Raw genomic sequence first — 57671 nt, forward strand, 5'->3', positions numbered from 1 at the left:
TCTTTGTATATGTACCTACATAACCGATAAACGTTTTTTCACTCATAAAAGACAATCCCTCCCAAAAAAATGAATATTTTTATTGTATCATAGATTCTTTCTATTTCTTTACTCGTCTATACGAAAACCAAGAAGCATTTTTTTATAAAAAAGAGAGTGAGACGAGGCCACTGAATAACTACTTCTTGTAACTCGAAGAAGAAGTATTGGTCCCCTCTAAACAAAAGATGACAAAGTTTAAACTTTGTCACCTTGTCTGATCTAATAAGATAATAGTTTCGTATGAATGTGTGTAATCACGTCCTGCATGCTTGAAGAACCACCAAGATCTCTCGTTTTAACACCCTCAGCAATAGTCTCAGTAGCGGCTCTAAACAATAAGGTACCTAGTTCATGTAGCTGAAGATGATCCAACATCATTTTTGCCGTCCATAGCTGTCCAATTGGGTTCGCTATGCCTTGTCCGATAATGTCAGGAGCAGATCCGTGTACTGGTTCAAACATCGATGGATATTTTCCATTTAAATTAATATTCGCTGCTGGTGCAATCCCGATACTTCCCATAACAGCTGCACCTAAATCTGTTAGGATATCACCAAATAAATTACTAGCGACAATGACATCAAAATGTTGTGGCTTTGACACAAGGAAAGCACATAAAGCATCGATATGATTGCTTTCTGTTTGAATGCTCGGAAAGTCATTACTGACTTCTTGGAATACTTCATCCCAAAACGGCATGCTATGTACAATCCCGTTTGATTTTGTCGCACTCGTTACTTGGCCTCTTCGTTGTTCTGCTAAATCAAACGCATAACGAATCGTTCTTTCAGTTGCCTTCTTTGTAAAGACAGCATTTTGAATCGCTAACTCATCTTCGCCACTATGAATTCTTCCACCAACTTCACTATACTCTCCCTCACTATTTTCACGAACAACAATAAAATTAAAGTCATTTGGCTTCGCTAGTGGTGACTTAACACCTTGGATATATTGTGCTGGTCGAACGTTAATAACCTGTTCACACTCACGACGAATCTTAATAAGCAATCCCCATAACGAAACATGGTCAGCGACAAGTTTAGGATTGCCGACAGCTCCTAGGTAAATGGCGTCGGTTTGATGTAATTGCTTCATTCCATCCTTTGGCATCATTTCACCGTGCTCTAAGTAATATTCGCAGCTCCAAGAATGGCTTTCATACTCAAAACGAACTCCTCCATGAATATCCGCTAATGTATCTAAAATTTCTAAAGTAGCTGGAACAACTTCTTTACCAATTCCATCGCCCGGAATCACTGATAACCGAATTTTACTCATAATGATTCTCTCCTTTTACAATACAATAGGACCTAGTCTACAATGCTACTAGGCCCTATCGTTGTCAGTGATTTTACGCTTTTATAGATGTACCACCTGTAGGAATACCATCGTCTTTTTTCACTAGCATTAATTGAACAACAACAGCTACTCCGATAATTGCTAATGCAATTAAATCAGATACATAACCTGAGTAAATAGAGCATAAAGCAGCAGCTACTAACAGGATTCTAGTAATAAGCGTTGCCTTGCGTCCTACAAACCATGCTTGAACACTCGCAGCTAAAAGATAGATACCAATCGATGCTGTAATAACTGCAATCGTAATATCTAATCCGCTACCAACCATCAATATTTCTGGACTGTAGATGAACATAAATGGAACGATAAACGCCGCAATCCCAAGCCTAAATGCTTGGACCCCTGTTTTCATCGGATCCGTACCGGCGACACCAGCCGCCGCATACGCAGCTAATGCAACTGGAGGCGTAATTGCTGACATAACAGCATAATAGAAAACAAACATATGAGCATATAGTGGCTCAATCCCTAAATTAATTAAACCTGGTGCTACAACTGAGGCTGCTACAGCGTAAGCAGCAGTTGTTGGCATCCCCATTCCTAGTAAAATCGCAATAAACATCGCAAACAATAGCGCTAAAAACTGACTGCTTCCTGCAACAGAGAATAGCATGGAGCTAAAACGTAAGCCAACACCAGTTAATGAGATAACACCAACGATTATACCTGCACACGCGCAAACAGCAAGAAGCTGGATTGTATTTTTCATCCCTAGCTCAAGTGCGCCAATAATTTTCTTAATACCCATTCTTGTTTCTTTTCTAAATAAACTTACAATTAAACAAGCGATAATACTATATGTCCCAGACATAATGACTGAATATCCATTAAGAAGCATTCCTATTAGAAGGATAATCGGTAAGAATAAATACGACTTCTTTAAAATCATCTTCAAGCTTGGTAAATCTTTTCTTGCGATTCCCTTCATCCCTTTTTTAATAGCTTCAAAGTCTACCATTAAATAAACAGATAAGAAATACAATAACGCTGGAATCGTTGCTGCGATAACAATTTCACTGTAGCGAATACCAGTGATTTCAGCCATTAAGAAAGCACCAGCACCCATAATCGGGATCATAATTTGACCACCAGCGGACGCTGTAGCTTCGGTAGCAGCTGCAAAACGGCCATTATAACCAACGCGCTTCATTAACGGAATTGTTAATGAACCGGTTGCAACCGCATTACCAGCAGACGTTCCATTCATCATTCCCATTAAACCACTAGAAATAACCGAAACTTTCGCAGGACCCCCACGCATACCACCTGCGAGCGAGAATGAAAAGTCAATAAAGTATCGACCTACACCTGACATTTGTAAAAAGGAACCGAAAATAATAAATAGTAGAATGTACTTCGAGGAGACATCAAGTGTAACCCCAAAAATACCATCTAACCCGTAAATATATGTCGTAAAACGCTCAATACTATATCCACTATGATTTAAAATACTCGGTAAATAAGGTCCTAAAAATGCATACAAAATAAAAATTCCCGCTAATATCGGTAATGTCCATCCACTTGTACGACGCGTAAGCTCAAGAACGAGAAGCACTCCAACTAAAGCAACTACAAAATCCATTGTCGTCGGCATAACACCGAAACGGAATAGAAGCTGTTTTAAGTTCATGGCAATATAAATAAACGTTCCAATACTCGCTAAAATTAAAAGCCAATCAACGATATGAATTCGATTTGATGCTTTTTTCCAACCTGGAAACAGTATAAACCCGAGAACAGCACCAAAAAGTAAATGTGTACTTCTAAATAACCACGGGTCAATCGGTTTGAAATTTAAAATATATAAATGGAATAAAGCACCCGCTACGGCGATAATTGTAAAAATCCACCTAATCCCACCTGAGAGATTTCTAGCTTCTGATGAGCTTTCGACTTGTTCCTCATTATTGTCGTTTTCATCTAGCATACTACCTAATGATTTTGTTTCAACTTCCTTAGCGCTGTTTACATCTTTGCTCATAATTACCCCTCCTTGCTAGAATCCCTATCCTCAATATCGAGGATAGGGTCCCGGGTTTGATTATTTCTATTATTCCCACTCAGCCGGGTAAACCGACTCTGGTAATTCAATTCCAATTTCTTCATAGTACTTAATTGCACCAGGGTGTAATGGTACGCTGTCGTTAATTGTGATTGCTTCAGCAACCGCTTCCTCCATTGAAGCATGTGTTCCAATTAACTCATCCTGGTTCTCATGATACGCCTTTACTAAGTCATAAACGAAGTCAGGGTTTGCATCTTTATGAACGATACCAAAGTTAAACATTGCAATTGTTTCAATATCATGGTCTAGCGTTGTATACGTATCCGCCGGAATCGTGAATGGGAAGAAGTATGGGAACTCCTCGATGACTTTATCTCTCATTTCCCCATCGATACCGAAGAAATTAATTTTACGTTGAACTTCGATTTCTGATACAGCTGAAATTGGAATACCAGCAGCATAACCGATGATATCTAATTGTCCATCCATTTGCTGAGAAGCCATGTCACTTGCCCCAGCTTGAACGTTTTCCGTATCAAGACCTAACACATCATGGATTAAAGGTACGTACGTACCAGAAGTTCCACCAGCTGGCCCTACACCAACACGTTGTCCAGCAATCTCTTCAATTGAATCTACTCCCGAATCCTCTAATGCCCACCAGTGAATTGGTGTTGTATACATTGGGAACGCAATACGTACATCTTCCATTTTGTTACCCGCTGTCCATTCACCAGTTCCTGTATACCCTTCATAAGCAGGTCCTAACGTTACGAAACCAACATCTTGGTCACCAGCTTGTGTTAATTGCATGTTATGAACTGGTCCACCCGTTACCTCAACGTTTGCTGTTACATCTAGCTCATTCTCAAGTAAAGAAGCTAAACCTCCACCGACGATAAAATACGTTCCACCTTGAGACGCTGTTCCAACTTTAACTGTTTTCGGATAGTCCTGATAGCTCACTTCCTGTGATGCTGCTTCTCCACCTTCATTAGCGTCTTTCTCTTCACTTGTTGATGTATCACTACCTCCACAGGCTGCTGTAAATACTAGTGATAAACCAGCAACTAAACCTAATGTTTTCTTCTTCCAGTTCCAACTCATTCTATATTCCCCCTTAAAGTTATCTATCTTTTATTTTTTGGAAGCTGACGAATATATTCAGTTCCAAACTTGTACTCAACCTGTTGATATACTGGCTCAAAAGCCTCTTCCCATAGACGTTTTTCATCAGCTGTTAAGTGATGAATATCGATACAGTTGCATTTCTCTAACTCTCTAAAATTCAAACTGTTTAATTCCTGGGCAATCATTCGTTCCCATACAGCTACTTCGTCCATTGTTTCCTGAAGTAAGCTTTGAACATCCTCCGGAAGGCCATCCCAAAACGTTTTGTTCATTAAGACAACATATCCTAGGTAGCCATGATTACTAACTGTTAAGTAATTCTGAAGTAGTTGAAGATTTTTACTGTAAATGTTTGAGAAGGTGTTTTCCTGACCAACAATCTCCTTGTTCTCAAGTAAATGAAAGACTTCATTAAATGAATTTGATTGAGTCCTAGTATTCAATTCGGAAAACTGAGCTTTTAACACTGGGCTTGGCATTACTCTAAGCTGCAACCCCGAAAAATCCTCTATCTCTCTAAGGGGATGACTTGAATTCGTCATTTGCTTAAACCCATTATCCCACGTACTAACCGGATAAAAGCCTTTGGCTTCAAGCTTTGTCATCAGCCTGTTTCCAATTTTCCCTTCTAGGTAATCATGAACCTCTTCTACATTGTGAAAGGCAAACGGTAAATCAAGGATTTGCCACTCTGGGACGATATTCGTAATCTTGGAGGTAGCAGGAGCAATCATTTGGATATCGCCTTTTTTTAGGGCCTCTAGTTCCTCTCCATCCTTATAAAGATATCCATTTGGAAACACCTGTACTTCGATATAACCATTCGAGCGTTCCTTGATTAGCTTCGCAAATCGCCTTGCAGCAAGCCCTTTTGGTGTTTGTTCACCGACAATATGCGAAAATCGAATAATGATTCGCTCATCTTCACTAAGCTGTTCATGATCCTCAGGATAACTCTTAGCTCCACACCCAGTAAGTAATATGAAAACAGTTAGCACAAGAATTATTGTCATGCGAAGGTATCTCCGGCTAGTTTGACCGTTCACTGGAATCCTCCTGTCTATCATTTGATTTATAGCATTATTCTGCTCTCTCTAAGCTTAAACCAAACAATGTATGAACATTTCTTGTCTAAATGTTTACAAGTTTGATTATAAAGCGCTTTCAAACAGACAACAATTTAAGTACTTACTGCTCTTTTTGGTCTTTTAGGTCTCGGATATATCCATATCGTTTTAACCTATATTTTCGCCCGATGACAAGGGAATGTAAGTTATCCCTTTGCTGTATCAGTCTAGTAAAGCATAAGTAAACAAATGCAAAGAGTTTAAGAAAAGGGGAGATTTCAAAGAAAGGGGAGTAAATAAAAAAGCGCAGTTATGAACTAAACCCCAACTGTTAAATTCAGTTGGGGTGTGTTTTTCAAAGAAATTACCATCAAACATGCTTGGAATAACGATTAATAATTAGAATAGGATTTTAATTTTATAGCAGTCTTGAGGAAGTATCATCTTGGCTCTAGTCCATGTCTAGCTACTTAGTCTAGTTTGTTTATCCGCTTCAATATCAGTAGAAGGTTCTTTTGAAATGAAGAAAATTCCTGCCAAGACAAAACTTATACCTACAAGGTGATACCAATATAACGATTCATTTAAAAAATAATAAGAGAAAATAACAGCACTAATTGGCATAACTGCTGTAAGAACCGCAGCAGAATTTCCAGAGATTCGCTTCATACCTTGATTCATTAATAATACCGCAATCACTGTAACTACAACACCAGAGTATGCGATAAGTAACCAGTCAATTGTAGTAACAAAACGAAAGGAAAACGAGCTTGCTTGATAAATAGAGAATGGCAAAAATAGTATTGCTCCAATTATTGCTGTCATTGTAGTAATAAAGAGAGGGCTTATTTTTGATGAAACAAGTTTTCCGAAAGTAAAAAAGATTCCTTCACCAATAACTGCACCAAGTATTAATAAATTTCCTATCAACGAATTGATTGTCCAATTTGTATTAGATATGACACCAAAAACATTAATAACAATAGCACCAATCATTGCAAGAAGAATTCCTGCCCCCTGGTTTAAAGACAGTTTTTCTTTAAACAGTATATAAGAAATAATAGCGACTATGGCAGGTGTAGTACTAGTAATGATTCCACTTTCTAAAGCAGTGGTTAGTTTTAATCCGTATAGCATTAGTACACTAAACATAAATACCCCAAGTAAGCTTTGCAGGAATAATATAAAAAAGTCTCTTTTTGATAATTTAGGAAAACGTTTTTCTCTCATCAAAAGTAGACCTGTTAAAATGGCAGCTCCAATTACCATACGCAACTCTGATGCTATAAAAACAGGAAAACGCTCGATAATTAACTTACTCACAACAACAAAACTTCCAATAATAATCATTGCTAGCGTTACCTGAATATGGGCTTTTAAATAATCTGACATTGTCTTCCTCCTCTTAGATAAGTCCCATACATAATTTAAAACGAAATAAAAAATTTAAATAACCTTAATGAAGGTTATTTAAATTTTTTAAACATGACTACTAAAAGTAGTACTAGTATACGATATTTCTTTTCAAGTATTGTATATCTAATACTTTTTCTGACAAATAACTTACAGCCGAATCTATTTCCTCTGGAAGTAAGCTTGGATTAATACAGATTCGAATTGAACTATTACTATCGTTTTCGTTTAAGCCAATTGCGGTTAATACATAAGAAGGTTCAAGGCTATCTGAATTACATGCAGAACCTGATGAAATAGCAATATTACGCAAACCATTGATTAATTCCTCTGCCCTTACATCCTCAAAGCGAAGATTAACAATATGAGGAACACTTACTTCAAGATCTGTATTCAAATTAAATTTTATTCCGCTATCCTTTAACTTTTCTAACAATCTATCACGTAATAAAGAAGCATTTTGATAGTTTGACTTTATAGCTTTGAACGAAAAGTCACAAGCCAAACCAAGCCCTACTATTAATGGAGTTGGAAGTGTTCCACTACGTAAGCTATTTTGCCCACCACCAAATAAAATCGGGCGAATTTGTTTACGTATCTTAGAATCAACATATAAGGCACCAATACCTTTTGGACCATATATTTTATGACCCGAAAGTGAAAGTAAATCGATCCCAAGACTTTTAACATCTATTGTTAGTTTACCAATAGCTTGAACGGCATCAACATGGAATAGAATATTATGTTCCTTACACAAGCTAGCAACTTCCTCGATAGGTTGAATAGTACCTAACTCTGAATTAACGTAGTTTATACTAACAATCCTAGTATGTTCGTTCATTTGTTCTTTTAAAGATTGGATAGAAATACGACCATTATATTCAACATCAACTTTGTTAACAATAATCCCACGTCGAGTCAATTCTTTCCCGATATCAACTGTAGATTTATGGTCAACTGGAGAAATAATAACATTAACTGGCGCCTGTTCATAATAATCCAAACTTCCAAAAATAGCTAAGTTATTACTTTCTGTCGCTCCCGATGTAAAAATAATCTCCTCTTTTTCAGCACCTATATGATTTGCCACAGCTTGAGTCGCTTGTTCAATAGACTTCTTTGCTCTTTTCCCCATAATATGTGGAGAGGAGGGATTGCCAAATTCATGATTCATGAATTTGGTCATTTCAGAGACGATTTCTTCTCTACAAGGCGTAGTTGAACAGGTATCTAAATATATTAAATCCATCATTATCATTACCTTATCTTTATTTTTTTACGAATTGAAAACTGAGAAGTTAATAATTTTTTCATAAATTTCTTGAGTAGAATTTTCACCACTACCGCCTGGATCAGCAATTATTATCTTCATTCCGTCTAATGCATATAGGTTCAAAGCAATTTCTATACCAGTACGTACAGGAGAATAACATTCCCCCGGAGCAAAAATTAACATAAGTCTATGCCCCAATTTATGAACTTCAGATATCATTTCAGTTACTTCACCAGCACAACCAGTTATTCCACAACTAATCAACGTTTTATAATTTCCATCTGAATCTACGAATGTGACTTCAGACTGATTGGGTCTATCTTCAATCATCTTCTTTTCCAACTTACCTTCTTTGACCAATTTTTTTGCACTTTTTTGAAAGCGATATTTTAACCAAGTTTCTGGAAAAGCCACTGGATGTTTCCGACTCGCTAAGATATTTTTCTCGTCAAACACATTACTTTCATCAAGTAATTGCTTATAAATCTGAGGAATTTCAGTGAATTTTTCATAGAACGCTTGTCTAAGTTCGGTCGCTGTTGAACCTCCATCAGGAACGTATTGCCAATCATTTATTAATAGCAAAAATTTTGTTTCATCGAATTTATCCTTAAATTCTTTTCCTATCTCAATACCAAGTTTCCACGTATATGTTGGGAAAATCCCAACCCTCCGAGATATACGATTTGTCATTAATTCTGAAGACTGTTCCTCAATAATTCCAGGTTTCAGGCAATTACTTTCTTCATCATTAAATAACATAAAATGTCCAGCCATCACCACGAGTTCTGCTTGTTCAGCAGATTCTAATTCATCTCGAATTAAATTTAATAACTCTTCTTCTGAGGAAACCATGTGATGATAATTTCTTTTTTCCGTATTTACCTTCATTCATCTACACCCTTTCTTTTTTTAACATAAAACCCTACCTATACTTCCTAATATTGCAAAAAATTTAATTGGGTAGGACGTTATGATTATTCATTGACCCTTGAAGTACAACTAAGAAGCGATAATTGAATTAAGTAATAAAAATTGCAGTCTTTTGACTTACTACTTAGCCATACTGCCGTGTTTTAATAAATACAAGGATAGAATCATGAAGTTATCAGGGTGAAATTATAATTCTGAAATTCTGGGTTGTTAAGAGGCGGTACCTGGAATCGAACCGAGGGATAAAAGATTTGCAGTCTTTTGCCTTACCACTTGGCCATACCGCCATGTTACTCCAATTAAACTATAAAGGTTTCAAAATTCCGTTTTTTTCCACCTAACCAACGAAATTAATCATATTTCTTTAAGAAGATTTAATCAATAGGACAATTTAACTATATATGTAAATAAATGGTTCGTACTTGGCATTCGGCTACCGGCGTACGTTGGCCGCCTATCAAAAAAGTCATTATTATACGTAATAATAATGACTTGGACGACCTACATTTCCATATTGAATTTGTACTCGAATTTGGCCAGATTGTTCAAGATAATCCAAATATCTACGAACGGTAACTCTTGCCATTCCTAAATATGAGGCTAGTTGTTCTGCTGTAACCGGCTCTGATTGCTCCATAAGATTCATTAAGATTTGCCGTAATGTTGTTTCACTTAATCCTTTCGGCAGGCCAACTTTCTGTAGACTCACCTGTTTTAACTCATCGATATCCTCTTGGTTAAGGATTGATACGTCACTCAGCTTTTTCCACATCTTTTGATACGTTTCTAAAGCCGTTTTAAAGCGATTAAATCGAAACGGCTTTACTAAGTAGTCGACTGCCCCTAATCGAAATACCTCATGAATCGTAGTCGCATCTCGTGCTGCTGTTATCATAATCACATCACAATGAACTTGATTCATACGTATCCATGATAATACTTCTAATCCAGACCCATCAGGTAAGAACATATCTAACAAAACTAAATCAGGCTTCTTTTCTTCAATACTCTCTATTGCCTGACTGCTATTCAACGCGGTTCCACATAGCTGAAAAAGTGGGATCTTCTCTAAAAAACCTATATTTACATCTAACACCATCGGATCATCTTCAACGATAAATACCTTAATCATCTTCTATACCTCGATTTATTTCAATTGATATTTCAGTCCCTTGTCCAACTTCCGAGTCAACCTCAATAGTGCCTTTTTGCGCCATCACAATCTGATTGACTAATGCAAGGCCAATTCCACGCCCCTCTTTTTGCTTTGTACTATACCCGTACGTAAAGATTTTACTTTTCTCTTCCTCAAGCATACCTTTCCCTTCATCACTAACACTAATAAATAGATAGCGATTATCTCCTTGAATAAAACATTCAACGTTTTTATTCTCTTTCTCTTTCGGAAAGGACTCAAATGCATTTTCTATTAAATTTCCTAAGATAGTGACAACATCTCCTGCACTAAGCTCATCAATGATTTGCTTCAAATAACTATCCGTATTAATCGATAATTTTATTCCTAACTCACGTGCTCTTGAACGTTTCCCAAGCAATAATCCAGAAACAGAGTAGTCATTGATTCGGTCTTTTAAAAATTGAATCGTCCGCTCCTCGTCCGTCGTCTCATCAATGATGATATCAAGTGCTTCCTCTGTTCGCTCAAGTTGAATCAATCCAGCGATACTATGAAGCTTATTCATATACTCGTGATTTTGGGCTCTTAGCGCGTCGACGAGTGCTTTCACTCCCGTAATTTCCTCCGCTAGTCGATTTGCTTCTGTTCGATCAACCATCGTCATAAACGATCCAACTAGTTTTCCTTTTACATGAATATGATGTAAGGACAAAAGATATGTTTTATCAAATAGAACGATATGACGATTAATTAAGTCTGTTTTTTGACTTAATAAACTCTCCCATGAATTTGGAAAAATATCTTTTAAATGTTCTTTCCTTTGTATCGTTTCATTACACGTATAATGCTCTGCCAGTCGGTTCATAAAGGTGATGTTCCCTTGCTCATCTAATGCAATAATCCCCATCTCCATTGCCTGCATAACAGCTGAACGTTCTTCTGCCATTTTAGCAATTTCATAAGGCTCTAACCCAAAGGTTTGCTTCTTAATGTTATGAGCTAAGAGTAACGAACCTAGTAACCCGATGAGTAACCCCCAAATTAAAGACAAAAGAATATCTTTACTATATTCGGCGATTAATGATTGGAAGGAAGGTGTTAGAATTCCAACTACAGCTACCCCTACCTGTTGGACCCCTTCTTCATTCATAATCGGCACAAACGCTCGAACAGAATTCCCTAACGTCCCTTGAGCTTTCGAAACATATTCATGCTCAGCTAAAGCTGCTGCTTCATCTCCGCCAACGAATGTTTTCCCAATCATACTTTCAGAAGGATGCGAGTAACGGATTCGATCCATATCAATAATAACAATATAATCTACATTTGTTGCGAGCCTCGTCCGTTCGGCGATCGGTTGGATTTCTGCTTCCCCTCCAGGCATCCCTACCATGTTACGAATATTAGGCATTTGCGCAACCGTTCTGGCAATGGCAATCGCTCTTTCTCCTAATTCTCTTTCAAAGGCATCCGTAATGCTATATACCATGATCCAACCACTTGTCACAATTGATATTGAGACAACAACAAAGGACATTAATAACATTTTCATACGTAAGCTTATTCTCATTGATTGTCATCCTTACCCTAATCTATGCCGAAACTAAGAAATCCCTAGCATCATACCATACTACCTTCCTCGAAAAAAAGTCAATAGCAACTAGCTGATGTTTAGCTTTATCTTTGTTTCATTACAGATTGTTTCGATTAATTCGTGAACGGTTTGCATTTTAGCCAGCATTGGACTTTGACCAGACCATAATGACATAAAGTCAGGTATCCCTTGAGAAGAAGCCGCCCCTCTTAGTGCCTTCGTTAACGTATTTTGAATCGGAAAGCCAGGTAACTGCTCCTCGTTTCCCTTCATTTCTGCAATGAAACGATTATCAATGCCTCGTGCCCATTTTCCTGAGAATGCACGTGTTAATACAACGTCATCTGCACTGGCCTGAAGAATCGCTTCCTTGTGTACCTGATTTGCCCCACTTTCAACACATGTTAAAAAAGCTGTACCCATTTGAACGGCATATGCTCCCAAACATAACGCTGCACTTACTCCCCTCCCATCCATGATTCCACCTGCTGCAATAACAGGGATGTTAACGCTATCAACTGCTTGTGGGATTAAAGACATTAGTCCGATGTAGCCGTCTTTTGCTTCGTGTGAAAACGTACCGCGATGTCCACCAGCTTCCGTACCTTGCATTACGACCATATCCATTCCAGCAGCTTCATTTCGTTCTGCTTCTTCTATTGTTGTTGCTGTACCAATTAACGTAATTTTATTTTTCTTTAGCTCCTTAATTTGCTCGACAGTTGGGAGTCCAAACGTAAAAGAACAGATGGGAACCTGTTCCTCAATTATAAGTTGAAGCTGTTCCTTAAAAGTTGCGACTGTCTTTTCCTTTGTTGGAAGCGAAAACACCTTCTCCTCTAATCCTAGTTCTTTATAAAAAGGCTTTAACAATGCTTGTGCGGTTTTAACCTCTTTTTCACAATGATGAAAATCATTTGGGACAAACAGGTTAATACCAAAGCTTTTTACTGTTAATTGCTTAAGCTCTCTTATTTGTTCACGGGTTTGCTGTGGGGTCATATAGCCTGCACCAATCATCCCTAAACCACCCGCATTTGACACAGCTGCAACTAATTCAGACGTAGTTACCCCGCCGGCCATCGGCGCTTGAATAATCGGATACCTAATACCTAATTGTTCCGTTAATGAATTTCTCAATACTATCCCCTCCCATTTTTGATCAACCCTTTACCTTTTACTTTCTTCGATATTTTTGAAATGTGCAAGGACAAACTCTCTAAACTGCTCCACTACCTTAGGAACAAAAGCGCGTTCCTTCCATGCGAGACCGATTGTTCGACTACATTCCACATCTACGACCGATAATTTTTGAATAGCGTAATGCTCTATTCCAATTCGCTCAGGCACTAATGCGACTCCAAGTCCGGCAGAAACGAGGCCTGTTATTGTTCCAACCTCTTGTCCTTCAAATGTTAGCCTTGGGGTAAAGCCGACTTCCTGACAAAGATGGTCCGTAATTGTCCTAAGTCCAACCCCTTTCTTAAAACCGATAAACGACTCCTCTGCAAGTTCACTTAACTTCACCTCCGTTTGGTTAGCAAGGTAATGTGAGTCGGGCACAATTACATACAAACGTTCCGAAAACAGTTCAATCCAACAAATCTCAGGGGTTAGTTCTGATACAGTCGTTAAGCATAAGTCAATATCGCCAGCTTGAAGTTGATCCATTAAACGATTTGCTGTGTTTTGAAACAATTGAAACGTAACTCCTGGATGCGTTTCTCGATATTTCCCAATCAACTCTGGTACAAGCTCTGAGCCAAGTGTATGCATAAAGGACAGAGCGATATTACCCGACTCTGGACTTACACGTTCCTTTATTTCCTGCTGACCATCTTCAATTATCTGTAAAGCGACATTTACCTTTTCTAAAAAAAGCTGTCCATATCGATTGAGTTGGACTGAGCGTCCTTGACGTTCAAATAAAGGAACGCCTAACTCCTTTTCTAACCTAGAAATTGACCGACTCAATGCAGGCTGAGAAATAAAGAGTGATTCAGCTGCCTTTGTAAAATGTTGAAGTGTTGCGACTCTTTGAAAATAAGCAAGTTGTTGCCACTCCATTGCATCTCCCACCAATCTATTACATTTATGCATTAAAATTATAAAAATTATAAATTGGAAGTTATCACTTGTCAAAAGTATGATAAGGATATCTACTTAACTTGTAAGGGTGGTTTAAAAATGGAGTATTTCAAAACGGGGCAGAAAAGCTATCGGAAGGCGTTGGTCGCTTTGTTTGTTGGAAGCTTTGTAAGCTTTATGATTTTGTACTCAGTTCAAACACTTTTTCCACTCTTTGCTGAAGAATTTCATGTAACGCCTGCAGTCGCTAGTTTATCGTTATCCGTATCAACTGGATGTCTAGCTGTTACTATGCTTGTAGCCGCTACATTATCGAATACGATAGGACGAAAACAGATCATGACCTTCTCCTTAGTGCTGTCATCATTTTTGTGCATTCTTGCTTCCTTTAGTCCTAATTTCGCCATACTAATTACAACACGTGCTTTACAGGGGATTGCTTTAGCCGGATTCCCAAGTATTGCGATGACCTACATAAACGAGGAATTCCATCCAAATCACTTAGGATTGATTATGGGTATCTATGTAAGCGGAAATACAGTTGGAGGGTTAGCTGGCAGGTTTATTTCAGGTTTAATGACGGATTTATTTTCCTGGAGAAGTGCATTACTTATTATCGGGGGCACGTGCTTGGCATTAAGTATTTGGTTTATCAAGACCCTTCCTGAACCTAGGCACTTTAAGCGTACGACTCTTTCTCCGAAAACATTTTTCCCATCTTTATTGTACCAATTAAAGGATGTACGGCTTCTTTGCCTGTTCGGGCTATCATTCGTGTTAATGGGAAGCTTTGTTACCGTTTATAATTACTTAGGCTTCAGACTCACCTCATCACCCTTCTATTTATCTCAAACGCTTATTGGATTTATTTTTTTTCTATACCTTGTTGGTACCTTTAGTTCAACATTTATGGGTAAAGTGAGTGATGCAATCGGTAAGCCGAAAGCAATCCTTACTAGCATTCTGATTATGCTAATTGGCGGATTGCTCACACTTAGTCTGCAGCTACTTATCATGATCGTAGCATTAGCTATTTTTACATTTGGGTTCTTCGGCAGTCATGCGATTGCAAGTAGTTGGGTCGGGCAGTTAGCCGAAAAGCATAAATCACAAGCAGCTTCCCTTTACCTATTTTGCTATTACCTAGGATCGAGTGTTATCGGCACAAGTAGTGGGTGGGTCTTTGGTGGATTTGGATGGAATGGGATTGTTCTCTTAATTTCCACTCTTATTGGTTTCGCTTTTCTCTTTGTTTCGTTAATTTTAATCTGTTATCGTAGTCATCAAAAGGTCATATATAATAACATTGAAAGCTAAATCATTACACTGTCACACATTAGAGACTTGAAAGGGGTTCGAAATGAGCACATCAATAAAAGCCTATGTATTTGACGTATATGGAACACTTTTTGACGTTTATTCAGTTAAAAAAGTATGTGAGGATCTTTATCCAGGAAAGGGCGAAGAAATTAGTGTTTTATGGAGACAAAAGCAGCTTGAGTATTCCTTTTTGCGTCAGTTAATGGGCCATTACACAACATTCTATCAAGTTACAAAGGACTCACTGCGATTCAGCTTAGAAAAACTCCATCTACCATTTTCCCCCAAACAGGAACAACAATTAATCGAAGAGTACAGACGACTGTCTCTTCATCCCGAAGTTAAGAATGTAGTAGAACAGCTTTCTGACAAACAACGTGCCGTCTTTTCAAATGGCTCTCGTGATATGCTTGAACCACTTATCCACCAATCCGCCATTTCAGGTACTTTTGATGCGATCATTAGTGTCGATGATATTAAACAATATAAGCCTACCCCTGCCTCTTATTTTCATGCAATGAAAGCATTAAAGCTTGAACGAGATGAAGTTTTATTTATATCGTCAAATGGGTGGGACATTTCCGGAGCAAGAGCATTTGGATTTAAAACCGCCTGGATTAACAGAAGCAGCCAACCGAATGAACATCTAGATTTACAGCCGCATGCAACGTATAACGATTTGACTGGAATTCTAGAGTGGCTCTGAAACGAATGAAAACCCTTTCAAAAAATACTAGATGAATGGTGTGATTTAATATATGATAGTCACATGTTCAATTTAGGAGGGAGCTAAACCAATGGATATCCGCCAATTAGAGTACTTTTCAGAAGTAGCCAAAAATTTAAGCTTTACAAAAGCGGCTACCACCTTGCACGTGTCACAGCCTTCTATTAGTAAAGCGATTCAAAATCTCGAAGGTGAGCTCGGCGTTCCATTGTTTTACCGTTCCCCAAAGCAGCTTGAACTAACTGATGCGGGAAAAGCAGTATTGATTAACGCAAAGCACGTATTAGAAGCCTTTCATAATCTCTCTTCTGAATTAACAGACATGATGGATTTAAAAAAAGGTGAGATTCGCATTGGTATTCCTCCTATTATCGGAGCGGCTTTTTTTTCAACCTTGATTAGTCACTTTAAAGAGAGTTATCCTCTTGTGGACTTAATCTTAACCGAAGTTGGCACGAAAAAAATCCGTGAAGGAGTTGATGACGGATCACTAGATATCGGCCTCGTCTGTAGCATTCCAGTTCAAAGTGAAAACTTTCATGTGATCACCCTATTAGACGATCCATTAATGCTCGTTGCCCATTCTGAAAATCCGTTATCATCCAAACCTTTTGTCCATTACAAGGATTTAGAAGAGGAATCATTTATTTTATATCGCAAGGATTTTTCATTACACGATAAAATTATTGAAACGTGTACAAAGCACGGATATTATCCGTCTGTCGTTTGCGAGACATCACAAAAGGATTTTATTATTGAAATGGTATCAGCCAAATTAGGCATCGCTCTTCTTCCTAGCAAAATCGCCATGAATATAACCGAACAACATCTTGTTTCCATCCCTTTTAAACAACCTGAGATCAATCTCGAGCTAGGGATGATTTGGAAGAAAAATAAATATCTTTCCTTTGCGGTTCGAGAGTTTATTGAATTAAGTAGGAATAAACTGGCGTTATAAACAACAACCAAAAAAGGGCTGTGCCAAAAGGTTAAAAAACAACCTTTTGGCACAGCCCACTGAAAAACCCATTGAAAGTCACGCTAGGAAGCAGCAATGGCTCCACACGTTGCTTAGAGGGCACAGCCTCTTTTTCACCTGTTTTATTAAATCATGCGGGTCGTAACCATACCCTCGATTTGACTGATTTTCTCCTCTAAACTAGGTATAATTTCACCATTTACGTCATTCTCAATATCAATCATCGTATATGCGTACTCGCCGCGGCTTCTGTTCACCATATCAGCAATGTTTAAATTAAAGTTTGAAATAGCAGATGTAATCTGCCCTACCATATTCGGGACATTTTTATGGAATGCTGCCACACGGCGCTTTCCTGTATAAGGAAGAGACGCATTCGGGAAGTTTACTGAGTTCTTAATGTTTCCTGTCTCTAAAAACTCCTTCACTTGGCGAGCCGCCATAATCGCGCAATTCTCCTCTGATTCTTGTGTAGAAGCACCAAGATGCGGAATCGGGATGACATTATCCATTTTCAACACATTCTCATTCGGGAAGTCTGTAATATACTTACCAACTTTTCCGCTTTCAAGTGCTGCTTGCATATCCTTTTCGTTTACAAGCTCACCACGTGAGAAATTCAAAATATGAACACCTGGCTTCATAAGGCTAAATGTTTCAGCGTTAAACATTCCACCTGTATCACCAGTGAACGGAACGTGTACCGTAATAAAATCAGCGTTCGCATACAACTCTTCAATCGACATCGCACGTTGTACAGTTCGAGACAAGTTCCACGCTGTATCTACAGAAATGAACGGGTCAAATCCGATAACATCCATTCCTAAATCAAGAGCATCATTCGCAACAAGCGCACCAATTGCACCTAATCCGATAACACCTAGCGTTTTCCCCTTAATTTCTTTTCCAACAAATTGCTTCTTCCCTGCTTCTACAAGTTTTGAAATTTTTTCTCCTTCATCTTGTAACGTCTTTGTCCATGCCACACCAGCAAACAGGTTACGAGAAGAAGCCATTAATGTCGTTAGTACAAGTTCCTTTACTGCATTTGCATTGGCACCAGGTGTATTAAAAACGACAATACCTTGCTCAGTACATTTTTCGACCGGAATATTGTTGACTCCTGCTCCAGCACGTGCGATCGCTTTTAAATTATCACCAAACTCTAGTGAGTGCATGTTAAAACTACGAACAACAATAGCATCAGGATTTTCACTATCATTATCAATCGTATAGTTGTCCTTAAATACTTTTAACCCACTTTCTGCTATATTATTTAACGTTTTAATCGTTTTCGCTTTTTCAAAAGTAATTGTGCTCATTTTATTCTCTCCTTTTTCAACCTTTGTTTTTTTTAATTCTTCTTCATATTATAGTCTAAATCGTTTCGTCTACCTTATCAGTAAACAGAAAGAGGTAAGAGATTAAAGAATCCCTTACCTCTGCCCAGGCGAACGGCTAAGACGAACTATATGCTCCCTCACGGTTATCCGCGTTCGCCAGTCACACATAGTCTTTGAATTTGTTTCAATTTTACCAAATTTCTAACCAACCTTCAACCTTGAATATTATTTATTTAATAGATATTATGCCCAATCTACTTCGGATGAATGACATTGTCACATATCTTTCAAAATAAATGACTGAAAACTCCCATAATTTCAATTCAAAAACTACTGCGAGATTTATTGCTGTGATATGCTCGTTTAAAGAGTAGTTAATAATATGTGCTTGAAACGAATCAAAAAAGGAGCCATTGATATGAACTTTAACATGAAAGAAGCAATTGAGATTCTAGAACGTACACCACAAACACTAGAATCTTTCTTGATAGGATTATCTGTTGGATGGTTGCAAACAAATGAAGGCGAAGGAACCTGGAATGTCTCTGAAGTGATTGATCACCTTATCGAGGGCGAGATACATAATTGGATACCCCGGTTAGAGCTCATCCTCCAGGAAGGAGAACGGAAATCATTTCCCCCATTTGATCGTCATTCACACTTAAATAAAATATCGGAAAGCTCGATTGAACAAACGTTACTCGAGTTTAAAGCGATTAGAACAAAGAATCTTACCAAACTAAAGCTTCTTTTTAAAGATGAATCAAACCTTGAATTAACAGGTTCACACCCTGCATTTGGTATAGTGAAAGCAAGAGAATTACTATCTACGTGGGCTGTTCATGATTTAACACATATTGCTCAAATTGTAAGAGTAATGGCCGAAAGATACCGAAAAGATGTTGGGCCCTGGAAAGAATATTTAGGGATATTGAATTCATAACATTTTATAGTAAAACAAAAAGAGCGATGCCCTTGGCTAAGTATCGCTCTCTCTAGTTGAACTTTATTCTAAATAATTCGCTATTATTTCGGTAATACTTTTTTTCTAGATATTAACTCAAAGCTTCGCATAAAAAACCAAATGAAACCAGCATAGAAGCCAAGCAATGGATTCTTTAGCGCTCCTGGCTTATTCTTTTCAAAGTAAAAGTGGCCTATCCATGAAAATACGTAATGTAACAGCGCAAAGTAAAGGGTTACAAACCAATTAATAAACAAAAATACCCAAGCAATACAAGCAAACAAAAAAGCAAAATAATGTAGGAATTGGTTCCACTTATTTTGATGTGCTTGTTGATACTGTATTAAATCATTCTTTAACCTCTCATTCATTGTTACACCCTTTTTCACTCGATTTTATATTTATTTAAAAAATGTTATTTCACTGTTGATCCTGCTTTCGCCTTCGCCTCTAACCGGCGACGATGTAAAATTGGCTCGGTGTATCCACTAGGCTGTTGTCGTCCTTCAAAAATTAATTCACAAGCCGCTTGGAAGGCAATTGAATTGTTAAAGTCGTTTGCCATTGGTTGATAGTTAGGATCTGCTGCATTTTGTTTGTCTACAATTTTTGCCATCCGTTTTAATGTCTCTAGTACTTGTTCACCGCTACAAATGCCGTGATAGAGCCAATTGGCTACATGTTGGCTAGAAATCCGAAGCGTTGCACGGTCTTCCATGAGTCCTACGTTATTAATGTCTGGTACTTTCGAGCAGCCAATTCCTTGCTCGACCCAGCGAACGACATAACCAAGAATTCCTTGCGCATTATTATTTAGTTCTCGTTGAATGTCATCCGACTCCCAATTAGGCTCATTTGCCACTGGATAGTCTAGAATATCATCTTGATACTTCTTTGTTATTTTTACAAGCTCATTTTGAATACTTGTTACATTTACTTCATGATAATGCAACGCATGTAACACGGCTGCTGTTGGTGAAGGCACCCACGCTGTATTTGCTCCAGCATGTAGCTGACCAATTTTTTGCTTCATCATTTCTGCCATTAAGTCTGGCATCGCCCACATGCCCTTACCGATTTGCGCACGACCTTGTAAGCCTGATGATAGACCATTGGCTACATTTGATTTTTCATAAGCTTGTAACCATGTTGAGCTTTTCATCTCATGTTTACGGATCATTGGACCTGCCTCCATCGACGTATGCATTTCATCCCCGGTTCGATCTAGGAAGCCTGTATTAATAAAGACGATCCGTTCCTTTACCGCATGTATGCAATTTTTTAAGTTTAATGAAGTCCGTCTTTCCTCATCCATCACACCAATTTTCAAGGTATAGCGGTTTAGTTCTAGTATATCTTCTATTCTGTTAAATAGTTTATTCGCAAACGCTACTTCTTCTGAACCGTGCATTTTTGGCTTGACGATATAAACTGAGTCCTCAGTGGAGTTTTTATAAAGACCGTTGCCTTTTAGGTTATGGATGGCAATAAGACTAGTAATCACACCATCAAGAATCCCTTCAGGAACCTCTTGCCCATTCTCGTCAAGGACGGCGTTGATTGTCATTAAGTGACCTACATTACGCACAAACATGAGAGAACGTCCCCTTAATGTAAAAGGTGTTCCAGCAACTGCTGTGTATTCGCGATCTGGCGCTAACGTACGCGTGATCGTTTTCTCTCCTTTGTTAAAGGAAGCGGTTAGGTCGCACTTCATTAAACCGAGCCAGTTTCGATAGACTTCCACTTTGTCCTCTGCATCAACAGCAGCAACGGAATCCTCACAGTCCATAATTGTCGTTAACGCTGCTTCGATTAAAATATCCTTCACACCGGCCTCATCGGTCTTACCGATAGGATGTTCGCGATCAATTTGTATTTCTACGTGTAATCCATGATTTTGAAGTAGGATGGCCTCTGGATCTACTTCGTCCCCTCGATAGCCTACAAGCTTTGAAGTTTCCATCAAGTCTACTTCTTGGTCATTTCGCAGAGTAGCCATTAGGTGACCGTTTACTAGTCGATACTTCCTAACCTCACCGTGAGAAGCTTCTGCGTTTAATGGAGCAATGCTATCGAGAAACTTTTTCCCAAACTCAATGACCTTTTGACCACGTAACGGATTAAAAGAAGAACCTCTTTCACATCCTTCCTCCTCGGAAATAGCATCGGTTCCATAAAGAGCATCATATAAACTCCCCCATCTTGCATTTGCTGCATTTAGAGCGTAGCGCGCATTATTAACGGGAACCACGAGCTGTGGACCTGCTTGCTTCGCAATTTCTGCATCAACACCTGTTGTCGTTACTTCAAACTCTTCTACTTCCTCTTCTATATAACCGATTTCCTCTAAAAAAGCTTTATATTTCTCGAAATCTCCGTCTCTATGTTGTTGATGCCATTGATTGATTTGTTTCTGAAGTTCCTCTCTTTTCTCTACTAAACGCTTATTTTCAGGGGCTAGTTCAGTGACTAAATCTTGAAAACGCAACCAAAACTCTCCAGCTGAAATACCCGTCCCAGGAATAGCCTCTGCATTAATAAATTCATAAAGATTCGCTGCAACCTGTAATTTCCCTACCTTTACATAACTAGTCATTGGTTCATCCCCCTTTACCTTCTTGCTACTTATTATAAGTTCAGTATCTAGTATAAATGAAATACATTTTTCGAATGTCGGATATTCCTTTTAGTTATAAACTAGGCAAATGCCCTTTTCTGTTTAGACATAGTTCCAATCCCACTTCTCTGAATAGCTTAAAAAGGAATAATTATTAGGAGGCAATGAAATGGATCATCAACAACCAAATCACTTAGCTTGGCACGAAACGTTAGAAATTCATGAATTAGTCGCTTTTCAAGCAATTGGCCTTATGAAATGTAAAAAAACATATTCTGATATTACTGACCCCGCACTAAAAGACTTATATAAAGAAGCAATCGAAGGATTAAGTGCAAATATTCGCGAATTAATTATGTTTTATCCAGTTACCGCCAGAAGCGAGGACGAGGACGACTCTCGCAATGACGAAACTCCTTTTTATGCCGGGGACCTACTTGTGTTCATGAAAACCTCAGTTCGAAATTATGCTATTGCCATTACCGAAACTGCAACCCCTGCTCTACGTGACGTTTTAAAGCTACAATTAATGGCAGTAATCAATCTCCATGCCAAGGTCTTTTACTACATGTATGGAAAAAGCTATTATCCATCCTACGATTTAGATAAGCTCTTACAAAATGATATCAATTTAGCAAGCAAAGCATTAAATCAGTCATTATAGCCCCAAAGTAAACGTAAAAAGGGTGTCCCAAAGTCGCTTATGACTTGGACACCCAAAAACAGATTACTCCACATTACGTCGATTATGTTTCCCTTTAATAAAACGGTACGTCACATAAGCAATATAGAGTGGTGTAGCGATATAAATGAGATATGGAAATTGTCCATACGTTCCACGATAGATCAAAAATAACAAACAACCTAAAAACACAGTTACAATCGTACCATACTTCGGAAGAGGCACTTCCTTTAAACTTGGAATTCTAATTTTACTAACCATTAAAAAACACATTGCAGTAAAAATAACCGTTGTCACAATATCAGGTAGGTTATGTCGAAATAATGTCAGGAGCGCTAAAATACCACCTGCAGCCGTAATCGGAACACCTGTGAAATAATTCATCGACGACTTTGTCGCATTGATATTAAATCGAGCTAAACGATAAGCACCAAATAACGGAAATAACCCTGCGATCGCAAGCCCTAATAAACCGAATTGAAAAAAGTATGTATAATAAACGAGAAAAGAAGGAGCTACCCCGAACGTAACGATATCTGCCAAGGAATCTAATTCCTTTCCTAAATCACTATCTGCTTTTAACATACGAGCTAAACGGCCATCCATACTGTCTAACATCATCCCAATTAATATTAAAATCGCAGCATTGCTAAACTGCCCGTTTGCCGCAAAGCCAATCGATAAAAACCCGCAATACAAATTTCCGAGCGTGACCATGTTGGGAATACTTTTAATAAGCCTCATTTTATCACTCTTTCATCTTTCCATTCTTCCCCTATTATACACAATCACACTTCATTTCAGAAATTCTTGTAGAAAGTAGCATTGAACAATAAATAATCGAAACAGTTTTTAGATTCATTCACGCCTAATCCATTTTGATTAAGCCAAACGCAAAAATCGTTTTACGACTTCTAGCTACTATTTCTTCCCGATTACGAAAGCTACTTCTAATTATGATCAATACGTCGATCATCATACGTAAAATTTAGTCATAAAGTTATAACCCTAAAAGTTTATAACTTTATGACAGATTATTTGTAGCCATCTAATCGTTCATTATCTTAAGCCTTCTTGTACTTTAATGTACGTTCATCCAAAATAACGCCATCCCAATTCAATCCAAAAAAAATCCAATTTTCTCCATTTATACATATGCATTCAACTCACTCTTATATTAATAGCCCTAATTATATAGGTATAGGTGAACAACTTACAACGTCATTTCACTTCCAAATTCGTTCATTTAAAACTTAACGATTGCACATCATCATAGCCCCATCTACACATTTGAGAACCTCCGACTAAATTGGCCGTAATTTTTACATAAAAAAGAACCTGCCTTCATCACAGCAGATTCCCAAAACAGTTACATATTCAACTATATAAATTGACACAGACAACTTCGTTCCTCCGACAGTATCAGCCCCGCCTTCGCTTGATACCATGGCAGCCACAGTTGCTACCCGACCTACCTTCAGTATAACTGAAAACGCTTACAAATTCAAGTTTTTTCTAGGTTTATTATTATGTGACCATATTAAAAACAGCTAACCGGACCGGTTAGCTGTTTTTCTTTTTATTATTGATTACCCTTTTTAATCCATCCTGCAACCTGAACGGTACGCTTCGCTTGATATTTCGCTGCTTCCTCCACATTTTCCTGCATCTTGCCATCTTGACCAACAGTTACACTGACACCGTATGGATTTCCACCTGAAGAGAATTGGATCGGATCCGTATAACCTGGGGAAGCAATAATTGCTCCCCAATGGTGCATGGTAGTGTAAAGCGATAAAATCGTCGCTTCTTGACCACCATGTGCATTACTTGCTGATGACATCGCACTTACCGCCTTATTCGCAAGCTTACCATTAAACCAAAGCCCGCCAGTCGTATCAATAAACTGCTTCACTTGTCCTGGCAGATTTCCAAAGCGTGTTGGCACACTGAAAATAATTGCATCTGCCCATTCAAGATCGTCTAATGTAACTTCTTGGACATCTCTAGTTTCCTCTACATGCGCTTTCCATGCTGGGTTTGAATCAATAGCAGCTTGTGGCGCAAGCTCAGGAACTTTTAATACTTTTACTTCAGCACCAGCTGCTTTTCCACCTTCCTCTGCCCATTTAGCTAATTGATAGTTCGTACCTGTAGAGCTGTAATAAATTACCGCTAATTTAATCGTTGACATATTTGTTTCCTCCTTTGACTTTCCAAATAATTTAGTTAAAAAACTCATGTTAACACCTACCTTTTTAACATTATTTAAGAACTTACTGTTTAGAACTTCTCTATATCGAGATAATTAAGCTGATTTTGTAAACGAACTTGATTTCTCTTGCCCTTTAAAAAACAGCTGTCCTAGTGCATAGAACTTACTTTCGTTTAGTAAAAGATGTAAGGAGATTGCTAATAATACTAGGTCATACGCATACCCATCTAAGAAGCCAGTTGCTAATTTCACCTTAAAAATGGCTCCAATTAAGATTAATCCTAATAGTGCTGATATAACTCTTGTTCCAATTCCTAAAATTAGCGCAATCCCACCAACTAATTCAAGTGTCGCGACAACATAAGCAAACACACCTGGCAACCCGATACTATCGAACCAGCCTACAATATTTTCAATTCCTCCTTGAAATTTTGCAGCTCCGTGTGCTAAAAACACAATACCTAAGATGACACGTAATATAAAGTTACCTACTTCTTGTTTATTCAACATCTTTTTAATACCTCCACTTTTTTATCATTTCTATCTGTATAACATACTATCATACAGTATGTTACTTATCAATTATTATTTACTCTACTTTAGTAAGTATTATAAAGAGCCGCCAATTCACCTCTATAATACTTAATTAATATATTATGGATTCGAGATATATACTTAAAAAAATTATTGTTCCTGTGCGTAATAGCCTAGTTTTTTAAGCTGATGAATCATAAATTCTTTTTCTCCTGAATCCAGCCCACCACATATTTTTAAAATAGCTTCTTTATGTTTCGGAAAAACTTCCATCATTAACTCATCACCAGCTGTCGTCATTCTAGCATACGTAATCCGACGGTCTTTTGGACAAGGCTTTCTCTCTATTAACTTTTTCTTTTCTAGCTTGTCAACCACATACGTTATACTGCTACTTGCAATCAAAACCTTTTCGCCAATTTTTTGAATCGGTTGGTCCCCTTTGCTATGAATTAACTCTAGAACCGCAAACTCAGTCGGATTAAGCCCGTAGCTCTTAATATCTTCTTCAACACGTTTTTTAATTGACTGTAATGCCCGGGATAACACAACAAATAATTTTAATGATAAATCCTCTTCAACTTGAATTTCATCTCGATTATCCATCTAATCATTCCTTTTTATAATTACCTCGAATTCGAGATAATTATATCGAGTTTATTTTATCCTGTCAACAAAGAATACACTTAAAATTACATGGAAAACATGGCATAATATTAACAAAAATGAGATAATTTCAAATAAACAGGTTTTTACATAATAGGAGCGACTTATATGAGCACTGTACTTATTCATGAGATTAAAACATCACAAAAGGCAGTTGCATTTACATTTGATGATGGTCCTAACCCTCTATATACACTACAAGTATTAACGATTTTTCAGGAGGTTTCTGGTAAAGCGACGTTTTACATGATTGGTGAACAAATGATTAAGCATCCTGAAATCGTAAAAAAAGTAATAGACCAAAACCATGAAATTGGTAATCACACCTTTACGCATCCAATGTTAACGCAAATGCGCTTAGATGATTGCCTTCATGAGATTACAAAAACAGACAAGCTTATTAAGGACATGACTGGTGAAGCGCCCACAACCTTTCGCCCTCCTTATTTTGATTTCAATGAATTCATTTCGTCTGAGATAAAAGAGTTGGGTTATAAGGTAATAGGTGCTTTAAATATCGATGCTCTAGACTGGGAACAGCCAGGTGTTAATCATATTGTGACAAAAACGCGTAACCATATTAAAAATGGTAGTATCCTTTTATTTCATGATGGGTTTGGAGATCGCTCACAAACGATAGAGGCTGTCCGAACGTTAGTTTATGAACTAAAGGAACAAGGCTACCAATTCGTTACCGTAAGTGAACTGTTACAGCTCGCAAACCGCGAAAACTAAAATAAGAAAGAAGGTTTTGTATGCTACTTGAACAAGGACAAACATTTTTATTTATTGGTGATTCTATTACAGACTGTGAACGAACTAGACCTGAAGGCGAAGGACTGTTTGGGGCGCTCGGTAAAGGATATGTCTCTTATGTTGATGCAATGCTCCAAGCCGTCTACCCAGAGCTTGGCATTCGGGTAATCAACAAAGGTATAGGTGGCAATACTGTGCGTGACTTAAAGGGAAGATGGCAAGAAGACGTCATGAATATGAAGCCTGATTGGTTATCGATTATGATTGGCATTAACGATGTTTGGCGGCAATATGATACTCCATTTATTAAAGATTATCATGTTTACATTGATGAATACGAGGAAACACTTGAGAAACTTATTATCGAAACAAAGCCACTTATGAAAGGGCTCATTCTCATGACTCCCTTTTACATAGAAAGCAACGAACAAGACGCGATGCGTCGCACGATGGACCAATATGGTTTAGTTGTTAAAAAGCTTGCAAGAAAGCATGACTGTCTTTTCGTTGATACACAAGCAGCCTTTAATCGTGTACTAAAGGAGTTATATTCGGCTACACTTGCTTGGGACCGGGTTCATCCAACAGCTACTGGTCATATGATTTTAGCGAGGGTTCTCTTGAAGGAGCTTGAATTTGACTGGAATCGGTCTTAATTTTCGATAGTCAATTAATAAGGGGATGTCCCAATAGGTCGTACTTAACTTTTTGGACATCCCCTTTAGTTAAAGTAATTGAGCTTTCTCGAGTATAACTTTTAGTTCCACTACCTTATCTTCAGTTAATGTTTGTGCTGGTGGGAGTACATACGTCGATTCAATAAGTCCACGTAGCTTCATTGCTTCTTTAATAACATTAACAAAAGGCGAGTCTAGCTTATACATTAGCGGTAAATACGCAAGGCGTCGATGCAATTCTATCGCTCTCGTATAGTCCTCATTAACAAAAGCTTGATAAATACCAACTGTCAATTCTGGAGCAAAGTTTCCGCTAGCTGAAATGACGCCATCTCCACCTAGGGATATCGTATTCCAAAGATGATCATCAAACCCAGCCAAAACAGAAAAATGAGGATGCTTTGTTTTCACTTTTAAAATGATTTCACGAATATGACCTGCTGTATCGACCGTATCCTTTATCCCGACAATGTTTTCGTGATGATCCACTAATTTCAAAATCAAGGCTGGCGTTAATTCCTGTCCTGTTAGGTTAGGAAAATTATATAGCAAAATAGGGATGTCAACCGCTTTAGCAACACTGCTGTAATGCTCATATAAATTGGAGTCGGACAAAGTCCAATAATACGGATTCACAATGACAACGCCATCCGCGCCAATGCTTTTACTATGTTCAGTTAATTCGATGACTTCCCGCGTATGAACTGCACCTGTTCCAATTAATACAGGGACTCTCTTATTTACATATTGCGTGGCAAACGTTGCCAATTGCTCTCTCTCCGCTAAAGTCATTTGACTAAATTCCCCCCCACTTCCTAGGAAGAATAGTCCGTCCACTCCTGATTCAATTAAATAGTCAATCAGCTTCCTCATACCAGCTTCATCTAATTTTCCTTCAGATGTAAAGAGAGTAGAAACAGGTGGAATCACCCCTTTAAACATCGGTTCCTTCACCGTCACGACTTCACCACCTACTCCTTCGTCTTTAAGGTTACCTTCTCCTTAACTTTTACGTTAAATAAGTACGTCGGGTAATATCCTAATAAAACATCAGCTACATTTTGAGCGGTTTTTCTTTTAAGCTCTAGCTGCGCTTCCTCGGAGTACCAAGCAACATGTGGGTTTAAAATAACATTGTCCATCTTCAACAACGGGTTATTCTCATTGATTGGCTCTTCTTCCACAACATCAAGACCAGCCCCAGCAATTTCTCCTTGTTCAAGTGCCGAAATTAATGCTTTTTCGTCAATAACCGGTCCTCTTGCTGTGTTAACGATGAAGGCCTCTTTTTTCATTGCTTTAAATTGCTCCTTACTTATCATTCCTCTTGTGCTCTCAATTAAAGGAGCATGGACTGAGATAAAGTCTGCCTGCGCACATACTTCGTTTAACTCTAATAGCTCAACATTAAGGTCCTTTGCCACTTCCGGTGCGACATATGGATCAAATGCCACGACGTTGATTCCAAATGCTTGAGCTTTACTGGCCAATGTTTGCGGGATTTTCCCTAGTCCAATTAAACCGAGTACTCTATCACGTAAACGATAGATCGGAACACTCACTTTATAATCCCAGTTATTCTCTTTAACCGCTTGATTTAAAAGAACAACTTTTCTTGCACATGCCATGATAAGTGCAAAGGCATGGTCTGATACTTCATCCATACAATAATCAGTAACGTTTCCTACGATAACTCCATGCTCTGTCGCTGCATCAGTATCAATCGTATTGACACCTACTCCATAGCGGGACACAACCTTTAATTTAGGCAGACTCTCAATAACCTTCCGCGTAATTGGAGCATATTGGTTGATTAACGCATCTGCGTCCTTAGCTGCTTCAATCACATCCTCTTCCGTTTTACATTGAACTGCTACAAATTCAACACCATCGACTTTGTTTAGTACCTCTTGTTCTGGTGCTAATGAAGCAAATTCATAATCTGTTACAACGACTTTAAATGTACTCACTGTTTTTTCTCTCCTTTATCATTACCCTAAAATAGCTAATAACACCGTAATTGTAAAAATACTAATTAACGTTGTGATTAATGTAATACTGGAGACAAGCTTCGGTTCGGTATTAAATTGAACGGCATACATGACAATCGTTGCTGCTGAAGGCATTGCAGCAGATACAATTAATACCTTAGCAAGAAGCGGATCTAGCGGAAACATCATCACAATCCCTACAGCAATAAGCGGCGAAATGAACAACCTTAAAATGACACCATAGGTAATATGCCCCCAATTAAAATTGTCCCACTTAATTTGCGCTAATTGCATCCCTAAAATAACCATCACGGTCGGAACAGTTGCTTCTGCAATAATATCAATGGTTAAAAAGAGATTATCGGGAATCTCCCAGTTGACACTTTTCAATATCAACGCGAGTATAACAGCATAAGTTGCTGGCATTTCAAACACTGATTTTACAGCAACTCCTATTCCAGCCTCTCCTCTTGCCGCATAGTACACACCAAAAAAATTCATTATGATCGCTTGAAGAACAAGAAAGGAGACTGAATAAGCAAAGCCCATGTCTCCATATGCAAATAAAATAATTGGGGCTCCGTAATTCCCTGAATTCATAAAAGCCGTTGATAAAATCATCCCGCTCTCTACCGATTGAGAATAGCCTTTTAGTTTCGCATACCATTTATTTATAACAATTAAAGCGAATAATAGAATAGCGGAGAAAATAACCATATAAAAATATTGCATATCTAGCTCCGCTGTATAAAACGTTCTAAAAACAAGACATGGAGTCATAATATAAATGGCTACCGTTGAGATTGCCTTTATATCAATCTTCTTCCACTTTTGAACCCCAAACCCGATTAAAAAAACGAGTAATACGGGTAAAACTACATCAAAAAAAATTGTCATCTTTATGTTCCACTTTTCTATTATCTAATTACCATTCGGCTACCGTACCATCCTTATGACGCCAAACTGGGTTTTTCCAGTTGTGGCCTTTTCCTGCCATTTCCTTTACAACCTCTTCATTCACTGAAATCCCTAAGCCGGGGCCTTGAGGAATTTTCACATGCCCATCTTCATAGTTAAAAACAGAAGGATCGCTTAAATAATCTAATAAATCGCTACCTTGGTTATAGTGAATTCCTAGACTTTGTTCTTGGATAAATGCATTATGTGCTGTAGCATCCACTTGGAGACACGAAGCAAGTGCAATTGGCCCTAGTGGACAGTGAGGTGCAACGGCCACATCATATGCTTCTGCCATAGAGAAAATCTTTTTACACTCTGTAATTCCCCCAGCATGAGATAAATCTGGTTGAATGATATCTACGTATCCATCCGCTAATAACTGTTTAAAATCCCATCTTGAGTACATTCTTTCTCCTGTTGCAATCGGGATATGAGTATGCTGTGCTATTTCCCGTAGTGCCTCATTATTTTCAGGAAGGACAGGCTCTTCAATAAACATCGGGCGGAATGGTTCAAGTTCTTTTGCTAAAATCTTTGCCATCGGCTTGTGAACACGGCCATGAAAGTCGATTCCGATACCAATATAATCGCCTACCGCTTCTCTTACCGCAGCAATTCGTTCGACTACGGCATCAATTTTTTGATAGGAATCAACATATTGAAGCTCCTCTGTCCCATTCATTTTTACAGCTGTAAATCCTGCATTTACAACTTCCTTAGCCGCTTTCCCAACGTCACTAGGACGATCGCCTCCAATCCAGGAATACACTCGAATTGAATCACGACATGCTCCACCTAGTAATTGATAAACGGGTGCATTAAAAAATTTCCCTTTAATATCCCATAATGCTTGGTCAATCCCAGCTATCGCACTCATTAAAATCGGGCCGCCTCGATAAAATCCCGAGCGATATAGAACATTCCAATGGTCCTCAATGCGAAGAGGGTCCTTACCAATTAAGTAGTCACTTAACTCTGCTACTGCCGCCTTTACTGTACTCGCTCTTCCTTCGACTATTGGTTCCCCCCAGCCTGTAATTCCCTCATCAGTATCAACTTTTAGAAAACACCATCTTGGTGGAACAATAAAGCATTCTAGTTTTGTAATTTTCATTGTTAATCCCCCTCTTATTTAGAACGTGCAGCTCGGATCGCCTCTACATATTGTTTTGATTTCGCTGTTAACTCTTCAAAATAAGCTTCATCCATTTCGTGTTTCGTATCAACAAGGGCACTTCCTAAACCAGCAGCAACCCCGCCTGCTTTTATGTAATCTTGAATATTTGATAGATCAATACCACCCGTTGGCATTAGAGGAATATGAGGAAGTGGTCCGTGCACATCCTTTAAATACTTAGGACCGAATACGTTAGCCGGAAACACTTTAATCACATCAGACCCATTTTCATATGCCGTCAGAATTTCTGTTGGTGTTAATGCTCCTGCAATACTAATAATCCCGTACCGTTTTGTCAGACGAATCGTTTCGACATTGACAGTTGGAGAGAAAATAAATTTTGCTCCTGCCATAATCGCAGCTCTAGCGGTTTCAGGATCTAAAACCGTTCCCGCTCCAACAATTACATCATCCAATTCCGTTGATACTTGCTCAATTAGTTCTAGCACTCGTGGTGTTTCAACCGTAATTTCTAATGTTCGAACGCCACCTTCACGCAAGGCTTTCGCAATAGAAAGAATATTTTCTGGTTTTGCACCACGTATAATCGCCACAACACCATTTTCCTGAATTTGTTGTAATAAGCTCATATTCTCCTCCTTAAATTACCGACTTACATCATCGTCTGGTTTGTTAATAAATCTTTCAATTTCATTTCGCTCTGGTAACCCTTCAACATCGCCGTTCACCGTTGTAACGATAGCGCCGACTGCATTTCCACGTCGAACAGCTTCGGCAAGCGGTAGGCCATCTAGTACTCCCGACATAAATCCAGCCGCAAAACCATCTCCAGCTCCTACTGGATCAACCACCTTTTCAACATAAAAGCCTGGAATAAGCTCACTTTTCTCAGAGGTAAAATAGTAAGCCCCTTCTGCTCCTACTTTTAAAATGACTGTGCTTGCTCCGAGTTGTAAAAACTTTTCTCCTAAAACAGCTGGATCAGTTTCACCTAATATAAACTCCCCTTCTGAAATCCCTGGAAGGATGATATCAGCTTGTTTCGCAATTCTTAGCAGCACTTCTCGTGCCCGTTCTTCGCTCCACAATTTCTTTCTTAAGTTAGGGTCAAAGACAATCTTAAGATTATTTCTCTTTGCTATCCGTATGGCTTCAAAAATCATTTCCTCACAATTCTCACTTAACGCTGGAGTAATCCCAGAAATATGTAAGTATTTCGCCTTTGCAAGGTAGGCTTCATTCAAATCTTCTTTCGTTAATTGACTAGCAGCAGAGCCTTTTCGGTAATACTGAATGCGCACATCAGAAGCACTTCGAATTTCTTTAAAGAAAAGTCCTGTTGGAGCGGTTGGATCTACCTTCACTTCACTCACGTCTACACCCTCACCACGGATAAAGGCAAGCATTCCTTTCCCTAATTCATCATCGCCAATCGCGCTAATCCAGCCTGCCTGATGACCAAGTCTTGAGAGGCCAATCGAGAAATTCGACTCTGCGCCTCCATATCTTTTTGAAAATACATTTGCATAGCGGATAGGTCCTGAATCAGGAGTAAATAAAGCCATCGTTTCACCAATTGTTACAACATCCATCTCAAAATCCCTCACTTTTGTTCGTTAGACAAACCGTATTAATTCCATTTAAAAAAAGAGGGAGCCTAGACTTTGACATGTCCATGAACACAATAAGAGAAACTCATATTATGTCGCTACAGTCAAAAAGAACTTGGTTCCCCCTTGATGTTTTAAGTTAAAAATTTAATTACTTCTTTCAGAGCACTTTCGCTATCTTCACCAACAGCACGTACCGTTAAACGATCACCATTTTGAAGTTGTAATGTAATAAGACCTAAAAAACTTTTTAGATTTACTTCCACTACAGTTCCGCGGACCAACTTTTTCAAGAAAATCTCACAATGATAAGGTTGTATCAATTGACTAAGTCCTGTGATTGTCTGTTCTTCAGAAATGTTCACGGTAATTTCTTGTGAGTGTCCATGCATACGTCTATCTCCTTTTTATGAAATACTAATGCTTACCTTAAAAAGAACAAGGATATTTGTGGAACGAAGATAACAATAATCAATGTCAGTAACATCGCAAAGAAGAAAGGTATAATCGCTCGAGATAACGTTTCAATCGATAATCCTGAAATTCCAGAGCCTACAAATAAATTCACCCCTAAAGGTGGCGTTATAAAGCCAATCGCTAGGTTTAATACCATAATAATCCCGAAGTGAACGGGGTCGTAGCCAATATTGAGTGCAATTGGTAATAAAATTGGCGTCAAGATGATAATCGCAGCAAGCGTATCCATAAAACAACCGACGATTAATAATAAAACCGTAATAAGTAAAATAATGACAATTGGATTTTCTGAAACAGAAAGCATTGCTTGAGCCACTTGATAAGGAATTTGCTCAATTGTTAATAGCCGTCCAAATGCCGTTGCGGTGCCGACGATAATTAAAATGGTCGCCGTTGTTAATGCAGAATCTGCGATTACTTTTGGAAGGTCTTTGATTTTGAGTTCCTTGTATAACAGAAGCCCTGCAATTAAGCCATAGACAACTGCAATTACTGCAGCTTCTGTAGGTGTGAATACCCCGCCGTAAATACCACCCAAAATAATAACTGGTATTAGTAATGCCCATTTTGCATCCCAAACCGACCTAGCAATATTTGATATTGATGTTTTTTCTGTAGTCCCGACGTAGCCCTTTTTTCGTGAATAATAATACGTCCAAACCATTAATGATAGCCCTACTAATAGACCTGGAATAATACCTGCAATAAACATTTCTGCAATCGACACACTTCCTACAACCCCGTAAATAACCATTGGGATACTTGGGGGGATAATAACCCCAAGGGAACCTGCAGAAGCAACAACTGCTGTTGCAAATTTCTTATCATATCCTTGTCTAACCATAGCAGGAATCATAATTCCACCAATTGCTGCAACAGTTGCCGGTCCTGAACCAGAAATTGCTGCGAAAAACATACACGTAATAATTGTAGCTATAGCAAATCCACCTGTTTTATTCCCAACTAAAGAGTTGGCGACACGGAAAAGGCGATCGGAAATTCCACCCTTCCCCATAATTTCACCAGCTAATATGAAAAAGGGAACTGCCATTAAAGGAAACGAATCAACAGATGTGATTAATTCCTTTGACAAAAACTCTAATGGTAATGAACCAGAATAGATGATTGTCACCAACGTTGCTAAGCCTAGAGAAATCCCAATTGGAACACTTAAAAATAGAAATATCGCAAAGGCTCCAAAAAGCACTGCTGCAGTCATCTTTTCAACCTCCTTTTACTCCGTTATCTCATCTTGGACTTTTTCTAATTCAGTTTTTATTTCAGTACCGCCTTTGCCTAATAACGCTTTAAACTGCTTTATCAGATTTTGAATCAATCGTAGGGCTGTTAATCCCATTCCAACTGGTGCTGCCATGTAGATATAACCCATTGGAATTTGATTAGCCGGAGAACGCTGTCCAAAAGCAAGTAACTTTGAAGCAATGTCATAACCATATCGAATCACAAAAATAGCAAACGCTAAGAATAATAAATTGGCAATAATATTAAGAATAATTCTTCCTTTATCTTTGAATGCGAGAAGCAGGAGGTCTACTTTAATATGTCTTTGCTTTTTGACTCCATAACTAATCCCCACATAGACAATCCAGATAAAGCTATATCTAGCAAGCTCCTCAGACCATGATAACGAGCTTCCAAATACATATCTCATTACCACCTGGAGGAAAATCACACTTACCATTACTATTGAAAGGACTACTAAAATGACCTCTTCTATATGATCATCTAACCACTTAAACACCTTCATCGTTGTTACCTCTCTCTCGTTTTTAGTAAAGGAAAACAGACTATAACATTAAACTATTTTTATGTTTATCTTTTGCTTTCCTTTATTAAAACTGTCGTCCTCACCAAACTCTTTAGAAAGTAGGAAAAGGCTCGAATATCCAAGCCTTTTCCCTAGATTCCTTCTTATTGTTGCGCTGCTTCAATTGCATCGTATACTTGATTCACTAAATCAGAACCGATCTTTTCTGCGTACTCATCAAGTACTGGACGAATACGTTCAACCATCTCTTCACGAGCTTCTGGAGTGATTTCTGTATATGTCATACCTTCAGCTTGTAAATCCTCAAGATATTGTGCGTTTGCTTCACGATTAAGTTCACGTTGGTATTGACCTGCTTCAATAGCCGCTTCTTGAACAATTTGTTGTTGCTCTTCTGTTAAATCATCAAAGAATGACTTACTCATCAAGAATACGAACGGGCTGTAGATATGGTGTGTATTTGACACGTGATCTTGAACTTCGTGGAACTTTTGAAGGTAAATTGTTGCATATGGGTTTTCTTGACCATCAACCGTACGTTGTTGTAATGCTGCGAAAAGCTCTGTAAATGCCATTGGTGTTGGGTTTGCACCTAGAGCACGGAATGCATCCAAGTGTAACTCATTTTCCATTGTACGAATCTTTAGACCTTTGAAATCCTCTACTGTTGCAACCGGTCTCACACTGTTTGTTAAATCACGGAATCCATTTTCCCAGTAAGCTAAACCAACGAGGTTCTGTTCTGGAAGCATATCAAGAAACTGTTGACCAACTTCACCATCCAATACAGTATCGGCAACTTCTTCACTTGGGAATAAGAACGGGAAGTCAAAGACACTGAATTCTGGAACAAAGTTTGCAATTGGTGCAGTTGAAGGAATCGTTACTTCTTGTGAACCAAGTTGAAGACCTTCTGTCATTGTACGGTCATCGCCAAGCTGTCCACTATGATATGTTTCAACTACGATAGAGCCTTCTGTTTTTTCTTCAACAATTTCTTTAAATTTAAGTAATCCTTTATACTGTGGATGTGCATCGTTCAAACCAATCCCAGCACGAATTGTTTTCGTTTCAACCTGTTCAGTAGCTTGGTCTCCACCTGTTTCTGGTGCAGGCTCTTCAGTAGCTGTATCCCCACCGCCACCACCACATGCTGTTAGCATTAATGCTAATGCTGGAGCTAAAAATAGTGATAATTTACTCTTTTTCATAAATAAATCCCCCTAAATATTTTTTTATTGTCCCCTTAAAGAAAGCGCTCTAAATGAAAACTTCACTTAAGGGATAACCTCTAGGAGTCGTTTGTCTCCATCAAGGTTCTATACCTTTTCCCATTCAATTCCTCAAATTATTTAAGAAGCAAGACTAAGTATTAGTTCAAATACAAGTAAATTCATATTAGCCTGAACCAGAAGTTCTATAACTTGAAGGAATGAAGATGAAAAAAGTTATTCAACCTTAAAATGTTCATTTCTTCGGCTCTTTATACAAATAATGTATCCCCTTTCATTTCCCCCGAAGAAAAAATATTTCTTCTTGATTATAGTTCGAAAAAAATTATTTTTCAATGGTTTTGAAAGAAATTTTTTTCGAACTAAATATAAATGGAAATTATTTTTATTTATGTGTGTCTACTACCTGTACCTCTGTGGGGCTACACCCAAAAACCTATTCGAGTTACCTCAGCTAGTTTTTCTCCGTATCATGACCCCCAAATTCATTCCGAAGAGCCGCAACGACCTTACCTGTAAAACTATCGTTATCTAATGACCGATAACGCATTAATAGCGACATCGCGATAACAGGAGTTGCTGCTTGTAAATCTAGAGCTTCTTCAACAGTCCACTTTCCTTCTCCAGAAGAATGCATGACCCCCTTTATTTCGTCTAATTTCGCATCTTTAGAGAAAGTCCGCTCAGTTAATTCCATAAGCCATGAGCGAATGACCGAACCATTATTCCAGACCCTTGCTACTTTTTCATAATCATAATCAAATTCACTTTTCTCTAATATTTCAAACCCTTCCCCAATAGCTGCCATCATCCCATATTCGATTCCGTTATGAATCATTTTTAGATAATGACCACTCCCTGCTTTCCCTGTATACAAGTAACCCTTTTCAACGGCTAAATCACGAAAAAGCGCCTCAACAGTAGTCCACGCCTCTTCATCTCCGCCAACCATAAAATTGGCTCCATTACGTGCGCCTTCCATTCCACCTGAGGTTCCTGCATCCATAAAGCTTATTCCAAAACTTTTTAATTGATTGTATCTGGAAATCGATTGTTTATAATGTGAGTTACCTGCTTCAATCACAATGTCCCCCTCTGACAGAAAAGGTGTAATGTCATCTAGTACAGGATCAACGACTTGATGAGGAACCATAATCCACACAATTCTCGGTGCATCTAAAGAGTCTATTAACTCTCGGTAACTACTAGTTTCCTTTGCCCCATGCTTTCCAACTTCTTTTACAGCGTGTTTATTTACATCGAACGCAACGACCTCGTGATTATGCTCCATTAAGTTTTTAGCAATATTAAAACCCATCTTTCCTAAACCAATTAATCCAATTTTCATAATTAATACCTCCATTTTTTAATAACCAATGTTTAAAAAACAACTCCGGCAGCCTGTATTTTCTACCTCTAAGGAAAATTTATTTCACTTTAACAATTATATTTAGAAAAAAATTTTTTTCAATGTTTTTTTATTTCCTGTTTTCGTTTATGCTTAGAATATAATTAAAGCCAGCCATTAAGACTAAGCACTAGGAACGAGCGACTTTCGCAATAGTTATTTCTTGAAAAAACAAGAAGGATTATACATAGTTCGTTCTTTACTCTTGCTTTGAAATGTTACCGCTTAACTAAGAAAGGATGTTAAGAATGCCCCCAAAACATTATGTAATTGGATTAGATATAGGAACAACAAGTGCAAAGGCCATATTATTTACTAAAAACGGTGTCGTGCTCGCAGAAAACGAAGGAACATACCCTGTTTACCACCCACATCCCTCCTGGGTTGAGCAAGATCCGTATGAAATTGAAGAAGCTGCAATTGCTGCTATTTCGGGTGCCGTACAAAAAGGTGGAATTAACCGAAATGAAATACTCTGCGTTGGGATATCTAGTGCCATGCATTCACTAATTTGTGTAAATGATCAGCATGAACCACTGTCTCCTTCTATTACTTGGGCTGATGGGAGAAGTGTAGATCAAGCTAAATCAGCAAAAGCAACATTTGGTGAAAGCCTTTATTTAAAAACTGGAACCCCTATTCACCCTATGTCTCCTTTAAGTAAATTAATTTGGATGAAAGAAACAAACTATCGTCCTTACCTAAATGCAGCGAAATTTATTTCGATTAAAGAATTTTTACTTGTAAGATGGTTCAATCAATCAATTGTTGATTATGCAATTGCTTCTGCGAGTGGCTTATTTAATATTCATACGTTCGAATGGGATGAAGAGGCTCTTTCTGTTGCAGGCATTACGAAAGAACAGCTATCAGAACCGGTCCCTTCTACTTCTATTTGTCAAGGACTTACTGGTCAGTTAGCAGATAAGCTTCATTTACCAGCCGATATTCCGTTTGTAATCGGGTCTAGCGACGGACCACTTGCAAACCTCGGAATCGGGGCAATTGCTCCTGGTGATGTTGCGATTACGGTTGGAACAAGTGGCGCAATTAGGCAAATGGTGTCAAAGCCGAGAACAGATAAGCTTCAGGAAGTTTTTTGTTATGCTGTTACTCAGGATCTCTGGATTATGGGAGGACCGACGAATAATGGTGGGATTGTGTATCAATGGCTTAAAGAAGTGCTCGGGGAAATGGAAGTCCAACAAGCATTGGAACAAAACAGCGACCCATATGATTTGCTTACAGCACTTGCTAGTCAAGTAAACGCGGGTTCGAATGGACTTTTATTTCTTCCATTTCTAAATGGAGAAAGAGCACCTTATTGGGATGCAAATGCAAGAGGTAGTTATATTGGCTTAACTCTTTCTCATAAAAAACAACATATGATTCGAGCGGGATTAGAAGGTGTCATTTTCAGTTTGTATAGTATCGGTGAAACACTTGAACGTTTTGCTGGAAAGCCCGCATCTATCTTTGCAAGTGGGGGATTTGCTCGTTCACCGTTATGGCTGCAAATCTTAACAGATATATTTGGACAGCCAGTCCATGTACCTGTTAGTCATCAAAGTTCAGCATGGGGGGCCGCATGGTTTGGTCTATATGCACTTGGAGAAGTTCGTTCCTTAACGGATATTAAAGATTCAATTCCAATGAAAGAAACCTATGTTCCGAATCAAAACAATCATCTCGTTTACCAGGAATTATATAAAACGTATCGTGAACTTTACTATGCCCTTAAACCACACTTTAAAGCTCTCGCTACTTTTCAAAAAAATGAACAAAACTAAAAAGTAACAGGGGTTGACTCAAAAGAAGACCTTTGAGTCAACCCCTGTTTTGAGATTTGTATCGAATCGATAGGAACTAGTAGATAATGATGGCAAGTAATAGAACAATGATAAATCCGACAAGGCCGATAATTGTTTCCATAACGGTCCACGTTTTTAATGTATCTTTTACATTCAGCCCTAGAAAACGTCCGACTAACCAAAAGCCCGAATCATTCACATGGGAGAGAACGGTTGCACCCGATGCAATCGCAATTACTAACAACCCAAGTACCGGACCTTCTAAACCGAGAATGGATATGAACGGTGCCGTTAACCCAGCAGCCGTAACCATCGCAACCGTCGCAGAACCTATTGCAATTCGAACAACTGCTGCAATTAAAAAAGCAAGGACAATGGGTGGTAAAGTTGTATTAGCCATCATCGCCCCCATGACTTCCCCAACACCTGAATCGATTAACACTTGCTTAAAAACACCACTAGCACCAGTTACTAAAATAATCATCCCTGCTGGTTCTAAAGCTCTAGAAGCAATATCTTGAAGTTCTTGACGAGAATACCCTCGTTTCGTCCCAAGAAAAGTAAACGTTAGAATCGTGGCAATGATTAAAGCAACAAACGGATGTCCAAGAAAGGTTAAACTATCACGTAGAACAGTTCCTTCTTCTAGTATTAAAGCTGAAAATGAATTAAGTAATATTAATACGATTGGAATTAATATTAACGTGGTCACGAGTTTAAAGCTTGGCAATTCTTTTTCATATTCCATTTCTTCTAAATTCATAAAGTCTGGAACATCAACATGTATTTTTTTCGAAATAAACTTAGCAAATAATGGTCCTGCCACCGCCATTGCAGGGATTCCCGCTATGATGCCAAAAAGAATGACCCAGCCTAATTCAGCACCGAGCAAATTAGCCGCAGCCATTGGTCCAGGTGTCGGTGGAATAAAACTATGTGTGACGGCTAAACCAGCTAACAAAGGCAATCCATAATATAATAATGACTTACCCGTTTTCTTTGCTAGTCCGTATACAACCGGTATTAAAATGATAAAACCAACATCAAAGAATACTGGGATCGCAACAAAAAAACCAGTAACACCAAGTGCCCACTGTGCTTTACCTTCACCAAACCTTTTAATCATCGTTCGAGCGATACGTTCAGCTCCACCAGAGATTTCAATCATATGACCGAACATTGCGCCTAAGCCGACTACAACAGCGATAAAGCCTAGAGTCCCAGCCATCCCGGCTTGCATAGAGGTGACAACATTGTTTAATGGCATCCCAGATAAAACACCAACAATTAAGCTAACTAATAACAATGCTACGAAAGCATGTAATTTTACGCGAATAATTAAAAATAAGAGAAGAAAAAAACCCGCTAAAGCAATGAGAATTAACAATTGATTTGACATGTAGGTTCACTACCTTTTTTTATTAAATGGTTTTCTTAAATATAAATAAAGCGACTTCCATCCTTCCTTCAAAAAAATTTTTTCCTTAACTTTAACATTAAAAAATTTTTTTACGGCAACACTTCTAGTATAATATAAACAAAGCATTTACAGGAGAGATGACGGATGAAGAAAAATCAACAGCTATGTTTAGCCAGTGTTCGCTCACACTATCCTAAATTTAGTGTAACGGAAAGAAAAATTGCCGACTATATATTAGATAACCCAACAAAAATTATCCATTTTTCAATTAATCAATTAGCTGATGCCTTAAATGTTGCTGATTCTACAGTCTTTCGTTTTTGTAAACGGATTGGATTTAAAGGTTATCAGGCTATGAAAATTGCTCTTGCTTCCGAAGTCGTGACACCACTAACGGATATTCATGAAAAAGTAAATGAAGACGATACGTCAGATACAATCGCTACTAAAGTATTTCGCTCCAATATGAAAACCATTGAAGATACTTTAGCCGTTTTTGATGACGAACAAATGATGTTAGCTGTCAACGCAATCACAAACGCAAGCTCAATTGAATTTTTCGGAAGTGGGGGCTCAAGTATTATCGCTCTTGATGCTTATCACAAATTAATTCGTACTGGTTTAAGAGTTAATGCGGTAACAGATAGTCATTTCCAGCTATTAGCAGCCTCTCAAATGACCGAAAACGATTGCGCAATATTTATTTCCCACTCTGGATCAACAAAGGATATTTTGCATATTTTGAATGTCGTAAAATCTACTGGCGCAAAAACAATTGCGATCACAAACTATGCTAAGTCTCCTTTGAGTAGTGCAGTCGATATTCCTCTCTATACCGTTTCTGAGGAGACCGATTATCGTTCTGAAGCGTTATCATCACGCCTAGCCCAACTTACACTTATCGACGTACTGTACGTGAACATCTTATTAAAAAGAGGAATTAAAGGTCAAGAGGCTCTTAAAAAAATGCGTGAAGCGATATCAGTTAAACGAATCTAATTACAGCCACAATAATAACAACGTTTTTAATAACCAATAAAAAAGAATCCATTTGCTGAAGTTAAAATGGATTCTTTTCGATTTTAAAATCCGCTATCCCTTACTGCTACCGAGAGTCTAGGTCGACTAGCTCTATACCACTGCAAACATAGTATAAAGATTAACATGACATCAATCGTATCTCCTCCATAGTACATTAGCATACCACCTTGTTCAGCATCCGCCTTCGTTACTCCGATTGGCGGATTAGCATATATATACTTTGATAAAATCCCATGAGCAGCCAAAGCAGTAACTAAGACGATCGAACGGTAAACATAGCTAGTCCTATGAGGAATTGGATCAATATAAATGATTGAAAGTGAAAAAACATATCCAGCCAAAAAAACATGAAAGTGAATCAATACATAAAGAACAACATTCTCATGCATCACTTCAAACAATCTAGTTGTATAAAGGATCCAGAGTCCTCCTACATTAAGCAAGGACGCTACTATCGGATCCGTTATCACCCGAAACAGTGCACTTTTCAAGATTTTTGAAAGACGTCTTGCGTTCGAAACAGGTAGCGTTCGCAAAAAAAGAGTCATAGGAGCTGCTACTACCATTAGTAGTGGAGCAAGCATTCCAAGAAATATATGATTAAGCATATGGACTGTGAAATCTCCATGCGCCATCTCTGCCAATGGACCAGCTACCGCAGTTATCGCAGAAAGAACACCGGCATTCCAACAGATTGTCCGAGAGATAGGCCATTGTTTATGTTTGCGGTTCGATAAGATAACCGCTACTAAGTAAATGACAGCCGCTATTAAAAAGGGAAGAAACAAAACAAACTGCGGTACAAACTCAGTCACCGTATGTATGTGGTCGGTATGACCACTATGTTCATGCATGTTCACTTCGAGTCCCGCCTTCTCTTTGTTTTCTTGTACGATTAAGGAGAAAGAGTCCTACTCCTATCATAACAATAGAAAAGACATTCCAAATGACATCATAGATGATCACATTTTCTACATACCGAATCTGGTGTATTCTCATAAGTTTATGTTGAACAATCCCATCGTATAATTGGAAGAGACCTCCCCCAAGAAATATACCTCCCCACCATCTCATCAGCCACACCCCGTTTCGACGCCTAAGGTCCGCAAATAGAAATAAGCCTGCAATGGTCGCAAACCAACTAAAGGCATGGAACACCCCATCTGAAATTAACCCAATACTTGTTGTTGATTTATCGTAAAAATGATGCCAATGCAGTAGCTGATGAAACACCATCTCATCAAAAAAAGCGACCAGTCCAAGTCCAAACAAAACACCTGACCAGAGATTACGACTCGATTGCTGACGTTCATTTAGTAAATTTGAAGGTCTATCTAGCTTCACTTGTTCACGCTCCATAGAAGCCCCTCCTCCCAGTAATTAATATTTTTCCACTAACACAACCAGTTTATCCCAATCGCATTTTGTGTAATCATTAGGTTAGAAATGAAAAACGTAATAAAGCACATAAAAAAAACTATTGTGAATAACCACAATAGGTTTTACAATCGAAGGCGTTCACCATCCAAGTCTTAGATTTAACTATGTATCTTCGTTTTCTCTACCCTTAGCCCCACCATCGGCGTTAACGTTTTCTATACAAAAAAATTCTAATTTAATTATATCATCTAACATTAGGTTTCTAGATTGAATACCACTCCAAGAAGTGGTATCACCTTTTGATTAATAAATATTTTAATTAGCTAGAGACTTCTCAATTTCCCTAGCTGTATTGAGTACATGTACACTGAATTTCTCGGATGGTACATTTCCCATCCTGGAGATTGGTCCACTAACACTTACAGCGGCTCTAAGAATTCCGTTTCCTGAAAAGATAGGCGCACTAACACTTGCAACCCCATCTTCACGCTCTGCAACACTTTCGACCCATCCTTGCTGACGTATAGCATCATACATTCTATCGCCTTTCGGATCACAATCCCATACTAAGAAGACCTTCCCCGCCGAACCAACTTCTAATGGGAACACAGACCCGACTGGTACTGTATTCGTTAAACCAATTTTTGGTTCCACCGAGGCAATGCAAATACGTTTATCTCCCTCTCTCACATAAAGCTGGCTACTTTCTCCCGTGATTTCTGTTAATTTTGTTAGTTTTGGTTTGGCCAGTTCAACAAGACTCTTCGAATATGAGACTTCTCCCCATCCAGTTAATCTTGATCCTAATAAATAACCATCGTTATTTTTCATAACAAGATGGTGACCTTCCATCGCTGTTAATAATCTGTGAGCTGTTGAACGTGAGATTTTTGTCTCCTTTACAATTTCATTAAGATTAGCTGTACCCCTTTCAACTAAAAATTCCAAAATATAAACAAATTTATCTAAAACACCTACACCACTATTAAATTGACTATTTTTAGCTTCGTTTGTATTCATAATATGGTTATTATATCTCGTATTTCGGGATTGGTAAAGGAACTAAAACAACTCATGCCCCCCTTTAATTTCACTCGAATCAACTAAAAGATCCAACTGAAGTTATTTGATTGCCTTTTAAGTCTGTAGTATTGTTACCGACGGAATTAATAATTGTGGTACAGGTATCACCAATAGAATCAAATATTTTTTCTAATTCTTTATTAATAATTGATTCACTTATCGATACTTAATGAATAACCAGAACCATATATTTGGTTATTACTTTTAACCAAATATCCACTTGATTGAAAATCAATTGTTAAAATATCTTCTAAGAACATTAACGTAGAGCTTTCCGTATAAACAGGAATCCAATTTGTTGATATTTTGACATAGTTACTGGGTATAGTCATTATCAACTGCAAGCGAATAACACCATCAAGTGGACTACCGCATCCGCCAACCTCATAAATTAAACATAAATAATACGACCTTGATTTCAATTGATTCAATAATTTATTAATTGCTTGTTCTGTAAAATGAATTTCCATTGTTTTCTCCTTTCTCATTTAGGATTGAATGGTGAATAATTCAAAAAATCCCATGAGTACTTTTGTACATTCTGGTTTTCTATTACACCTGATATGACATACTCTATTAACCTCTTTGCGCCTGGATATTTTACTTTTTCTTCTTCCGTTAGATCCCAAATAATTTTTGAATCTCCAGTTAGTTGCAAGGTATGTCCCTCTTGAAAATCGATGAACAGCAATCCTGTTTTGGAATTGTCAAAAATATTACCAAGTGTGTTAAACATCATATTACCAACGTAATCAGGGAAGAGTAGAGTCATTTCATTTAAAACATTTACAAAGCCAGCTTGACCTCCTCTATGAGAAACATCTGTTTTTCCTAACGAATTTGAACTAGAAATAAAAAATGTATCCGCCCACTCTATCCACGTCCTCTGGTTATTATTTAAATTCCTACCGTATAACGTTAATGTTGTTAAATCATCTACATTATTTAACTTGATTTGTCTTGATTGAATATATTTTGGGCAGTTACCATAAACCTGCTCTGTTTTTACTTCAATGGTTTCATCATCAAGAATATTAGCAACCCCATTGATCCTAATCCGAATCCTTGTTGAAAATTCAATGACAATAATTCCAACGTTCAAATTAGACTTTAGATTAGAGAACAACAAATCATTTTCTTGTTCCTTAATATGAATCCTTATAGTTCTATCATCTATAACTCGAATAAAACCACGGTCACCACAAACTAAGGAACTCCATAAATACCCTTCCGTATCAGTAGACCCTATTACAGCCATTGGCTGTGATTCCATAAAAAATTGAAAAGATTCCTTAATAAATGGTTGAATCACTCGTCCAACTAAATTGGCACTTTTGCTTACACCTAGTATAGACTGCACTTTTCGTTCTCCTGAATGAAACATTTCCACCCCTTTTTTAACCCCCAATCGTTATAACTAATCTCAATTTGGCATTATTAAATTTAATTAACCACTAAATCTTATAGTTAATGGTTAATAATATACATCATCACAATTAACCTGTCAATGGTGATACAACAGGTTAAAGAAACTTTTAAATTACGTTTCTTTTTATTAGGTTTTAAAAAGAAAAAACGGCTGTTGCAATTTCCATTATTTTCATCTATACTGACGATATATTCACTATGTGGATAATAAATCCCGTATAGTGGGATAAGGAGTTGTTTTCATACTATTTTAGATGAGGTGGAAAAATGGATAAACCAAAAACGTTGTTTGAAAAGGTTTGGGAAAGACACGTAGTCAAAAGCCGGGAATCAGAACCAGACTTACTTTATGTTGATTTTCATTTAATGCATGAAGTTACCTCACCACATGCGTTTAATATGTTAAGACAGATGGGCAGAAAGGTTCGTAGACCTGATTTAACACTCGCTACGATGGATCACCAAGTACCAACCACTAACTTAGACAAACCTGTTCAGGATAAAATTGCGGCTGAACAAATGGATGCGTTATATAAAAACAGTGAAGAATTCGGGGTTAAAATGCTACCTTGGGGCTCTAAAGGGCAAGGGATTGTCCATGTAATAGGACCTGAAAGAGGTTTAACTCAGCCTGGAATGGTTATTGTTTGTGGGGATTCCCACACTTCTACTCATGGTGCATTTGGTTCTTTAGCATTTGGTATTGGTATAAGTGAGGTTGCTCATGTTCTAGCAACTCAAACATTACCTCAAAGAAAACCTAAAACAATGGCCGTGAATATTGAAGGGAAATTACCTAGTGATGTAACGGCTAAAGATTTAATTTTAGGAATCCTTCAGCAGATTGGTACGGATGGCGGCGTCGGCCATGTTATTGAATATCGTGGCGAAGCAATTCGTTCTCTTTCAATGGAAGGGAGAATGACCGTATGTAATATGTCGATTGAAGGTGGAGCGCGTGCAGGAATGATCGCACCAGATGAGGTCACCTTTGAATATTTAAAAGGCAGATCTAATTCACCAACAGGAGAAGATTGGGATGAAGCCGTTTCTGCTTGGAAGGAACTTTACTCGGATGAAGAAGCAGTGTTTGATAAAGAAATTTACATCGATGCAAGTAAATTAAAACCATTTACGACTTGGGGAACGACTCCTGCACAAACGATTCCATTAGACAGTAAAATCCCATATCCAACAAATGAAACAGAAAAACGGGCTTTAGAATATATGGGGCTTAAACCGGGTATATCGATCAAAGATCTTGAGGTAGATGCTGTATTTATTGGTTCTTGTACAAATGCTAGAATTGAAGATTTAAGAGCAGCCGCTACAGTCGTGAAAGGCCATAAAGTAAAAGAAGGGCTCCGTGCTATTGTTGTACCTGGTTCCATGAATATTAAAGAACAAGCAGAAATTGAGGGCTTAGCTGATATATTCATTGATGCTGGATTTGAATGGCGCTCAGCTGGATGTTCAATGTGTGTTGGAATGAACGATGATATATTGCAATCAGGACAACGAAGCGCCTCTACAAGCAATCGAAATTTCGAAGGTAGACAAGGAAAGGGTGCAAGAACTCATTTAGTTAGTCCTTCAGTAGCCGCTGCTACAGCAGTTATTGGTCGATTTGCGTCCGTTACAGATTTGAACAAAGAGGAGGTAACCCAATGAAAGCAGTAAATAAAGTTGTAGGAAAAGCGTTACCATTAGGCTACTCCAATGTTGATACCGATCAAATTGCGCCTAGCGATGCAATGAAATTTTCAAAACGAACAGACTTTAGCGAATTTTTATTTCGAGATTGGCGTGAGGACCCTAACTTTATTTTAAATCGGACTGAATATCAAGATTCTAGTATGATCCTTGCAGGTGAAAATTTCGGATGTGGTTCAAGTCGTGAACATGCCCCTTGGGCATTACAAGATTACGGTTTTAAAGTTATTGTCGCCCCATCTTTTGGCGATATTTTCAAAAATAACTGCTCAAAAGTAGGTCTGGTCACAGTTGAGCTATCATTCAGTGTAATAAGTGAATTAATTGAGATTGTTAAGAACCACCCTCAAGTTGAAATAACTGTTGATCTTGAAAACCAAACATTAAGTTGTGATCACATTGAGATAGAGTTTGAAATTGACGATTTCACTCGGTACCGACTAATTAACGGACTAGACGATATCGATCTTACGTTACGCGACAAAGAATTAATACAACAGTACGAAGATGCTAGACCAAAATATTTACCAAAAGTTAACTAATTACTAATGGCCGGTAAATGTGTCTTCCTTTAGGAGAATACTTTTACCAACCCTCACCATAACAAATAGAGCTGGGATGTTTATTTGTTATGGTGGATTAATCATAATGACAGCTTTTTTCTATATTGTGTAAGAAAAAAGTAATACATAAAAATACAAAAAATACAGAAGATAAATTTATCAAGATAAAGCAAAGGGTGTTTAATTTGAAAAAAATGAAGGCAATTATTATCTTAATGACAATTTCACCTTGGCTCACTGTTCCTTTTTTAGGTGTAAATACACTAAGAAGATTTCTACCCGCATCCTTATTTATGAGTTTATATCTTATTGCTGAAGGAAGATTTGCTGAAAAGAAAAAATGGTGGTGGTTCCCATTTAATATAAAACCGAATGTATTAGGAGAAATGCCCTTAATAATAGGCCCATTTTTAGTTGGTTCGCTTTGGATACTAAAATACTTCTACGGTAAATTTAATTTATATCTTTTAATAAATATTATCGTTGACTCCCTTTTCACCTACATTGGAATTAATTGGTTCAAGAAAATAGGATATGCCTCTTTAGTTAGACTAACTAAATTTCAATTATCATTCGTATTTTTAATTAAGACATTCATATTATATGGATCTCAGATTTTATATGAAAACTATTTTAGCCAATCAGCTTCGTCTTCAGATAAATAATTTGGTCTTTAGGTCTATTATTTAGGATTTGTAATGAAACCGATATGATTTCCTCAAATATTCTAAGTATTTTTGGGATTGCTGATCAAGATCATCTTCTGTTTCCATTAAATCCGCAAACGTTTTAAATATGGGTAATGATTTGGCTCTAATGAAATTACATGTTGCATAAAAAGGAGCCATAATTTGTTCAATGGTATGCCTATTTAGACCATCATAACGATAATCTTCTGGCGTAAAAGCCGAACTTATTGCTACTCCAAACTCCTTCCCATTAAGTGCATGCCGCCCTTTAAATGCCCAGCCACGTTCTAGCACATCATCAAACCATTTTTTCAGAAGAGATGGATAGCTATACCAATAGTTAGGAAATTGGAAAATGATTCGTTCATGTTCCTCCAGAAGACGTTGTTCTCTTTTTACATCTATATTTTCATCAGGATATTCCTTATATAATTCATTAATTGTGATATCAGGCTGTTTTAATATTGCACTCTTTAAATGTGCGTTTAACTTAGATTGTTCAATGGATGGGTGTGCCAGAATCACTAATATCTTCACAAAGAATTCCTCCCTCTTATTATTTAACTTTTAGTGTTCCACATTAATTTAACCATATTCCTTTTTAAACACTACAGAAACGAAAAAGACGGTCACTAATTGACCGCCTTTTACTTCCTACTATATGAATTAAAAAATCATTTTTAAATTATAATCTGTGACATAATTATTTTTAATTTATGACAAGAGCATTTATAAATGAAATAAAGTTTGATTAAAAACACCTTACAAACCCTTATTTTACGGTAAATAAGAAGAATCCATTTTGAAAAAAAGTTTGATCAAAATGGATTCTTCTCTAGCATATTTAAGTTTCGATTTTATAAAAAAGTTTGATCATTTTCTACCTTTGATATTAAACAATAGCTATCCTATCGCAGAAGGTCTAAAACAATCAAACTTATAAAACCTATAAATCGTCCAATAACATCCGAATATCAGAAATCATTTCAGGAATCCACTCACGTGCAACCGGGATAGCTTTAACCCCATAATCTAAAAGCTGACGAAGTACATGAATTGTCCAACAGATACCACCTATGTTTATTTGCCATTCAATATCACATGACAAATTATCAGCAATTTCCTCACGATACGCATAAATCAAATCGGTTGGTGCTATATTATTGTCTTTTGCGGAACTAATCAAGCAGTATAAATCTCCGAGATGGGGACTAAGATATGCTGATGCCCAATCAATAATAGCTATTCCCTCATTGTTTTTTATTATATTTTTGGAATGGTAATCATTATGTGTAAGTGTTATTGGAAAGTTTTTATATAACTGACCGACATGATACGGCAATACGTTTAGAGCTTTCTTTAAAAACACACTTTGATCAGTTTCTATATATTCACTTTGTTGGCTTATATACATTAAATCGTCTATTATATTTTCTTTTGAAATATAGTTCGCTAAATACGATTCATTAGTAAGTTTCCCCTCTATAATTCCTAACCTGGCCTTGTTGCGAGTTTTTGCTAAGGTTTTCGCAGCTTCAACAAAATCTTTATGCTGAGGGTCATGTTCTAATGTCTTTCCCTTTAGATCTTTCATGATTAATAAGCCAATATCCTTATCCTCATAAGCTTTATAAATTGTTGGTATACCCAATTCAAGTGGAATCAATAAATTTTTATAAACTGAAACTTCACGAGAGTTTTCTCCTATTCCCTTTTTGACAATGAGGGAACCTCCATCCAGCTTACCTACTCTCCACACTTCGGAAAGTGACCATTGCCGCAGAAGTTCCCAAGAAGTTGCCTCTTTCAAACTCGGAAGTAAGTCTGTGTATTCAACAAACGATTCAGGTATTTTGCCCATTCTTCTACACCTTTCTAAACATTATTAACTCAACTTTCTCAGTAAAACTTCAGTCAACAGAATTTTACGTACCCGATGGACCCGATGCTAATCATCCCTTTTGGCTCTATTTCTACCAACGATTATTCGTGTAAGGACAAAGGAAATAAGAACTGGAGAAGCAATTATTGCAAGCCTCACAAATTCATTTAGAGAAGAATTAAAATACCAAAGTACCCCCTCTATTATTACTGCCGATACTACATAAATTGATAATGCTATTAGTAAATGTTTCCCAATATTCATACTGTCTCCTTAATTCACTCTTAAGCGCTGATGCACCTCTTACTTTTATTGTCATTCACTCCATTCCTTGTACTGGTTCGTCAAGTTTTTACTAATGCTTCCTTCACTTTCTTTGCAAAATGCGTTGTGTTCGTTGGCTGCGATTCAAAGTTTCTTCTAACGTCCTCTCAGTAGTCCATAGAAATCGAGTAGGAGGGGGGTTCACACACAAGAGAAGATGATGCTTTCGCTGTAAGGATCTCTTTAAGAAACAGAATTGAGACAGGAAATTAGAATCCATTCAGCGATAATTAAATCCGAAAGTATGTATACAAATTTAGAAGATAAACTAGATGGATTTAGAAAATATCAAGCTGATATTTTAAAATTATTCTACAACAATATAATAAATAAAAACACGGATTTTTAGATATAAAAGGGAAGGAATTTGAATTGATGTGACCCCAAAAAGTTAAATTCTTACTCCAATTTTTGGGGTGCACCACAAATTCCTCCCCTTTTTTTCAGATATTTTAACTGAGACGAATTTTTTTGGTGTTGATAACAGTAGAAGAATATTAGATACATATTCCATCCATATGGCGATGAACTTTCTAAGTTAATTAATGCAAATATAAAATATGCAGCTTTAAATGGTACAGGTCGTACTATTGGAAGAGAGCTATACTCTCTTTTCGCATATGAAAACGGTGTAAGTGAAGTAAAAATAATAATTCAAACAAGTGATTATATAAACAAAAATAGAAAAGATGCAGACATGTCAATATTACTGAAATTTGCACTGGGAGACGATGAAGGAAAGCGATTTGCTGGACAAAGTTTACTAACAGAAAAAGAGCATATTGTACACCTATCCTTCTAGATTTCTTATCGATTGCTATGTTTTTGAATTTTTTGAAGAAAATTATTCATTAACAATGGCAAGGAGATAAGGATTGGTGGATCGTCTAGTCGTGGAGGATAGAGAATTACATCTTGATGTGGGACGGAGGAACCCGATTCTACGATGATTGGCTTTTTCGATCGCGTCCGTAAGGTTTTTTGAGGAAGCAGAAAGTCCATGGTCTGCATTTCCCAAGAGACAGAGGTAGCCATTAAGTAATAAACACCTGGTTTGACATCTATTATGTGAAAGTCTCCTAACGAAGAAACGAGTGTTCCATGGATCGGGAGCCCTTCAGGTATTGGTTTAGCAAATAAACCTATTAGAACCAATCCCTCAAAAGGAACAGTCGCTTTAACGGTTCCTTTTATGGTCGCTTGTTGATCTGTGGAAATATGAGAATCAGACCAGTCGTTAAGCTTTTGTAAAGAACGAAAATGATTCTCCGATCTCTGTACTGAGTCCCGAAAATCGGAAGGTGTCATGCCTACCCGTTCAGTAAATCGGGTCGTAAATGTTCCTAAACTTTTTTGACCGATTTCCAGTCCAATATCCCGTACTCTCAAATTCGTGTGCAGTAACAAATCCTTTGCCATTTGAAGACGTAAAGCCGAAATATAATATATCGGAGAGATACCCATTTTCTCTTTAAAAATGCGAGTGAAATGGTACGGGCTATAGGCAGCATAACGAGCCAACTCGGAAAGTGATAACGGTTCGTATATATGCTGATGAATATATCCAATCACTTCATCTATTTCTGGATAACTGTCAGTCATTATTCCTTTCCCCTTCCTCCAAACATTTTATTTTCATTGACTTCTTCTTATAATTAATTCTTCTTTTATCAATCTGATACCTCCTCCTTTGCCCTTTTATTAGGCTAAGCAAATACTCATAGGTTGATAATGAAGAAAGACAACCTCAGAATCAGAACATCCGAACTTCTTTTGGTACCTACTACATTTCGGAATTTTGTACGCTACTCAGTTTTTTAACCGAAAAAAGCTGTTCCACTAGCGTGAATCGACTTTTTAAATTTGTCGTGTTTTACAAGGATAATCAGTTTGATTTGTTACTCAACTGAAGTGCTCCGTTTAAGGTATAATTTAAGATCATAAAAAAAGTATCGTTTGCTGTTGGTTGTTCAAGATAGCAATCGAAAAGAAATCAAAGAATTATTCATTTGCTACAATTGATAAGAAGAATAAATTAAGGAGTTGACCGATGATGACAGTAAGAATTACCCCTTATTTAAATATGGAAGGGAACGCAAGGGAAGCTATTAAGTTTTATGAACAAGCAATCGGCGCTGACGTCCTCACAATTATTACTTACGGAGATATGCCGGAAATGCCTAATACTTTCACCGATGATCTGAAGAATCTTGTGGCACACGCAAAGTTACGAGTGGGTGAAACGGAGCTCATGTTTTCCGATGCTCCAGGTGGTTCGACTATTGAAAAGGGTAAACAGGTGACAATTTGCATTTCAACGAACGACGTCGAAAAATCAAAACAAATTTTTGAAGCCTTGCAGCAAGACGGTCAAATCAATATGCCGTTTGGAGAAACCCCTTTTAGCCCAGCTTTTGGTGATGTAACGGATAAATTCAGCGTGACCTTTCAAATTTTTACTGAAAGTCAAAACTAAAATATAAAATGGAGTGCTTGCCTTTAAGCCTGCACTCCATTTTTACTGTTGAGGAACTTCCGGAGAAATTCGACATGAAAATGAGAATTGATGCTGTAGGTCTTATTCCCGAAAAATGGGAATTCGGTTTTCCAGTAAAGCAATCAAATGAAGTATCTGTAGTAAGGCCACAGGAAATGAAAATAATAGAAGGGGCTGAAGTTGAAATAAGTAAAAAATACCCAATCCAATATATATTGGATTGGGTATTACAGGATAGAACTTTTTTGTGAAGGATACATCTTTTTTATTAAAGACAGAACATTTTTGTCAAATAACATAAATTAAGAAATCATGCTCTTATCTATTCAACTGTTACACTCTTTGCTAAGTTACGAGGTTTATCCACGTCACATCCGCGGTGTAGTGCTGCGTAATATGCAATCAATTGTAGTGGGATAACAGAAGCAAGTGGTGTTAATAGCTTATGAACAGTCGGAATTACGAATGAGTCATCGTCTTCTTCCATGCCCTTCATCGAAATGATGCAAGGTGCTGCGCCACGAGCTGCCACTTCTTTTACATTCCCACGAATGCTTAGGTTTACATGTTCTTGTGTTGCAAGAGCGATAACAGGTGTGCCTTCTTCAATCAAGGCAATCGTTCCGTGCTTTAGTTCTCCGCCGGCAAAGCCTTCTGCTTGAATATAAGAAATTTCCTTAAGCTTCAATGAGCCTTCTAAACAAACAAAGTAATCTGTTGCACGACCGATGAAAAAGCAGTTGCGTGTTTCAGATAGGAATTCACTCGCAATTTGTTCAAAGCGCTCCTTCTGGTCACAAAGTGTCTCCATAACAGTCGCAACGATACCTAGCTCTTGAAGTGGATCAAAGTCGAGTTCGATTCCTTTTGCTTTTGCTGTATCAACCGCAAGCAATGTTAAAACAGCCATTTGGGCTGTATATGCCTTTGTTGAAGCAACCGCAATCTCTGGACCGGCATACGTGTGTAGTGTGAAATCTGCTTCACGTGAAAGTGTCGAACCTGGCACATTTGTCACCGTTAGTGATTGATAGCCTAACTTCTTAACTTCTACTAGTACACCACGAAGATCCGCCGTTTCTCCACTTTGAGAGATAAAGATAAAGAGTGGGTTTTCTGATAATACTGGCATGTTATACAAGAACTCACTAGCAATATGCACCTCAACCGGGCATTTAGTAAGTCGTTCTATTAATTGCTTCCCAACAAGTCCTGCATGGTAGCTAGTTCCTGCAGCAATAATGTAAATGCGATCTGAAGACGTAACAGCCGTACGAATATTATCCTCTAAACGTACAGAACCATCTTCATTTTGATATTTTTGAATAATGTTTCGAATGACAAACGGCTGTTCATCAATTTCTTTTAACATAAAATGAGGGTATGTTCCCTTTTCAATATCGCTCGAATCAAGCTCTGCCGTATAAGGTTTACGGGAAATCACTTTGCCCTCAAGTGTCTTGATCGTTACATTATCACGAGTCACAATGACTAGCTCTTCGTCCATGATTTCTAGGAATTGATTCGTCACTTGTAACATGGCCATTGCATCAGATGCGATCACATTTGCCTCTTCGCCGACCCCGATTAATAACGGGCTTTTGTTTTTCCCGACATAAACCGTATCTGGGTCTTGCTTATCAATAATCGCTGTTGCATACGATCCTTTTAAAAGAGACAATGTTTTAGTAATAGCTGCTTCTACTTCGCTCCCCTCAGAAACAAAACGGTCAATAAGCTGAACAATGATTTCTGTATCTGTATCACTTTTCATTGTCATATCAGCTAAATATTCTCGATTTAATTGCTCATAGTTTTCAATTACACCGTTATGAACAAGCGTAAAGCGTGCTGTTTCACTTTGATGAGGATGCGCGTTTAGGCGGCTTGGTGGTCCGTGCGTTGCCCAACGTGTGTGCCCAATTCCAACCGTTCCACTCACACTTGAATCAACGACGTCGCGTAAAGCTGCAATTCTTCCTTTTTCCTTGAATACGTGCACCCCTTCGTTATTCACTAGGGCAATTCCCGCCGAATCATAACCACGGTATTCAAGCTTTTCTAGCCCACGCAATAATACTTCTTTCGCATCTTCTGCTCCAATATAGCCAACAATTCCACACATATAATTTGTTACCTCCCATAATGGAGGCAAGTCACCGTCGAGGGCTTTCTTGCCCCCACTCTCTAGTTTTAATTTACTCTATTATTTACTTTTCGTTTGCATGTAGACTTCTGATTTTGTGCAAAGAGTCACCTCTTTGTTTTTTACAGAAGTTTAACGGCTGTCATGCTCCAACCGGAGGGCATCCGCCGAAATCTCGATAAACCCTCTCCTCGTCAACTACCCTTATCGCAAAGGCGTAGTCCTGGCGCTTTATGATTTTGTCTCCTATCCTCCTCTCATTACAAATCAGATCAATCATACTAGATTGTTAAATAAACGTCAATTACCGGTAAAAACTAACAACCTTTCACCTCTGCCAAACAGAGTATAATAAAAAATATGCATAAGTAACACCAAATGTGCTACTTATGCATCTATTTTTTTTTATACTTCTGATAAGCCCATCTCAGTTTTAACTACCTCTGCGATATCGTTCACATATTTTTCACATAAATCCACTGTTTTCGCTTCAACCATCACACGTACAAGTGGCTCTGTGCCAGAAGGTCTTACTAATACACGACCTTCCCCATTCATTTCAGCTTCAACTTTTTCAATTGACTGGCGTACTACAGCATTTTGTTCAACTGCGTACTTATCGGTCACTCGAATATTTACTAGCTTTTGCGGGAAAGTTTCCATTTGTGCAGCGAGTTCAGATAATGGCATATTTGTCGCTTTCATAATGTTTACAAGCTGCAATGCAGAGAGCATTCCGTCTCCAGTTGTAATATGGTCGAGGAAAATAATATGACCAGATTGTTCGCCGCCAAGGTTAAAACCGCCTTTGCGCATTTCTTCCATGACATAACGGTCACCAACTGCTGTTTGTTTCGTATCAATCTGATGTTCCTCTAAGGCTTTATAAAAGCCTAAATTACTCATGACCGTGGAGACGACCGTACCGTGTTTAAGCCACCCTTGTTCTTTCATATATTTAGCACAGATGAACATGATGTGGTCACCATCGACAATTTGACCTTTTTCATCCACTGCAATTAAACGGTCAGCATCACCATCAAAAGCAAGACCGACATCGGCCCCTTTATCAAGAACGAGCTTAGCTAATTCCTCTGGGTGCGTCGAACCACAGCCCTCATTTATATTTAACCCGTTCGGAGACGTTCCCATCGTCGAAATGTCAGCTTCTAAATCAGCAAACAAATGTGGAGCTAGAGATGAAGCTGCACCGTGAGCGCAGTCTAATACAACATGAATACCTGAGAAATCTTCTTGGACTGTTTGTTTTAAGAATTGAAGGTACTTTTGACCGCCTTCAAAATAATCATTCACTTGCCCAAGGGCGCCTCCTGTTGGACGTGGAAGTTGGTCTTCGTTGTCGAGTAACTCCTCAATTTCTTTTTCTTGTTCATCTAGTAGTTTAAATCCATCTGGACCGAAAAATTTAATTCCATTATCAGGTACTGGATTATGAGAAGCTGAAATCATAACCCCTGCATCTGCACTTAGCGCTTTCGTTAAAAACGCTACACCTGGTGTTGAAATAATTCCTAAACGCATAACTTCAGCACCGATTGATAA

55 protein-coding genes, 1 tRNA gene and 1 riboswitch (2 of these 57 running past the window's edge) are annotated in these 57671 nt (G+C 37.9%); of the genes, 14 read left to right on the top strand and 42 right to left on the bottom strand.

The window, feature by feature from the left end; genetic code table 11:
- The 13 genes from B1R93_RS20165 to B1R93_RS20225 form a co-directional block, all read right to left on the bottom strand.
- On the bottom strand, nucleotides 1-55 hold the 5' end (the start) of the coding sequence (locus B1R93_RS20165; RefSeq protein WP_425348989.1) for a lactonase family protein. The gene continues 1001 nt to the left of window position 1, outside the view; the window shows 55 of its 1056 coding nt (coding positions 1-55); its start codon is at nucleotides 53-55; the stop codon falls past the left edge of the window.
- 206 nt (nucleotides 56-261) lie between these two features.
- Complete coding sequence (locus B1R93_RS20170; RefSeq protein WP_088105754.1) at nucleotides 262-1320, bottom strand: tartrate dehydrogenase; 1059 nt, start codon at nucleotides 1318-1320, stop codon at nucleotides 262-264.
- 73 nt (nucleotides 1321-1393) lie between these two features.
- Nucleotides 1394-3382, bottom strand: a complete 1989-nt coding sequence (locus B1R93_RS20175; RefSeq protein ID WP_165763899.1) for a TRAP transporter permease — start codon at nucleotides 3380-3382, stop codon at nucleotides 1394-1396.
- 69 nt (nucleotides 3383-3451) lie between these two features.
- Nucleotides 3452-4513: a TAXI family TRAP transporter solute-binding subunit gene (locus tag B1R93_RS20180; RefSeq protein ID WP_088105755.1), complete on the bottom strand. Its 1062-nt coding sequence runs from the start codon at nucleotides 4511-4513 to the stop codon at nucleotides 3452-3454.
- 23 nt (nucleotides 4514-4536) lie between these two features.
- Nucleotides 4537-5583, bottom strand: a complete 1047-nt coding sequence (locus B1R93_RS20185) for a DctP family TRAP transporter solute-binding subunit (protein WP_245308384.1) — start codon at nucleotides 5581-5583, stop codon at nucleotides 4537-4539.
- A gap of 483 nt (nucleotides 5584-6066) precedes the next feature.
- Nucleotides 6067-6996, bottom strand: a complete 930-nt coding sequence (locus B1R93_RS20190) for a DMT family transporter (protein WP_088105756.1) — start codon at nucleotides 6994-6996, stop codon at nucleotides 6067-6069.
- Between the two features lie 112 nt (nucleotides 6997-7108).
- Nucleotides 7109-8269, bottom strand: coding sequence for a cysteine desulfurase family protein (locus B1R93_RS20195; protein WP_245308385.1), 1161 nt, complete (start codon nucleotides 8267-8269; stop codon nucleotides 7109-7111).
- Between the two features lie 24 nt (nucleotides 8270-8293).
- The gene (locus B1R93_RS20200) at nucleotides 8294-9181 is read right to left on the bottom strand and encodes an LPD16 domain-containing protein (protein WP_088105758.1); all 888 of its coding nucleotides are present in this window, start codon (nucleotides 9179-9181) and stop codon (nucleotides 8294-8296) included.
- A 257-nt stretch (nucleotides 9182-9438) separates the two neighbouring features.
- A tRNA-Cys gene (locus tag B1R93_RS20205) sits at nucleotides 9439-9510 on the bottom strand.
- 185 nt (nucleotides 9511-9695) lie between these two features.
- Nucleotides 9696-10355 carry a response regulator gene (locus B1R93_RS20210; RefSeq protein WP_088105759.1) on the bottom strand — a complete coding sequence of 220 codons (660 nt, stop codon included), beginning with the start codon at nucleotides 10353-10355 and terminating at the stop codon, nucleotides 9696-9698.
- Nucleotides 10348-11931 (bottom strand): ATP-binding protein, encoded by a 1584-nt coding sequence (locus B1R93_RS20215; RefSeq protein WP_245308386.1) that lies wholly within the window; start codon nucleotides 11929-11931, stop codon nucleotides 10348-10350. Before B1R93_RS20215 ends, B1R93_RS20210 begins: the two co-directional genes overlap by 8 nt.
- A 90-nt stretch (nucleotides 11932-12021) precedes the next feature.
- The gene (locus B1R93_RS20220; RefSeq protein WP_088105760.1) at nucleotides 12022-13101 is read right to left on the bottom strand and encodes an NAD(P)H-dependent flavin oxidoreductase; all 1080 of its coding nucleotides are present in this window, start codon (nucleotides 13099-13101) and stop codon (nucleotides 12022-12024) included.
- A 24-nt stretch (nucleotides 13102-13125) separates the two neighbouring features.
- Entirely contained in the window at nucleotides 13126-14022 is an 897-nt protein-coding gene (locus tag B1R93_RS20225; RefSeq protein ID WP_088105761.1) for a LysR family transcriptional regulator, read from the bottom strand.
- A 120-nt stretch (nucleotides 14023-14142) separates the two neighbouring features.
- Here B1R93_RS20225 and B1R93_RS20230 point away from each other — a divergent pair, with 120 nt between their 5' ends.
- From B1R93_RS20230 to B1R93_RS20240, 3 genes are all read left to right on the top strand, one after another.
- Entirely contained in the window at nucleotides 14143-15360 is a 1218-nt protein-coding gene (locus B1R93_RS20230; protein WP_088105762.1) for an MFS transporter, read from the top strand.
- Between the two features lie 43 nt (nucleotides 15361-15403).
- A complete protein-coding gene (locus tag B1R93_RS20235) occupies nucleotides 15404-16069 on the top strand; it encodes a haloacid dehalogenase type II (protein ID WP_088105763.1) in 666 nt (221 codons plus the stop codon).
- Nucleotides 16070-16160: 91 nt separating this feature from the next.
- Nucleotides 16161-17048 carry a LysR family transcriptional regulator gene (locus tag B1R93_RS20240; protein ID WP_088105764.1) on the top strand — a complete coding sequence of 296 codons (888 nt, stop codon included), beginning with the start codon at nucleotides 16161-16163 and terminating at the stop codon, nucleotides 17046-17048.
- A 146-nt stretch (nucleotides 17049-17194) separates the two neighbouring features.
- Here the strand turns inward: B1R93_RS20240 and B1R93_RS20245 are convergent, their stop codons facing one another.
- Complete coding sequence (locus B1R93_RS20245; protein ID WP_088105765.1) at nucleotides 17195-18391, bottom strand: phosphoglycerate dehydrogenase; 1197 nt, start codon at nucleotides 18389-18391, stop codon at nucleotides 17195-17197.
- Nucleotides 18392-18506: 115 nt separating this feature from the next.
- Nucleotides 18507-18586, bottom strand: a riboswitch (ZMP/ZTP riboswitch).
- A 244-nt stretch (nucleotides 18587-18830) separates the two neighbouring features.
- Between B1R93_RS20245 and B1R93_RS20250 the strand changes: the two genes are divergently transcribed.
- Nucleotides 18831-19355 carry a DinB family protein gene (locus tag B1R93_RS20250; protein ID WP_088105766.1) on the top strand — a complete coding sequence of 175 codons (525 nt, stop codon included), beginning with the start codon at nucleotides 18831-18833 and terminating at the stop codon, nucleotides 19353-19355.
- An 83-nt stretch (nucleotides 19356-19438) separates the two neighbouring features.
- Here the strand turns inward: B1R93_RS20250 and B1R93_RS20255 are convergent, their stop codons facing one another.
- Both B1R93_RS20255 and B1R93_RS20260 read right to left on the bottom strand, forming a co-directional pair.
- Nucleotides 19439-19747 carry a DUF962 domain-containing protein gene (locus tag B1R93_RS20255; protein ID WP_088105767.1) on the bottom strand — a complete coding sequence of 103 codons (309 nt, stop codon included), beginning with the start codon at nucleotides 19745-19747 and terminating at the stop codon, nucleotides 19439-19441.
- 44 nt (nucleotides 19748-19791) lie between these two features.
- Nucleotides 19792-21975 (bottom strand): malate synthase G, encoded by a 2184-nt coding sequence (locus B1R93_RS20260; RefSeq protein WP_088105768.1) that lies wholly within the window; start codon nucleotides 21973-21975, stop codon nucleotides 19792-19794.
- A gap of 190 nt (nucleotides 21976-22165) precedes the next feature.
- On the opposite strand from B1R93_RS20260, the gene B1R93_RS20265 reads away from it, so the two are divergent.
- A complete protein-coding gene (locus B1R93_RS20265; RefSeq protein ID WP_088105769.1) occupies nucleotides 22166-22660 on the top strand; it encodes a spore coat protein in 495 nt (164 codons plus the stop codon).
- 63 nt (nucleotides 22661-22723) lie between these two features.
- On the opposite strand, the gene pssA is transcribed toward B1R93_RS20265, so the two are convergent.
- The 4 genes from pssA to B1R93_RS20285 form a co-directional block, all read right to left on the bottom strand.
- Nucleotides 22724-23422 carry a CDP-diacylglycerol--serine O-phosphatidyltransferase gene (gene pssA / locus B1R93_RS20270; RefSeq protein ID WP_088105770.1) on the bottom strand — a complete coding sequence of 233 codons (699 nt, stop codon included), beginning with the start codon at nucleotides 23420-23422 and terminating at the stop codon, nucleotides 22724-22726.
- Nucleotides 23423-24260: 838 nt separating this feature from the next.
- The gene (wrbA, locus tag B1R93_RS20275) at nucleotides 24261-24920 is read right to left on the bottom strand and encodes an NAD(P)H:quinone oxidoreductase (protein WP_088105771.1); all 660 of its coding nucleotides are present in this window, start codon (nucleotides 24918-24920) and stop codon (nucleotides 24261-24263) included.
- A 66-nt stretch (nucleotides 24921-24986) separates the two neighbouring features.
- Nucleotides 24987-25403 (bottom strand): DoxX family protein, encoded by a 417-nt coding sequence (locus tag B1R93_RS20280; protein WP_088105772.1) that lies wholly within the window; start codon nucleotides 25401-25403, stop codon nucleotides 24987-24989.
- Nucleotides 25404-25577: 174 nt separating this feature from the next.
- Nucleotides 25578-26033 carry a MarR family winged helix-turn-helix transcriptional regulator gene (locus tag B1R93_RS20285; protein WP_088105773.1) on the bottom strand — a complete coding sequence of 152 codons (456 nt, stop codon included), beginning with the start codon at nucleotides 26031-26033 and terminating at the stop codon, nucleotides 25578-25580.
- Nucleotides 26034-26201: 168 nt separating this feature from the next.
- On the opposite strand from B1R93_RS20285, the gene B1R93_RS20290 reads away from it, so the two are divergent.
- Together B1R93_RS20290 and B1R93_RS20295 are read left to right on the top strand one after the other, a co-directional pair.
- A complete protein-coding gene (locus B1R93_RS20290; RefSeq protein ID WP_088105774.1) occupies nucleotides 26202-26828 on the top strand; it encodes a polysaccharide deacetylase family protein in 627 nt (208 codons plus the stop codon).
- Between the two features lie 20 nt (nucleotides 26829-26848).
- Nucleotides 26849-27505, top strand: a complete 657-nt coding sequence (locus B1R93_RS20295) for an SGNH/GDSL hydrolase family protein (RefSeq protein ID WP_088105775.1) — start codon at nucleotides 26849-26851, stop codon at nucleotides 27503-27505.
- A 69-nt stretch (nucleotides 27506-27574) separates the two neighbouring features.
- Here B1R93_RS20295 and B1R93_RS20300 read toward each other — a convergent pair whose 3' ends face one another.
- The 11 genes from B1R93_RS20300 to gnd form a co-directional block, all read right to left on the bottom strand.
- Nucleotides 27575-28486, bottom strand: coding sequence for a dihydrodipicolinate synthase family protein (locus B1R93_RS20300; protein WP_245308388.1), 912 nt, complete (start codon nucleotides 28484-28486; stop codon nucleotides 27575-27577).
- An 11-nt stretch (nucleotides 28487-28497) separates the two neighbouring features.
- The gene (locus tag B1R93_RS20305) at nucleotides 28498-29496 is read right to left on the bottom strand and encodes a C-terminal binding protein (protein WP_088105776.1); all 999 of its coding nucleotides are present in this window, start codon (nucleotides 29494-29496) and stop codon (nucleotides 28498-28500) included.
- 21 nt (nucleotides 29497-29517) lie between these two features.
- Nucleotides 29518-30414 carry an AEC family transporter gene (locus tag B1R93_RS20310; RefSeq protein ID WP_088105777.1) on the bottom strand — a complete coding sequence of 299 codons (897 nt, stop codon included), beginning with the start codon at nucleotides 30412-30414 and terminating at the stop codon, nucleotides 29518-29520.
- A gap of 28 nt (nucleotides 30415-30442) precedes the next feature.
- Nucleotides 30443-31591 carry a galactonate dehydratase gene (gene dgoD, locus B1R93_RS20315; protein WP_088105778.1) on the bottom strand — a complete coding sequence of 383 codons (1149 nt, stop codon included), beginning with the start codon at nucleotides 31589-31591 and terminating at the stop codon, nucleotides 30443-30445.
- Between the two features lie 14 nt (nucleotides 31592-31605).
- Nucleotides 31606-32244 (bottom strand): bifunctional 4-hydroxy-2-oxoglutarate aldolase/2-dehydro-3-deoxy-phosphogluconate aldolase, encoded by a 639-nt coding sequence (locus B1R93_RS20320; RefSeq protein WP_088105779.1) that lies wholly within the window; start codon nucleotides 32242-32244, stop codon nucleotides 31606-31608.
- A gap of 15 nt (nucleotides 32245-32259) precedes the next feature.
- The gene (locus B1R93_RS20325; protein ID WP_088105780.1) at nucleotides 32260-33207 is read right to left on the bottom strand and encodes a sugar kinase; all 948 of its coding nucleotides are present in this window, start codon (nucleotides 33205-33207) and stop codon (nucleotides 32260-32262) included.
- Nucleotides 33208-33359: 152 nt separating this feature from the next.
- Nucleotides 33360-33617, bottom strand: a complete 258-nt coding sequence (locus B1R93_RS20330; RefSeq protein ID WP_088105781.1) for an HPr family phosphocarrier protein — start codon at nucleotides 33615-33617, stop codon at nucleotides 33360-33362.
- Between the two features lie 32 nt (nucleotides 33618-33649).
- Nucleotides 33650-34921, bottom strand: a complete 1272-nt coding sequence (locus tag B1R93_RS20335) for a TRAP transporter large permease (RefSeq protein WP_088105782.1) — start codon at nucleotides 34919-34921, stop codon at nucleotides 33650-33652.
- Between the two features lie 15 nt (nucleotides 34922-34936).
- Nucleotides 34937-35470 (bottom strand): TRAP transporter small permease, encoded by a 534-nt coding sequence (locus B1R93_RS20340; protein ID WP_088105783.1) that lies wholly within the window; start codon nucleotides 35468-35470, stop codon nucleotides 34937-34939.
- Nucleotides 35471-35634: 164 nt separating this feature from the next.
- Nucleotides 35635-36702 carry a TRAP transporter substrate-binding protein gene (locus B1R93_RS20345; protein ID WP_088105784.1) on the bottom strand — a complete coding sequence of 356 codons (1068 nt, stop codon included), beginning with the start codon at nucleotides 36700-36702 and terminating at the stop codon, nucleotides 35635-35637.
- A 475-nt stretch (nucleotides 36703-37177) separates the two neighbouring features.
- Complete coding sequence (gene gnd / locus B1R93_RS20350; RefSeq protein ID WP_088105785.1) at nucleotides 37178-38071, bottom strand: phosphogluconate dehydrogenase (NAD(+)-dependent, decarboxylating); 894 nt, start codon at nucleotides 38069-38071, stop codon at nucleotides 37178-37180.
- A 308-nt stretch (nucleotides 38072-38379) separates the two neighbouring features.
- On the opposite strand from gnd, the gene B1R93_RS20355 reads away from it, so the two are divergent.
- Nucleotides 38380-39921 (top strand): gluconokinase, encoded by a 1542-nt coding sequence (locus B1R93_RS20355; RefSeq protein ID WP_088105786.1) that lies wholly within the window; start codon nucleotides 38380-38382, stop codon nucleotides 39919-39921.
- 76 nt (nucleotides 39922-39997) lie between these two features.
- On the opposite strand, the gene B1R93_RS20360 is transcribed toward B1R93_RS20355, so the two are convergent.
- A complete protein-coding gene (locus B1R93_RS20360) occupies nucleotides 39998-41341 on the bottom strand; it encodes a GntT/GntP/DsdX family permease (RefSeq protein ID WP_088105787.1) in 1344 nt (447 codons plus the stop codon).
- A gap of 165 nt (nucleotides 41342-41506) precedes the next feature.
- On the opposite strand from B1R93_RS20360, the gene B1R93_RS20365 reads away from it, so the two are divergent.
- The gene (locus B1R93_RS20365) at nucleotides 41507-42361 is read left to right on the top strand and encodes a MurR/RpiR family transcriptional regulator (protein ID WP_088105788.1); all 855 of its coding nucleotides are present in this window, start codon (nucleotides 41507-41509) and stop codon (nucleotides 42359-42361) included.
- Nucleotides 42362-42444: 83 nt separating this feature from the next.
- Here the strand turns inward: B1R93_RS20365 and B1R93_RS20370 are convergent, their stop codons facing one another.
- The 5 genes from B1R93_RS20370 to B1R93_RS20390 form a co-directional block, all read right to left on the bottom strand.
- Nucleotides 42445-43257 carry a cytochrome c oxidase assembly protein gene (locus B1R93_RS20370; RefSeq protein WP_088105817.1) on the bottom strand — a complete coding sequence of 271 codons (813 nt, stop codon included), beginning with the start codon at nucleotides 43255-43257 and terminating at the stop codon, nucleotides 42445-42447.
- Nucleotides 43250-43762, bottom strand: a complete 513-nt coding sequence (locus tag B1R93_RS20375; protein WP_088105789.1) for a DUF2243 domain-containing protein — start codon at nucleotides 43760-43762, stop codon at nucleotides 43250-43252. Before B1R93_RS20375 ends, B1R93_RS20370 begins: the two co-directional genes overlap by 8 nt.
- Nucleotides 43763-44098: 336 nt before the next feature.
- On the bottom strand, nucleotides 44099-44803 hold the full coding sequence (locus tag B1R93_RS20380) for an IclR family transcriptional regulator (RefSeq protein ID WP_088105790.1): 705 nt from the start codon (nucleotides 44801-44803) through the stop codon (nucleotides 44099-44101).
- 215 nt (nucleotides 44804-45018) lie between these two features.
- The gene (locus B1R93_RS20385) at nucleotides 45019-45336 is read right to left on the bottom strand and encodes an iron-sulfur cluster biosynthesis family protein (RefSeq protein WP_165763900.1); all 318 of its coding nucleotides are present in this window, start codon (nucleotides 45334-45336) and stop codon (nucleotides 45019-45021) included.
- 14 nt (nucleotides 45337-45350) lie between these two features.
- A complete protein-coding gene (locus B1R93_RS20390) occupies nucleotides 45351-46226 on the bottom strand; it encodes a pyridoxamine 5'-phosphate oxidase family protein (RefSeq protein WP_165763901.1) in 876 nt (291 codons plus the stop codon).
- A gap of 335 nt (nucleotides 46227-46561) precedes the next feature.
- On the opposite strand from B1R93_RS20390, the gene leuC reads away from it, so the two are divergent.
- The 3 genes from leuC (at nucleotide 46562) to B1R93_RS20405 (ending at nucleotide 49235) form a co-directional block, all read left to right on the top strand.
- On the top strand, nucleotides 46562-47965 hold the full coding sequence (gene leuC / locus B1R93_RS20395) for a 3-isopropylmalate dehydratase large subunit (protein WP_088105793.1): 1404 nt from the start codon (nucleotides 46562-46564) through the stop codon (nucleotides 47963-47965).
- Entirely contained in the window at nucleotides 47962-48549 is a 588-nt protein-coding gene (gene leuD / locus B1R93_RS20400; RefSeq protein WP_088105794.1) for a 3-isopropylmalate dehydratase small subunit, read from the top strand. Before leuC ends, leuD begins: the two co-directional genes overlap by 4 nt.
- Nucleotides 48550-48764: 215 nt before the next feature.
- On the top strand, nucleotides 48765-49235 hold the full coding sequence (locus tag B1R93_RS20405) for a hypothetical protein (RefSeq protein ID WP_088105818.1): 471 nt from the start codon (nucleotides 48765-48767) through the stop codon (nucleotides 49233-49235).
- Between the two features lie 21 nt (nucleotides 49236-49256).
- On the opposite strand, the gene B1R93_RS20410 is transcribed toward B1R93_RS20405, so the two are convergent.
- From B1R93_RS20410 to B1R93_RS20425, 3 genes are all read right to left on the bottom strand, one after another.
- Entirely contained in the window at nucleotides 49257-49796 is a 540-nt protein-coding gene (locus B1R93_RS20410; protein ID WP_088105795.1) for an NAD(P)H-dependent oxidoreductase, read from the bottom strand.
- 409 nt (nucleotides 49797-50205) lie between these two features.
- Nucleotides 50206-51120, bottom strand: a complete 915-nt coding sequence (locus B1R93_RS20415) for a phosphotransferase (RefSeq protein ID WP_088105796.1) — start codon at nucleotides 51118-51120, stop codon at nucleotides 50206-50208.
- A gap of 1152 nt (nucleotides 51121-52272) precedes the next feature.
- Nucleotides 52273-53067: a helix-turn-helix transcriptional regulator gene (locus tag B1R93_RS20425; protein WP_088105798.1), complete on the bottom strand. Its 795-nt coding sequence runs from the start codon at nucleotides 53065-53067 to the stop codon at nucleotides 52273-52275.
- Nucleotides 53068-53518: 451 nt separating this feature from the next.
- Between B1R93_RS20425 and B1R93_RS20430 the strand changes: the two genes are divergently transcribed.
- Both B1R93_RS20430 and B1R93_RS22800 read left to right on the top strand, forming a co-directional pair.
- Nucleotides 53519-53941 (top strand): VOC family protein, encoded by a 423-nt coding sequence (locus B1R93_RS20430; RefSeq protein ID WP_088105799.1) that lies wholly within the window; start codon nucleotides 53519-53521, stop codon nucleotides 53939-53941.
- A 74-nt stretch (nucleotides 53942-54015) separates the two neighbouring features.
- A complete protein-coding gene (locus B1R93_RS22800) occupies nucleotides 54016-54213 on the top strand; it encodes a hypothetical protein (protein WP_207634187.1) in 198 nt (65 codons plus the stop codon).
- 71 nt (nucleotides 54214-54284) lie between these two features.
- On the opposite strand, the gene glmS is transcribed toward B1R93_RS22800, so the two are convergent.
- Together glmS and glmM are read right to left on the bottom strand one after the other, a co-directional pair.
- Nucleotides 54285-56087, bottom strand: coding sequence for a glutamine--fructose-6-phosphate transaminase (isomerizing) (gene glmS, locus B1R93_RS20440; protein WP_088105801.1), 1803 nt, complete (start codon nucleotides 56085-56087; stop codon nucleotides 54285-54287).
- 426 nt (nucleotides 56088-56513) lie between these two features.
- Nucleotides 56514-57671 carry the 3' portion of a phosphoglucosamine mutase gene (glmM, locus tag B1R93_RS20445; RefSeq protein ID WP_088105802.1) on the bottom strand. Its footprint extends 192 nt past the window's final position, so only the last 1158 of its 1350 coding nucleotides appear in the window; the start codon falls outside the window, past its right edge; its stop codon occupies nucleotides 56514-56516.

The sequence above is a fragment of the Halalkalibacter urbisdiaboli genome (assembly GCF_002156385.1).
Taxonomy (GTDB): Bacteria; Bacillota; Bacilli; order Bacillales; family Bacillaceae_D; genus Halalkalibacter_A; species Halalkalibacter_A urbisdiaboli.

Coding starts and splice junctions, on each gene's coding strand:
- pssA (WP_088105770.1), bottom strand. CDS start 23,422: ATGAGGCTTATTAAAAGTATTCCCAACATGGTCACGCTCGGAAATTTG.
- B1R93_RS20230 (WP_088105762.1), top strand. CDS start 14,143: ATGGAGTATTTCAAAACGGGGCAGAAAAGCTATCGGAAGGCGTTGGTC.
- B1R93_RS20225 (WP_088105761.1), bottom strand. CDS start 14,022: ATGGAGTGGCAACAACTTGCTTATTTTCAAAGAGTCGCAACACTTCAA.
- B1R93_RS20280 (WP_088105772.1), bottom strand. CDS start 25,403: ATGTTGAATAAACAAGAAGTAGGTAACTTTATATTACGTGTCATCTTA.
- B1R93_RS22800 (WP_207634187.1), top strand. CDS start 54,016: ATGAAAATGAGAATTGATGCTGTAGGTCTTATTCCCGAAAAATGGGAA.
- glmS (WP_088105801.1), bottom strand. CDS start 56,087: ATGTGTGGAATTGTTGGCTATATTGGAGCAGAAGATGCGAAAGAAGTA.
- B1R93_RS20170 (WP_088105754.1), bottom strand. CDS start 1,320: ATGAGTAAAATTCGGTTATCAGTGATTCCGGGCGATGGAATTGGTAAA.
- B1R93_RS20175 (WP_165763899.1), bottom strand. CDS start 3,382: ATGAGCAAAGATGTAAACAGCGCTAAGGAAGTTGAAACAAAATCATTA.
- B1R93_RS20325 (WP_088105780.1), bottom strand. CDS start 33,207: ATGGATGTTGTAACAATTGGTGAAACGATGGCTTTATTTACTCCTGAT.
- B1R93_RS20385 (WP_165763900.1), bottom strand. CDS start 45,336: ATGGAAATTCATTTTACAGAACAAGCAATTAATAAATTATTGAATCAA.
- B1R93_RS20215 (WP_245308386.1), bottom strand. CDS start 11,931: ATGAGAATAAGCTTACGTATGAAAATGTTATTAATGTCCTTTGTTGTT.
- leuD (WP_088105794.1), top strand. CDS start 47,962: ATGAAAGCAGTAAATAAAGTTGTAGGAAAAGCGTTACCATTAGGCTAC.
- B1R93_RS20330 (WP_088105781.1), bottom strand. CDS start 33,617: ATGCATGGACACTCACAAGAAATTACCGTGAACATTTCTGAAGAACAG.
- B1R93_RS20405 (WP_088105818.1), top strand. CDS start 48,765: ATGAAGGCAATTATTATCTTAATGACAATTTCACCTTGGCTCACTGTT.
- B1R93_RS20245 (WP_088105765.1), bottom strand. CDS start 18,391: ATGAGCACAATTACTTTTGAAAAAGCGAAAACGATTAAAACGTTAAAT.
- B1R93_RS20355 (WP_088105786.1), top strand. CDS start 38,380: ATGCCCCCAAAACATTATGTAATTGGATTAGATATAGGAACAACAAGT.
- B1R93_RS20210 (WP_088105759.1), bottom strand. CDS start 10,355: ATGATTAAGGTATTTATCGTTGAAGATGATCCGATGGTGTTAGATGTA.
- leuC (WP_088105793.1), top strand. CDS start 46,562: ATGGATAAACCAAAAACGTTGTTTGAAAAGGTTTGGGAAAGACACGTA.
- wrbA (WP_088105771.1), bottom strand. CDS start 24,920: ATGAGTTTTTTAACTAAATTATTTGGAAAGTCAAAGGAGGAAACAAAT.
- B1R93_RS20375 (WP_088105789.1), bottom strand. CDS start 43,762: ATGGAGCGTGAACAAGTGAAGCTAGATAGACCTTCAAATTTACTAAAT.
- dgoD (WP_088105778.1), bottom strand. CDS start 31,591: ATGAAAATTACAAAACTAGAATGCTTTATTGTTCCACCAAGATGGTGT.
- B1R93_RS20335 (WP_088105782.1), bottom strand. CDS start 34,921: ATGACTGCAGCAGTGCTTTTTGGAGCCTTTGCGATATTTCTATTTTTA.
- B1R93_RS20250 (WP_088105766.1), top strand. CDS start 18,831: ATGAACTTTAACATGAAAGAAGCAATTGAGATTCTAGAACGTACACCA.
- B1R93_RS20345 (WP_088105784.1), bottom strand. CDS start 36,702: ATGAAAAAGAGTAAATTATCACTATTTTTAGCTCCAGCATTAGCATTA.
- B1R93_RS20285 (WP_088105773.1), bottom strand. CDS start 26,033: ATGGATAATCGAGATGAAATTCAAGTTGAAGAGGATTTATCATTAAAA.
- B1R93_RS20310 (WP_088105777.1), bottom strand. CDS start 30,414: ATGACAATTTTTTTTGATGTAGTTTTACCCGTATTACTCGTTTTTTTA.
- B1R93_RS20380 (WP_088105790.1), bottom strand. CDS start 44,803: ATGAATACAAACGAAGCTAAAAATAGTCAATTTAATAGTGGTGTAGGT.
- B1R93_RS20425 (WP_088105798.1), bottom strand. CDS start 53,067: ATGACTGACAGTTATCCAGAAATAGATGAAGTGATTGGATATATTCAT.
- B1R93_RS20255 (WP_088105767.1), bottom strand. CDS start 19,747: ATGAATGAGAGGTTAAAGAATGATTTAATACAGTATCAACAAGCACAT.
- B1R93_RS20295 (WP_088105775.1), top strand. CDS start 26,849: ATGCTACTTGAACAAGGACAAACATTTTTATTTATTGGTGATTCTATT.
- B1R93_RS20415 (WP_088105796.1), bottom strand. CDS start 51,120: ATGGGCAAAATACCTGAATCGTTTGTTGAATACACAGACTTACTTCCG.
- B1R93_RS20340 (WP_088105783.1), bottom strand. CDS start 35,470: ATGAAGGTGTTTAAGTGGTTAGATGATCATATAGAAGAGGTCATTTTA.
- B1R93_RS20360 (WP_088105787.1), bottom strand. CDS start 41,341: ATGTCAAATCAATTGTTAATTCTCATTGCTTTAGCGGGTTTTTTTCTT.
- B1R93_RS20200 (WP_088105758.1), bottom strand. CDS start 9,181: ATGAAGGTAAATACGGAAAAAAGAAATTATCATCACATGGTTTCCTCA.
- B1R93_RS20195 (WP_245308385.1), bottom strand. CDS start 8,269: ATGATGGATTTAATATATTTAGATACCTGTTCAACTACGCCTTGTAGA.
- B1R93_RS20235 (WP_088105763.1), top strand. CDS start 15,404: ATGAGCACATCAATAAAAGCCTATGTATTTGACGTATATGGAACACTT.
- gnd (WP_088105785.1), bottom strand. CDS start 38,071: ATGAAAATTGGATTAATTGGTTTAGGAAAGATGGGTTTTAATATTGCT.
- B1R93_RS20260 (WP_088105768.1), bottom strand. CDS start 21,975: ATGACTAGTTATGTAAAGGTAGGGAAATTACAGGTTGCAGCGAATCTT.
- B1R93_RS20180 (WP_088105755.1), bottom strand. CDS start 4,513: ATGAGTTGGAACTGGAAGAAGAAAACATTAGGTTTAGTTGCTGGTTTA.
- B1R93_RS20365 (WP_088105788.1), top strand. CDS start 41,507: ATGAAGAAAAATCAACAGCTATGTTTAGCCAGTGTTCGCTCACACTAT.
- B1R93_RS20190 (WP_088105756.1), bottom strand. CDS start 6,996: ATGTCAGATTATTTAAAAGCCCATATTCAGGTAACGCTAGCAATGATT.
- B1R93_RS20265 (WP_088105769.1), top strand. CDS start 22,166: ATGGATCATCAACAACCAAATCACTTAGCTTGGCACGAAACGTTAGAA.
- B1R93_RS20320 (WP_088105779.1), bottom strand. CDS start 32,244: ATGAGCTTATTACAACAAATTCAGGAAAATGGTGTTGTGGCGATTATA.
- B1R93_RS20430 (WP_088105799.1), top strand. CDS start 53,519: ATGACAGTAAGAATTACCCCTTATTTAAATATGGAAGGGAACGCAAGG.
- B1R93_RS20240 (WP_088105764.1), top strand. CDS start 16,161: ATGGATATCCGCCAATTAGAGTACTTTTCAGAAGTAGCCAAAAATTTA.
- B1R93_RS20370 (WP_088105817.1), bottom strand. CDS start 43,257: ATGCATGAACATAGTGGTCATACCGACCACATACATACGGTGACTGAG.
- B1R93_RS20290 (WP_088105774.1), top strand. CDS start 26,202: ATGAGCACTGTACTTATTCATGAGATTAAAACATCACAAAAGGCAGTT.